The 55241-nt window shown below is 61.1% G+C and carries 61 protein-coding genes (1 of these 61 running past the window's edge); 44 read left to right on the plus strand and 17 right to left on the minus strand.

Annotation, left to right across the window (positions count from 1 at the left end; genetic code table 11):
• The first annotated feature begins 92 nt into the window (after positions 1–92).
• The 7 genes from AB5Y93_RS15905 to AB5Y93_RS15935 all read left to right on the plus strand — a co-directional run bounded on the left by AB5Y93_RS15905 (position 93) and on the right by AB5Y93_RS15935 (position 5830).
• Positions 93–332 (plus strand): hypothetical protein, encoded by a 240-nt coding sequence (locus AB5Y93_RS15905; protein WP_223950028.1) that lies wholly within the window; start codon positions 93–95, stop codon positions 330–332.
• Positions 329–586, plus strand: a complete 258-nt coding sequence (locus AB5Y93_RS15910; RefSeq protein ID WP_201997606.1) for a hypothetical protein — start codon at positions 329–331, stop codon at positions 584–586. Before AB5Y93_RS15905 ends, AB5Y93_RS15910 begins: the two co-directional genes overlap by 4 nt.
• On the plus strand, positions 583–2886 hold the full coding sequence (locus tag AB5Y93_RS15915; protein ID WP_368229802.1) for a replication endonuclease: 2304 nt from the start codon (positions 583–585) through the stop codon (positions 2884–2886). Before AB5Y93_RS15910 ends, AB5Y93_RS15915 begins: the two co-directional genes overlap by 4 nt.
• Positions 2879–3472, plus strand: a complete 594-nt coding sequence (locus AB5Y93_RS15920; RefSeq protein WP_368229803.1) for a hypothetical protein — start codon at positions 2879–2881, stop codon at positions 3470–3472. The genes AB5Y93_RS15915 and AB5Y93_RS15920 overlap by 8 nt, the downstream gene beginning before the upstream one ends.
• 251 nt (positions 3473–3723) lie before the next feature.
• Complete coding sequence (locus tag AB5Y93_RS15925; protein WP_368229804.1) at positions 3724–4731, plus strand: hypothetical protein; 1008 nt, start codon at positions 3724–3726, stop codon at positions 4729–4731.
• A gap of 73 nt (positions 4732–4804) precedes the next feature.
• Positions 4805–5161: a hypothetical protein gene (locus AB5Y93_RS15930; protein WP_368229805.1), complete on the plus strand. Its 357-nt coding sequence runs from the start codon at positions 4805–4807 to the stop codon at positions 5159–5161.
• Between the two features lie 78 nt (positions 5162–5239).
• Positions 5240–5830, plus strand: a complete 591-nt coding sequence (locus AB5Y93_RS15935; RefSeq protein WP_368229806.1) for a DUF6680 family protein — start codon at positions 5240–5242, stop codon at positions 5828–5830.
• 112 nt (positions 5831–5942) lie between these two features.
• Here AB5Y93_RS15935 and AB5Y93_RS15940 read toward each other — a convergent pair whose 3' ends face one another.
• From AB5Y93_RS15940 to AB5Y93_RS15950, 3 genes are read right to left on the minus strand one after another with little or no spacing between them, the layout of a single operon-like run.
• On the minus strand, positions 5943–6194 hold the full coding sequence (locus AB5Y93_RS15940) for an ogr/Delta-like zinc finger family protein (RefSeq protein ID WP_368229807.1): 252 nt from the start codon (positions 6192–6194) through the stop codon (positions 5943–5945).
• Between the two features lie 59 nt (positions 6195–6253).
• Entirely contained in the window at positions 6254–7270 is a 1017-nt protein-coding gene (locus AB5Y93_RS15945; protein ID WP_368229808.1) for a phage portal protein, read from the minus strand.
• The gene (locus tag AB5Y93_RS15950; protein ID WP_368229809.1) at positions 7267–9081 is read right to left on the minus strand and encodes a terminase family protein; all 1815 of its coding nucleotides are present in this window, start codon (positions 9079–9081) and stop codon (positions 7267–7269) included. The genes AB5Y93_RS15945 and AB5Y93_RS15950 overlap by 4 nt, the downstream gene beginning before the upstream one ends.
• Before the next feature lie 175 nt (positions 9082–9256).
• Here AB5Y93_RS15950 and AB5Y93_RS15955 point away from each other — a divergent pair, with 175 nt between their 5' ends.
• The 25 genes from AB5Y93_RS15955 to AB5Y93_RS16075 all read left to right on the plus strand — a co-directional run bounded on the left by AB5Y93_RS15955 (position 9257) and on the right by AB5Y93_RS16075 (position 28282).
• Positions 9257–10129: a GPO family capsid scaffolding protein gene (locus AB5Y93_RS15955; protein WP_368229810.1), complete on the plus strand. Its 873-nt coding sequence runs from the start codon at positions 9257–9259 to the stop codon at positions 10127–10129.
• 9 nt (positions 10130–10138) lie between these two features.
• Positions 10139–11188 (plus strand): phage major capsid protein, P2 family, encoded by a 1050-nt coding sequence (locus AB5Y93_RS15960; protein ID WP_253584950.1) that lies wholly within the window; start codon positions 10139–10141, stop codon positions 11186–11188.
• A gap of 3 nt (positions 11189–11191) precedes the next feature.
• The gene (locus AB5Y93_RS15965; RefSeq protein WP_368229811.1) at positions 11192–11920 is read left to right on the plus strand and encodes a terminase endonuclease subunit; all 729 of its coding nucleotides are present in this window, start codon (positions 11192–11194) and stop codon (positions 11918–11920) included.
• Between the two features lie 124 nt (positions 11921–12044).
• Entirely contained in the window at positions 12045–12506 is a 462-nt protein-coding gene (locus tag AB5Y93_RS15970) for a head completion/stabilization protein (RefSeq protein ID WP_368229812.1), read from the plus strand.
• Positions 12503–13027, plus strand: a complete 525-nt coding sequence (locus AB5Y93_RS15975; protein WP_368229813.1) for a phage tail protein — start codon at positions 12503–12505, stop codon at positions 13025–13027. Before AB5Y93_RS15970 ends, AB5Y93_RS15975 begins: the two co-directional genes overlap by 4 nt.
• Positions 13024–13710, plus strand: coding sequence for a phage virion morphogenesis protein (locus AB5Y93_RS15980; protein ID WP_041214427.1), 687 nt, complete (start codon positions 13024–13026; stop codon positions 13708–13710). Before AB5Y93_RS15975 ends, AB5Y93_RS15980 begins: the two co-directional genes overlap by 4 nt.
• A gap of 4 nt (positions 13711–13714) precedes the next feature.
• The gene (locus AB5Y93_RS15985; RefSeq protein WP_368229814.1) at positions 13715–14827 is read left to right on the plus strand and encodes a DUF2586 domain-containing protein; all 1113 of its coding nucleotides are present in this window, start codon (positions 13715–13717) and stop codon (positions 14825–14827) included.
• Positions 14828–14830: 3 nt separating this feature from the next.
• Complete coding sequence (locus AB5Y93_RS15990; RefSeq protein ID WP_041214425.1) at positions 14831–15286, plus strand: phage protein; 456 nt, start codon at positions 14831–14833, stop codon at positions 15284–15286.
• A 9-nt stretch (positions 15287–15295) separates the two neighbouring features.
• Positions 15296–15505 (plus strand): TraR/DksA family transcriptional regulator, encoded by a 210-nt coding sequence (locus AB5Y93_RS15995; RefSeq protein WP_368229815.1) that lies wholly within the window; start codon positions 15296–15298, stop codon positions 15503–15505.
• A gap of 23 nt (positions 15506–15528) precedes the next feature.
• Positions 15529–15855, plus strand: a complete 327-nt coding sequence (locus AB5Y93_RS16000; RefSeq protein WP_368229816.1) for a phage holin, lambda family — start codon at positions 15529–15531, stop codon at positions 15853–15855.
• The gene (locus tag AB5Y93_RS16005) at positions 15842–16303 is read left to right on the plus strand and encodes a glycoside hydrolase family 104 protein (RefSeq protein WP_368229817.1); all 462 of its coding nucleotides are present in this window, start codon (positions 15842–15844) and stop codon (positions 16301–16303) included. Before AB5Y93_RS16000 ends, AB5Y93_RS16005 begins: the two co-directional genes overlap by 14 nt.
• Positions 16300–16734, plus strand: coding sequence for a hypothetical protein (locus tag AB5Y93_RS16010; RefSeq protein ID WP_368229818.1), 435 nt, complete (start codon positions 16300–16302; stop codon positions 16732–16734). Before AB5Y93_RS16005 ends, AB5Y93_RS16010 begins: the two co-directional genes overlap by 4 nt.
• A complete protein-coding gene (locus tag AB5Y93_RS16015) occupies positions 16661–16861 on the plus strand; it encodes a hypothetical protein (protein WP_235621352.1) in 201 nt (66 codons plus the stop codon). The genes AB5Y93_RS16010 and AB5Y93_RS16015 overlap by 74 nt, the downstream gene beginning before the upstream one ends.
• Positions 16858–17121 carry a putative phage tail assembly chaperone gene (locus AB5Y93_RS16020; RefSeq protein ID WP_048207754.1) on the plus strand — a complete coding sequence of 88 codons (264 nt, stop codon included), beginning with the start codon at positions 16858–16860 and terminating at the stop codon, positions 17119–17121. Before AB5Y93_RS16015 ends, AB5Y93_RS16020 begins: the two co-directional genes overlap by 4 nt.
• 41 nt (positions 17122–17162) lie before the next feature.
• Positions 17163–17306 carry a hypothetical protein gene (locus tag AB5Y93_RS16025; protein ID WP_015985417.1) on the plus strand — a complete coding sequence of 48 codons (144 nt, stop codon included), beginning with the start codon at positions 17163–17165 and terminating at the stop codon, positions 17304–17306.
• 6 nt (positions 17307–17312) lie between these two features.
• Positions 17313–19232, plus strand: a complete 1920-nt coding sequence (locus tag AB5Y93_RS16030; RefSeq protein ID WP_368229819.1) for a phage tail tape measure protein — start codon at positions 17313–17315, stop codon at positions 19230–19232.
• A complete protein-coding gene (locus AB5Y93_RS16035; protein ID WP_368229820.1) occupies positions 19232–19555 on the plus strand; it encodes a DUF2590 family protein in 324 nt (107 codons plus the stop codon). The genes AB5Y93_RS16030 and AB5Y93_RS16035 overlap by 1 nt, the downstream gene beginning before the upstream one ends.
• On the plus strand, positions 19552–20739 hold the full coding sequence (locus AB5Y93_RS16040) for a baseplate J/gp47 family protein (protein ID WP_368229821.1): 1188 nt from the start codon (positions 19552–19554) through the stop codon (positions 20737–20739). Before AB5Y93_RS16035 ends, AB5Y93_RS16040 begins: the two co-directional genes overlap by 4 nt.
• Positions 20732–21334, plus strand: a complete 603-nt coding sequence (locus tag AB5Y93_RS16045; protein ID WP_368229822.1) for a phage tail protein — start codon at positions 20732–20734, stop codon at positions 21332–21334. Before AB5Y93_RS16040 ends, AB5Y93_RS16045 begins: the two co-directional genes overlap by 8 nt.
• Positions 21331–23367, plus strand: coding sequence for a phage tail protein (locus tag AB5Y93_RS16050; protein ID WP_368229823.1), 2037 nt, complete (start codon positions 21331–21333; stop codon positions 23365–23367). Before AB5Y93_RS16045 ends, AB5Y93_RS16050 begins: the two co-directional genes overlap by 4 nt.
• Positions 23367–23792 (plus strand): tail fiber assembly protein, encoded by a 426-nt coding sequence (locus AB5Y93_RS16055; protein ID WP_253584963.1) that lies wholly within the window; start codon positions 23367–23369, stop codon positions 23790–23792. Before AB5Y93_RS16050 ends, AB5Y93_RS16055 begins: the two co-directional genes overlap by 1 nt.
• The gene (locus tag AB5Y93_RS16060) at positions 23789–24670 is read left to right on the plus strand and encodes a hypothetical protein (RefSeq protein ID WP_368229824.1); all 882 of its coding nucleotides are present in this window, start codon (positions 23789–23791) and stop codon (positions 24668–24670) included. The genes AB5Y93_RS16055 and AB5Y93_RS16060 overlap by 4 nt, the downstream gene beginning before the upstream one ends.
• Positions 24667–25215: a hypothetical protein gene (locus AB5Y93_RS16065; RefSeq protein WP_368229825.1), complete on the plus strand. Its 549-nt coding sequence runs from the start codon at positions 24667–24669 to the stop codon at positions 25213–25215. Before AB5Y93_RS16060 ends, AB5Y93_RS16065 begins: the two co-directional genes overlap by 4 nt.
• Positions 25212–26825, plus strand: a complete 1614-nt coding sequence (locus AB5Y93_RS16070) for a hypothetical protein (protein WP_368229826.1) — start codon at positions 25212–25214, stop codon at positions 26823–26825. Before AB5Y93_RS16065 ends, AB5Y93_RS16070 begins: the two co-directional genes overlap by 4 nt.
• A 635-nt stretch (positions 26826–27460) precedes the next feature.
• A complete protein-coding gene (locus AB5Y93_RS16075; protein WP_201969130.1) occupies positions 27461–28282 on the plus strand; it encodes a hypothetical protein in 822 nt (273 codons plus the stop codon).
• A 96-nt stretch (positions 28283–28378) separates the two neighbouring features.
• Here AB5Y93_RS16075 and nadS read toward each other — a convergent pair whose 3' ends face one another.
• The 6 genes from nadS to thrS form a co-directional block, all read right to left on the minus strand.
• A complete protein-coding gene (gene nadS, locus AB5Y93_RS16080) occupies positions 28379–28663 on the minus strand; it encodes a NadS family protein (RefSeq protein ID WP_113995677.1) in 285 nt (94 codons plus the stop codon).
• 1 nt (position 28664) lies between these two features.
• A complete protein-coding gene (locus AB5Y93_RS16085) occupies positions 28665–28985 on the minus strand; it encodes a type II toxin-antitoxin system RelE/ParE family toxin (protein WP_201969418.1) in 321 nt (106 codons plus the stop codon).
• A gap of 263 nt (positions 28986–29248) precedes the next feature.
• Positions 29249–29605, minus strand: a complete 357-nt coding sequence (rplT, locus tag AB5Y93_RS16090; RefSeq protein ID WP_010674800.1) for a 50S ribosomal protein L20 — start codon at positions 29603–29605, stop codon at positions 29249–29251.
• 15 nt (positions 29606–29620) lie between these two features.
• Positions 29621–29818 (minus strand): 50S ribosomal protein L35, encoded by a 198-nt coding sequence (gene rpmI, locus AB5Y93_RS16095; protein ID WP_005300673.1) that lies wholly within the window; start codon positions 29816–29818, stop codon positions 29621–29623.
• 86 nt (positions 29819–29904) lie between these two features.
• Complete coding sequence (gene infC, locus AB5Y93_RS16100) at positions 29905–30435, minus strand: translation initiation factor IF-3 (RefSeq protein ID WP_185219337.1); 531 nt, start codon at positions 30433–30435, stop codon at positions 29905–29907.
• A 21-nt stretch (positions 30436–30456) separates the two neighbouring features.
• A complete protein-coding gene (gene thrS / locus AB5Y93_RS16105; protein ID WP_368229827.1) occupies positions 30457–32385 on the minus strand; it encodes a threonine--tRNA ligase in 1929 nt (642 codons plus the stop codon).
• A gap of 325 nt (positions 32386–32710) precedes the next feature.
• Between thrS and AB5Y93_RS16110 the strand changes: the two genes are divergently transcribed.
• Positions 32711–32923, plus strand: coding sequence for a hypothetical protein (locus AB5Y93_RS16110; RefSeq protein WP_010674802.1), 213 nt, complete (start codon positions 32711–32713; stop codon positions 32921–32923).
• A 3-nt stretch (positions 32924–32926) separates the two neighbouring features.
• Here the strand turns inward: AB5Y93_RS16110 and AB5Y93_RS16115 are convergent, their stop codons facing one another.
• The gene (locus AB5Y93_RS16115; RefSeq protein ID WP_319891859.1) at positions 32927–33517 is read right to left on the minus strand and encodes a tetratricopeptide repeat protein; all 591 of its coding nucleotides are present in this window, start codon (positions 33515–33517) and stop codon (positions 32927–32929) included.
• Positions 33518–33691: 174 nt separating this feature from the next.
• Between AB5Y93_RS16115 and AB5Y93_RS16120 the strand changes: the two genes are divergently transcribed.
• Positions 33692–34747 carry a PA0069 family radical SAM protein gene (locus AB5Y93_RS16120; protein ID WP_324040553.1) on the plus strand — a complete coding sequence of 352 codons (1056 nt, stop codon included), beginning with the start codon at positions 33692–33694 and terminating at the stop codon, positions 34745–34747.
• Between the two features lie 6 nt (positions 34748–34753).
• Here the strand turns inward: AB5Y93_RS16120 and AB5Y93_RS16125 are convergent, their stop codons facing one another.
• Together AB5Y93_RS16125 and gyrA are read right to left on the minus strand one after the other, a co-directional pair.
• On the minus strand, positions 34754–34927 hold the full coding sequence (locus AB5Y93_RS16125; RefSeq protein WP_164882853.1) for a hypothetical protein: 174 nt from the start codon (positions 34925–34927) through the stop codon (positions 34754–34756).
• A 304-nt stretch (positions 34928–35231) separates the two neighbouring features.
• Positions 35232–37979, minus strand: a complete 2748-nt coding sequence (gene gyrA / locus AB5Y93_RS16130) for a DNA topoisomerase (ATP-hydrolyzing) subunit A (protein ID WP_368229828.1) — start codon at positions 37977–37979, stop codon at positions 35232–35234.
• 199 nt (positions 37980–38178) lie between these two features.
• Between gyrA and ubiG the strand changes: the two genes are divergently transcribed.
• The 5 genes from ubiG (at position 38179) to yfaE (ending at position 44019) form a co-directional block, all read left to right on the plus strand.
• A complete protein-coding gene (gene ubiG / locus AB5Y93_RS16135) occupies positions 38179–38895 on the plus strand; it encodes a bifunctional 2-polyprenyl-6-hydroxyphenol methylase/3-demethylubiquinol 3-O-methyltransferase UbiG (RefSeq protein WP_010674813.1) in 717 nt (238 codons plus the stop codon).
• Positions 38895–39581: an HAD family hydrolase gene (locus AB5Y93_RS16140; RefSeq protein ID WP_029314563.1), complete on the plus strand. Its 687-nt coding sequence runs from the start codon at positions 38895–38897 to the stop codon at positions 39579–39581. The genes ubiG and AB5Y93_RS16140 overlap by 1 nt, the downstream gene beginning before the upstream one ends.
• 588 nt (positions 39582–40169) lie before the next feature.
• Positions 40170–42437 (plus strand): class 1a ribonucleoside-diphosphate reductase subunit alpha, encoded by a 2268-nt coding sequence (gene nrdA / locus AB5Y93_RS16145; RefSeq protein ID WP_323925718.1) that lies wholly within the window; start codon positions 40170–40172, stop codon positions 42435–42437.
• A gap of 79 nt (positions 42438–42516) precedes the next feature.
• Complete coding sequence (nrdB, locus tag AB5Y93_RS16150) at positions 42517–43650, plus strand: class Ia ribonucleoside-diphosphate reductase subunit beta (RefSeq protein ID WP_368229829.1); 1134 nt, start codon at positions 42517–42519, stop codon at positions 43648–43650.
• 69 nt (positions 43651–43719) lie between these two features.
• Positions 43720–44019 (plus strand): class I ribonucleotide reductase maintenance protein YfaE, encoded by a 300-nt coding sequence (gene yfaE / locus AB5Y93_RS16155; RefSeq protein ID WP_269472855.1) that lies wholly within the window; start codon positions 43720–43722, stop codon positions 44017–44019.
• A 133-nt stretch (positions 44020–44152) separates the two neighbouring features.
• Here the strand turns inward: yfaE and mltA are convergent, their stop codons facing one another.
• The gene (gene mltA / locus AB5Y93_RS16160) at positions 44153–45304 is read right to left on the minus strand and encodes a murein transglycosylase A (protein WP_029314565.1); all 1152 of its coding nucleotides are present in this window, start codon (positions 45302–45304) and stop codon (positions 44153–44155) included.
• 150 nt (positions 45305–45454) lie between these two features.
• Between mltA and AB5Y93_RS16165 the strand changes: the two genes are divergently transcribed.
• Entirely contained in the window at positions 45455–45706 is a 252-nt protein-coding gene (locus AB5Y93_RS16165) for a DUF1289 domain-containing protein (protein ID WP_039040754.1), read from the plus strand.
• Positions 45707–45788: 82 nt separating this feature from the next.
• Here the strand turns inward: AB5Y93_RS16165 and fruA are convergent, their stop codons facing one another.
• Genes fruA through fruB form a run of 3 tightly spaced genes read right to left on the minus strand, consistent with a single transcriptional unit; the run spans position 45789 to position 49599 of the window.
• Positions 45789–47513 (minus strand): PTS fructose transporter subunit IIBC, encoded by a 1725-nt coding sequence (fruA, locus tag AB5Y93_RS16170; protein ID WP_049636759.1) that lies wholly within the window; start codon positions 47511–47513, stop codon positions 45789–45791.
• The gene (gene pfkB, locus AB5Y93_RS16175) at positions 47510–48499 is read right to left on the minus strand and encodes a 1-phosphofructokinase (RefSeq protein WP_368229830.1); all 990 of its coding nucleotides are present in this window, start codon (positions 48497–48499) and stop codon (positions 47510–47512) included. The genes fruA and pfkB overlap by 4 nt, the downstream gene beginning before the upstream one ends.
• A complete protein-coding gene (fruB, locus tag AB5Y93_RS16180) occupies positions 48499–49599 on the minus strand; it encodes a fused PTS fructose transporter subunit IIA/HPr protein (RefSeq protein WP_010674822.1) in 1101 nt (366 codons plus the stop codon). Before fruB ends, pfkB begins: the two co-directional genes overlap by 1 nt.
• 307 nt (positions 49600–49906) lie before the next feature.
• Here fruB and cra point away from each other — a divergent pair, with 307 nt between their 5' ends.
• From cra to AB5Y93_RS16200, 4 genes are all read left to right on the plus strand, one after another.
• Entirely contained in the window at positions 49907–50893 is a 987-nt protein-coding gene (gene cra / locus AB5Y93_RS16185) for a catabolite repressor/activator (protein WP_010674823.1), read from the plus strand.
• 613 nt (positions 50894–51506) lie between these two features.
• On the plus strand, positions 51507–52700 hold the full coding sequence (locus tag AB5Y93_RS16190; RefSeq protein WP_368229831.1) for an aromatic amino acid transport family protein: 1194 nt from the start codon (positions 51507–51509) through the stop codon (positions 52698–52700).
• Between the two features lie 243 nt (positions 52701–52943).
• Complete coding sequence (locus AB5Y93_RS16195; RefSeq protein ID WP_041211580.1) at positions 52944–53348, plus strand: antitoxin Xre-like helix-turn-helix domain-containing protein; 405 nt, start codon at positions 52944–52946, stop codon at positions 53346–53348.
• Positions 53348–54037: an RES family NAD+ phosphorylase gene (locus AB5Y93_RS16200; RefSeq protein ID WP_368229832.1), complete on the plus strand. Its 690-nt coding sequence runs from the start codon at positions 53348–53350 to the stop codon at positions 54035–54037. Before AB5Y93_RS16195 ends, AB5Y93_RS16200 begins: the two co-directional genes overlap by 1 nt.
• Positions 54038–54123: 86 nt before the next feature.
• Here the strand turns inward: AB5Y93_RS16200 and AB5Y93_RS16205 are convergent, their stop codons facing one another.
• Positions 54124–55241: the 3' portion of a DEAD/DEAH box helicase gene (locus AB5Y93_RS16205; protein ID WP_368229833.1), read on the minus strand. Its footprint extends 283 nt past the window's final position; only the last 1118 of its 1401 coding nucleotides appear in the window; the start codon falls outside the window, past its right edge — the gene reads right to left on this strand; its stop codon occupies positions 54124–54126.

The following is a 55241-nucleotide window of genomic DNA, read 5'->3' on the forward strand; positions in this document are numbered from 1 at the left end:
AATACATCCAGCTCCAACTGGTCGCCACCTGCAATCCGGCCGCCCTGCTGGATGACGACAGCGGTGAGGACGATGACGAAGAGGGGCCAGCCATGGCCCCGACTCATGGCCCGCTGGTCACTCACTGGCTGGCAGCCCGCGCCGAGTTTATCGCCGCCGGTGGTGAAGCCCGGGGGGATAGAGACATCGCCCGGGAGCTGCTGGCACTCGGGGCCGTGCGATCCGTCTATTGGCTGGCGTTGGGTCAGGGTGAAACCGCCCTGGCCCGGGAGATTGGCGACTGGTGGCGCGAGTGCGCCCCGCTGCACGGACAAGGTGAGGTGATCCAGTGACCCATCACCTGCAACAGGAGCTGACCAGCCTGATGCACCGCTGGCAAGAGACCTATCGGGAAGACGCAGCGCGGCTGCGTCTATATCAACGGGAGCTGGCCAATGCGCGCAGGCTACCAGCCCGACCCCGGGCCAGTATCACGCTACTGCTGCGCCAGTGTGCGGCAGCCCGCCGCATGAAAGCCCATGCGCAGCAGCGCATCCAGGGCTGCCAATCCCGCATCAGCTTGTTATCTGGTACCGCCATCCAATGAGTCGAACAACCACCAGGCTGCCGCTGTCGAAAAGGACACTGCGGCAGCGCATCGATACCCTTTCCAATGCTCTACCCGGCGTCAATCTTGACGCCGCTTTCGTTGGCGTACCCGGCCAATCTGATCTGGCGTGGGCCGTGCAAGTTCTCGATGGCCTCTCCCCCCAGCTCAGCCTGACCCTGTTCAAGCAATACGTGCGACGCCGCAAAGATGGCAGCACCCGCCATGCCCGCAATGGCAACATCTGGCTTCGTGAGCGGACGAAGCTGGTGCGCGGCCTTATCCAGGCCCTGCCAGTGGACCCGCAGGCCTTGCGCGATGAAGAGAGCCGCAAGCGGGTGGCGCATCAGTTCGCCAACCAGACGGCCGCCATCTGGCACAACATCGAGCAGGGCATCAAAGCCGGCGATGAGCCGGATCTGCTGCTGACATGGGAAGCCATCCGCCAGCCTGCCGTCCAGTGGGGCTTTATAGGGGAGTTGCCCGAATTCAAAACCGAGGAGGTGCGTGATAACTGGATCCTGAGCGTGATGGTGCGCCTGCTCTCTGCCAAGTGGTGGGAAAAACGCATCAACCGCACCTGGGACAGACTACAGGAGCACATCAACATCGTGCTCGGCAAGGTGCGCAAGGGGGTATCGGCTTATGTGTCGAATGCCACCATGAAGGTGGTACGCGAGCGCAAGCGCGCCATGATGCGCTGGCTGGCCGAGTCGGAGGTGATGAACGAACAGCATGACCTGGTGATCTCGATGAAGGATTGCTGGGAGGCCAGCAACGCCAACCCGGTCAACCGCCGCAACGAGATGATGGTGCGGATGCGCGGCTTTGAGGATTACGCCGAAGAACAAGGGCATGTGGGGGTCTTCTTCACCTGGACTGCGCCGAGCCGCTTTCATGCCTGGACACAGAGACACGACGGCAAGACCGTAGAGAACAAACGCTATGAAGGGGCAACGCCGCGAGAAACCTGCGCTTATCTGGCCAAGCTATGGAGCCTGACTCGGGCCGCTCTCAAGCGAGCAGATACCCCCGTCTACGGCTTTCGGGTGTGCGAGCCACATCACGATGGCACCCCGCACTGGCACATGCTGCTCTTTATGCGCCCTGCCAACAAATGGCGAGTGATCAGCACCCTGCAACGCTATGCCCTCACCGATGATCATCAAGAGCTGGTGCGCGATATCCAGGGGCGCCCGCCCTTCACCGACATCACTCCCCGCTTTGACTGGAAAGAGATAGACCCGGCCAAGGGAGATGCCACCGGCTACATCGCCGCCTATATTGCCAAGAACATCGACGGTGAGCATGTGGATGGTGATCAGGAGTCTGACACCCCAGCTGATCAAGGCGCCAAGCATGCATGTGCCTGGGCCAGTTGGTGGGGGATCCGCACCTTTCAGCAGATCGGCGGAGCCCCTGTCGGTGTATGGCGAGAGCTGCGCCGCATCAGCAACGCCAAGAAGTATGGCGATCTGGTGGGGCCGCCCAAACCGGTGTTGCAAGACCCGCGCTTTGAGGCCGCCCGCTTTGCCGCGGATAACGGGATTTTCCGCTGCTATCTGCAGGCCATGGGTGGCGCCCTGGCGACCCGGGCCGAACACCCCATCAAGTTGGCCCACCTCATCGAGGAGCAGGCCAACGCTTACGGCGAAGACATCAAACGCTTGATGGGCCTGCACACCGCCCGCCTGGGTGTACGCACCCGTTTGACAGGGTGGGAAGTAGTGCCCGCCGGTACCTTCGAGGCCACCAAGGCCGCCGAGGGTTCGGCTTGGGGTATTGGGGTTAAGTCGGGCGACAGCCCGGCTCCTTGGAGCTCTGACAATAACTGTACGCGGCCGGATCCTGATGCCTTCGCAGACCAGATCATGAAGGAACAATGGGGGTTATCGCCCTTTTCCATCGACCGCTTGCGAGCTGGCGCCAACGTCACGGCAGACGGTTTCACCCTCTGGCTGGAGAACGGGCAGGTGCAGTCGAGTCGTTTGACCCCATCGGGCGATGACGATCCCCTTATCGAGCTGGAATGGCTGCGTGCCATGGTCGGGACACCAGAACCGGACGAACAGCCCGACACCATTTCCCCCGATGATGAACATTGGCCGACACTGGTGATGGATTGCTACGAGCTGTTCAACGCCTGCGGATTCGCGGCATGCCAGCAGTGGATCGCAGCGCTGCCCAATCCATATCGGTGTGAGCTCTGGCGCGTGCTGGATAAGTTGGACCGGGCCGAGCAACACGATGCGCCGAGCCCTCTGTTTGATGAACTGATGAGCGAGGTAGTGTGTGACTAACATCTTTGCCAGGTTGGAAGCCCTGCAGGGCGAACTGCCCGCCACACCCCATACCTACAGGCCGTTGACGGCGCCGCAGTTTGAGACATTGGAGAGCCAGATATACCGGATGGGGCCCCAGATTGACGGCACCCCGGCATGGTCGCCTGAGCAGATGCTTGAATGGCTGCAACAGCAACCGCCTCATATCAGAGGGGTGGCCATCGCCATGATGCGCCGAGTATACCGGCTGGAGCGGGTGGGGCTCCCTCTCCTACCTCAAGCCATTCTCGGCCGCCAGAAGGCTCCCAAGCTGATGGCTAAACGACTCGCATCCCAGCCAATGATCCCTATGCTTTCCGCCGATGGCCGCACCGTGGGCAAACACTACCTTGTGGAGGGCCTGGTACCTGTGCACATCGACCAGAGCGGCACTATCCGCTGCGCCAGTACAGGCCGCACTCTCTGGATAGCACCGGGTAGCCCGACTGATCGCGCCAACCCTGGGGCCGCCGAACGGCTCAACCCCAATTACAGACCAGCTGTGCACCAGGTAGTGGCGGGCCACTGTCAGATCTGGAAACCGCCGCCAAATCACTTGAAGTAAATACCGTTCAGAGCCAACTGATGTAGCAACCAGATATCCTCCTTTCCCTTCTCTTGTTTCGCCGCCTTGCTATTATCGCTAAATCAAGAAATAAAGCGAATGTGCCTAGACAATTGATAAGGTTAAGTAATACCATCACTTTAAATTACCTTATCCGTGACATTAATGGAATGATGCATTAAGAAATACTACATCAACAGTATTAATACTGTATTCAGTTTAATTGACACTCTATTAACCATGGCCTATATATGTACGAAAAATATAAAAAAGAAATTGAAGAAATAACAAATAATCATGATCAAAGCATATTTTTACTAACCGACCTAAATTATTTGATTGATAGTTTTAGCTCTATCAATCAAATTTACTTGTTTGGTTCTAGGCGATATCCTCACCAAAGTTTTAGATCAGACATCGATTTATTACTTATAACATCTGACTATATTAGACCGGCTGATCTACGAACTGCCATCGAGAGTGACCCAATATTAGATTTATTTACGGTGTCAGGTGGCATAGCAACGAGTTGTGCAAATGAAAGCTATATATCGTACAGCACACAGCAAGAATTAATAGAAAGGTTAGACGCGATTTTAATTTGGGATAACAAAACTGGATTTATTGAGCCAGCTGACATCAAACCTTTCTTTGTATTTAGGAAGGATGCTGAATTTAAAATGAGCTGCCTACCTTCATCTTTTTACAAAGCAAGCAGCTATGAAGACAAGCTAAAAGAAATAGAAATAATTGGACTGCCTACGCTACCAATAATTGGTGAAGATTTACGCACTGCGGCCCATTTTTTATTGACCGTAGCTGAACGCATGATTTTCGTGAAGAGTAAATTCTCTAGTTCTCGTGGGCAAGCTAAAGACTCATGGATAACTAACTTAAAAACAGAATATGACTTCCAAGATTTATTCGAAATTGTATGCAGGCCGTTTATCCCTAATATGGCGAGAGAAGAGGTTGCAATTATCTATGATGGCAGTAAAAAACTCTCTGACTTTAGTTTTTTTAACAGTCAGATAATTATTGAAATGAAGCATATTAGAACTACTAGTGAGGTTGCTAGTACTCTGAAGACACTTTCTGGATTGTCTGACTTTTATAAACAGAATGGCAACATCAAAGTTTTGATTTTCTTGATCTATATTAATGATGGCCTCAATATTGACATTGCCAGATGGGAACAGGATTATTCCTATAATGCACAAGCACCGTTAATAATAACTAAACTCATAAAAAACACATGATGAAGTGTTCAAACTGGACATCACTACATTCCGACACTTCAGTATAACTTAGCCTTAAAAAGAGAGTATCTGTATGGACTTACCGGAAAAAATAACACTCAAAGCGTATGTTTCCGTACTGCATGGAGCTGCCAAAGGCAATATTCCTAATCTCCACAAAATTACAGAAGACAAAAATCTCCGCCGTATAGTGAAAGAGCTTATCGATGCTGGTCTGCTTTCAGATGGCCGACAAGCAATAGGAACCATGTCTATTGTCAGTGAGATAGCACTTACCCCAGCGGGGGCCTCCGCACTTCTTGAATGGTCAGATTATCTTTCGCAACAAACTCTTTGGCATAAATTTGGTAAGGCAGCAATGCAGTTAGCTTGGGTACTTATCGGCGCCATAGCAGCCAGCATCCCCAAGCTTCTTGGGATTGAAAGCTAATAATACGATTATTTATTTTATTGGGGCGGACTAACCGCTCGCTTAGACTAAATACGATGAAAATAAAGGGATGTTTACATGCTCGAAAATATAGACATGGATTCCAAAGATGTGATCATGACAACTGCTGTGATCCTGGGACCAATTTTTGCCGTACAAGCTCAAAAAATAATAGAAGCACTTAAGGAAAAGAAAAACCGTAGGATGTCTCTTTTCCAAACTCTAATGTCGACCAGAGCAGAGCGTCTCAATCGAGATCATGTAAAGGCTCTAAACATGATTGATATTGAGTTTTATGGTCGAATGCTACCTTTTATTAGGACTCGCTATCAATCATCTCATGAACAGGCAGTAACGCACGCTTGGAAAATCTACAACAGTCATCTAAATCAAAAAGACGATTATGAGTCTATTGATCTTTGGGCAAAAAAATCAGATGAGCTGTTCACCAATTTACTATACGCAATCGCACAATGTCTTGACTATGACTACGACAAAGTCCAACTGCAAAGAGACTGTTATCGCCCAATCGCTCATGGAAACCTTGAAAATACACAACTGGCCATCCTTGATGGTCTCAATCAAGTGGTAAATAAAGGGCGTCCTTTGCCCATGTATGTTGTAAACCTTCCAACCACTGAGGAGCAGCAAACATCTGAGCACAAATAATCTAACGGAGATAGTATAAAAGTATACGTTCAAATCTTTCACGATGCTGGTTAGATCCCGACTAGATCAAATATATCGGTTCAGCAGGAATAGAATATAACAACTGGGGGCGCTATTGCGCCCCCAGTCCTTTCAGTACCATCTGCCGCCCCTCTGGCGTCAGCGAGCCCAACAGGCTCAGTACCAGCTGGTTGGTGGTCTTGGCCGAGGGGCTTAGGGTGTGGGCGAACGACAAGGTGGCCACCCAGCTGTGGCCACACTCGGCATCGGTGCACTGACAATAGAGATCGGAGACATCATCGCTCAGTCGGTTGGTCTTGGTAATGCGGCCCCGCTGGCCACACACTTTGCAATAAACCCGCATTACGCCCCCCTTTTCTATCCAAATCAACAGCCTATTTTGCCACAGCAAACACTGTTTGTTTATACAGTCGAACCTACATTCTCCCGAAAATCGACCCAGAGGGAGCGAGGGAGTCCCGCTGTGTTGATGACGTCCTGCACCAGCTCACACAGCGGCAGCACCTCGTTCCTGGCATAGGTGGCGTCGTACTTCTCTGGATCCCCGAGCCCGCCCCCGCCATTGGTCGGGATGATGCCGGCCAGCGCCGCCGGAAAGCGGTGCGCCGTCAGCACGTCCTGAGCGGTGATCCCCTTGATGGCCGCGAACTCGTCCTTGGTGGCGATGTCCCCCACCGGGATCAGCTTGATGCCGTCGGGCTTGCCATCTGGGATGTTGACGAACATGGATCGGAAATTCCCCACCCCCTTGCTGCTTGCGATCATCTCCTTCATCTCCTCTTCGGTGTCGTCATCCATGTTCGGGTCGGTGGCGTAGAAGATGAACCCCATGTGGGCACCATTGAGGAAGTATTTGCGCCGAAACAGGGTGGCGTCCTGGTTGAGCAGGGCCGATTGCAAGCCCCCCAGATAATCGGGCATGCCATAAACCTGCTGCTCGGGGTCGTACTGGGCCAGCCAGATGACATCCTCCGGTCGGTAAATCAGGTTCGGCTTGCCCTGCTGCAGGTAGACAAAGCAGCCATCCTCGCGCCGGCGCAGATAGACGCTGGAGAGCGGGTGCAGCCCCACCACCTGGCCAAAGCCGTTGCGAATTTTAAGCAGGCCCGCATCGCCGAACTGCAGGTAGTTGTGCACGAACGCCGTGATGGTGGCGCGCTGGTTGGTGAAGCGTCCCGCCACCATGTTGCGCCGCGCCATCAGGATGGCCCCATGGTGGGCGTTGGCCCGGGCTACCTTGGCCAGCCCCTTGCGCTCGATGGGGGGCTGGTAATACTCGCCATAGGGGTTGTAGAACACCCCAGTGTAATCGGTCATCCAGGCCGTGGGGTCGATGGCCTCCGGCATGCTGAAAGCCACGGCGCCGCGGTTGGGTGAGGCGACCGCCTGGGCCGGTTGTTGTTTCTGTCGCTTGGTCATGCTGCCTTTTTCTCCTGGCTGGTTGCCCAGGTGGATTTGCGTTTGCGGTGGGTATCGAGGGGCTCATTGGCCACTGCGTGGGCGACGGCAAAAAACACGTCTGCGTGTCCGGTCACGTTGTCCCGGGCGGCTCGGAACGTCATCTGACCGCCGCCGGTGGTGCTGCGCTTGATGGCGAGGAACGCCAGCGGAATGTCCCGATCCGAGCTGTCCCACTCGATGCGATTCGCCTCCACCACGTCGATCATCTTGAGCACCAGTCGCGATTTGCTCTCGATGCTGTAGTTGATGGGGTGGCACACCCCTTTGAACACCGGCTTCAAGAGGTCAAACACCCCGGCGCCGATGCCGGAGACGTCGACCCCGAGGTACGTGACCCGGAATTTCTTGGCGATGCGGGTGATCTCCTGGGCCTGGAACTGGAAGTTGAGCCCGCGCCAGTAGTGCTTTTCCAGCACCCGGAAGCGCTCGCCGGCGACGGTGGGCGGGGCGACCACCACCAGGGTGGCATTGTCGCGGGTACGGCTCGGGTCGTAGCCCATCCACACCTCACGTCGGCCGAACGGGTCAGGCCGCCCGGGCTTGTAGTCTTCCCACCGGCTGGGGTCTACCCCTGCCCGTTCCATGTCCTGGAACTTGAACACAGACAAGGCGTCGTCGATAAACCGGCACATGTAGAGGCGATCAAACACCTCCTCCGGGTACTCGTCTTTGAGCTCCTCGATGTCGATGAGGTTGCAACCGAGGCGAATGGCATCCTCAATGGTGATGACGTAACGCCATTGCCGATCGGGGCAGATACGGCCTCCGTCGCGCAGGTCATCTTCACCCGGGAAGTCGATCGCCACCCGGCTCGGGCGCTGACCCTTCCAACGATCCCCCGTCCAGAACCGGTACGCTTCGTGAACTTTGCTCGATGGCGTCGAAAAGTAGGTCTTGCGCCAGCGGGATTGCGTTGCCATGGCGCTGGCCACGTCAGACAGCCTCTCGAAGTTGGGGATCCAGAAATACTCGTCGATGTAGACGTTACCCGAGCGGGACTGGGCGCTGTTGGAGTTGGTGGAGCAGAAATGCAGCTCGGCCCCATTCGACAGGACGATGGGGTTGCCGGTCAGGGTGACACCGAGGAAGGTCTGGGCAATCTTGCAGATGTAGGAGCGGAACACCTCTGCCTGGGCGCGGGTGGCCGACAGGAATATCTGGTTGCCGCCGGTCAGTACCGCATCTTCCAGCGCCTCGCCAGCAAAGTAGTAGGTCATGCCGATCTGGCGTGACTTCAAGATGTTACGGGTGCGCGGCAGTGCCGGGTCGTTCTTGGCCTCCCGCACCCGCAACTGATAGCCAAACAGGGTGCCCAGCCACTCGGCAAAGTCATCGGCCGTCAGGTGGCCGATCTCGTTCTTGGCCTTCTTGCCGCCCTTGCGACTGCCGCCAGCCTGGCGGCTTTGCTCACGCTTGCCACGGCTGGGCCCGGGTTCATGCCCTTGCTCACGCTGGACCTTGAGGGCCTGCTCGCGCTCGGCCCACTTGAGCGCCTTCTCTTTGAGGCTGACATGGTGGCCGATGAGCCGGTCCAGCTCCTCCTGCTCGCCCGGGGTTTTCTTCTCCCGATGCAGTAACACCTGCACCCGGCGAGCGATGGCATCCTCGACCGCTTCCTCGGTCAGCAGGTCGCGCCAGCCGAGCTTTTCGGCCCAGTAGTAGATGATGCGACAGGAATTGAGCCCCAGTTCGTCCTTGATCTCCTGGGGTGTCCATCGTTTAAGGTAGAGTCCCTTCGCCGCATTGCGGATCTCTTCGGGGTACGCCACGGCGCCTCCATCCGGTGAATGATGGCGCCATCATAGCCAGCCCCCTCCCCCCACTTATCCCACTGATGTTCTGAGCAATTCGGATTTCCTGCTGGATCCGAATCCTGCCGAACACCATAGCGTGAAACCCCCTTGCCGACCCGATAGCCTGAGCCCGCATCACTTGGGAGCAGGCATGAACGAATCAACCTTGAGAACTGGCTGGGTCTGTATCGCCACCGAAGGCAAAGCGGTGGACGGGCGGGACATTACCCGCGACTGGCTCACCGACATGGCCGAGACCTACGACCCGACCTATTACACCGCCGTCATCTGGCCCGATCACGATCGCTGGTCCAGCTATGGCACCGTGCAGGCCCTCAAGACCGAAGAGGTGGATGGCAAGCTCAAGCTGTTCGCCATCCTCTGCCCGAATCGGGATCTCATCTACTGGAACCAGAGCGGCCAGTATCAGTTCTGCTCCATCGAGCCGTTCGAGAACTTCGCCGATCTGGGCCGCACCTACCTGCTGGGCCTCGGCGTCACCGACGAGCCGGCCAGCATCGGGACCACCCATCTCAAATTCAGCAACAGCAACAAGGGGCAGGCCGTTGGCACCAGCGAGCCGCTGGACCTCTCCATGTTCAAGCTGCCCAAGCACGAAAAAGCCGATGACCTGATCGCCAAGTTTTTCAGCTTTCTGGCCAGCCACGGCGAGCAAGCCCCCCAACCGACCTCCAGCCAACCCGAGGATGAGGAAATGACCAAAGAACAGTTCGATCAGATGCTGGGGGCCCTCAATGGCCTTGGCACCAAGATCGATGGATTCAGCGCCAAGCTGGAGACCAAGCCCACCCCCGAGCAACCCGCTCCGACGGCCACCGAACCCGACAAGGTGGAAGAGAAGCCCGGCATCACCACCGAGCAGTTCAGCAAGCTGGAACAGACCCTCGCCAGCCTGACCGACAAGTTCGGCGAGCTGAACGGCAAGATCGACCAGTTCTCTGTCGAGAAGCCGGGCCAGCGCCCGGGCGCCCTCGGCGGTGACGATACCCCTGCAGTCTATTAAGGAGCGACCGTGAGCCAGACTCTTACCGTCCAGGCCATGCAGCGCCTGGAGCAATACAGCAATGCCCTGGCCAAGGCCTACGGCATCCCCGTCAACGCCCTGGCCAAGCAGTTCAGCGTCACCGGCCCGGTGGAAACCGGCCTGCGCGCAGCCCTGCTCGCCTCCGTCGAATTCCTCGGCCTCATCACCTGCCTGGACGTGGACCAGATCAAGGGCCAAGTGGTGCAGGTTGGCATCGGCAAGCTGTTCACCGGCCGCAAGAAGAACGGCCGCTTCAACGGCAAGATCGGCGTCGATGGCAACACCTACGAGCTGACCGAGACTGATTCCTGCGCTTCGCTGGACTGGGCGACCCTGTGCGTCTGGGCCAACGCCGGTAGCGAGGGCGAGTTCCTGCGCCTGGTGGGCGATTTCATCAACAAGGCCTTTGCCCTGGACATGTTGCGGGTCGGCTGGAACGGCGTGGAAGCGGCCGCCGATACCGATCCCGTCGAACACCCGCTGGGGGAAGACGTCAACAAGGGCTGGCACCAGATCGCCCGCGAGTGGAACGACGGTAGCCAGATCATCAAGGCCGAGGCCGGCAAGAAGATCTACTTCGACCCGGACGGCAAGGGGGACTACAAGACCCTGGACGAGATGGCCTCGGACCTCATCAACACCACCATCGATCCCCTGTTCCGCCAGGACCCGCGTCTGGTGGTGCTGGTCGGTACCGACCTCATCGCTGCCGCCCAGGCCAAGCTCTACAGCGAGGCCACCAAGCCGAGCGAGCAGATCGCCGCCCAGAAGCTGGCCGAGTCCATCGCCGGGCGCCGCGCCTACATTCCGCCCTTCTTCCCGGGCAAGCGAATGGTGGTCACCACCCTGGACAACCTGCACATCTACACCCAGCGCGGCACCCGCAAGCGCAAGGCGGACGATAACCAGGACAAGAAGTGCTTCGATAACCAGTACTGGCGCATGGAAGGCTATGCCCTCGGCGAGCACCTGGCCTATGGCGGCTTTGAAGAGGCCGACATCGAGATCGGCGCCGCACCGGCGGCTCCCGAGGCCTAAGCCATGAGCTCACCCGGTCAACGTCACAAGCAGCGCGTGCACGCCGTGCAGGGGGCCCAGCAGGCCGCCAGCTCAGGCGTGGCCACCGGCGCGGTGGCTGACAGCCTGCACCTGCAGCTGATTGCCCTGGAGCAGGACATGGTCCGGCTGCGCAAGCTGGCCCGCATCGGGGATCGGGTGAACATGAAACGCGATGAGTTGATGCCCAAGTACCGCCCCTATGTGGAGCGCTATCTGGCCGCCGTCGCTGAGTCCGGCCAGCCCTATCAGAACGAGCTGTTCCAGCGCCTCATCATCTGGGCCTTTGATGTCGGCGACTTCGACGCCGGCATCGCTTGGGCGGATCTCGCCATTGCCCAGGGCCAACGCACCCCGGCCAACATCAAGCGCGACTGGGCCCACTTCGTGGCCGACACCGTGCTGGAGTGGGCCGAGAAGCAGGCGGCCGAGGGGCATGCCGTCGAGCCCTGGTTCTCCCGGGTGTTCGACAAGGTGCGCAATGACTGGCGCCTCAACGAACGGCTGACCGCCAAGTGGTTCAAGGCGGCGGGTTGCCTGCTGCTGCGCGACCACGACGGCCAGCCCCGCCCAAGCGCCTTGGGGGACAGCGCCACCCTGGAGCAGGCCGATCACTGGCTGGCCCAGGCCGACAAGCTGCACAGCAAGGTGGGCGTCGGCACCTTGCGCCAAAAGATTGCCATGCGCCTGCGGGCGCTGAACCCGGAGCATTGACACCGGAACAAACCGACTCTCCGCGCCGTCGCACCCCGGCGCGAATGCCATGGACCGCCTCTGGCGAACCCAGCGGCAATTGCGTGGCTACAGGGGTGCACCCATTCAACCAGCGAGGCAAGCCATGTTTGCAGGCAAGGACATCGACTACAGCACCGCCACTATCCGCAATGACGGGTTCTGGCCGGATGTGGCCGTCGCCGACTTCGAGCGCCGCCGCGCCCTGCCTGCCGATCTGAACCAGCAAACCACCGGCGCCGCCTTGCTGGCTGCCGTCTCTGAAATCAACCTGCAGCTAGTCAGCCACCAGGCCGCGCTGCAGGCCAAGGGTTATGCCAGCGCAGCCGTCGTCCCGGGGCCCAGCTTGGAAGGTGGCACCAATGCCCTGACCGAACAGTACCTGGCCGCCGTCTTCGCCCGGGCCAAGGCGGCCTTGCTGCCGGAGTTCGCCAGCGTCACCGAACGGGCCACCGCCAACAACCAGGTGGAGCGCTCCCCGGACCAGCGCGCCCAGTTACTGGCCGAAAGCCAGCAACTGGTGCGCAGCATCAAGGGCAAGCACCGGGCGGGGGTATCGCTGATATGAGCGCCGCCATACACGAGCAGCAGGCCCAGGGCTACTTCCTGCAGGCGCTCCACGCCGAGTTGTTGCGGGTATTGCCAGCCAAGTGCCACAAGCGCCTGGATAGCTGGATGGAGAACGGCACCATCAAGCTCGAACCCAGGAACATGGGGCCCACCGGGGTGGACGTGGCCTGGCTCACCTATCAGGCGGTGTTCACCATCGAGCAACTGCCGTTTCGCGAGCTCGACCCGGCCATTCTGCTGGCGGCCGTCGCCGCCTGGGTGCAGGAGCACGACGAGGTGCGCGGGCAGCTCGGCCTGCCCGATCCCGAATACGCCGTCACTCCGAACGACGAGCAGACCGCCGATCTCGAGATCCAGCTCCCCTTCGCCGAGCCGCTGCGCCTTATCGAGCACCCGCAAGGGCCCATCAACTGGCTCGGCAAGCACTGGAACGTGGCCCCCTATGACATCTGGGTGGCCGAACAGATTGACCTGAACGTGGGTGATACCGGTGCTCACCCGGTGGGTGGCCTCTCATGATCACCATCACCCTGGACACCCGTCGCGGCAAAGACCAGCTCAACCTGCTGGCCCTGCCGCCCAAGCAGCGCAAGCGCCTGGTATGGCGCGCCGCCAACGAGATGAAGAAGCTGGCCGCCCGTCACGTACGCCAGCAGCAAGACCCCAACGGCAATGCCTGGGCCCCTCGCAAGCGGGGCAAACGCAAGATGTTGCGCGGCCTGCCCAAGTTGCTGGTGATCCACGAACCGCGCCAGGACGTGGCCGAGGTTGGGTTCAAGAAAGGCACCATGAGCGCCCACGCCGGGGTCATCGCTAACACCCATCAGAAGGGGCACACCTACAAGGTGACGGCCGCCAGCCGGCGACGCATCGCCCCCAGTGAAGGCGGCAAGCAGAAGCAGGCCACCAAGGCCCAGGCCCGCAAGCTACGGGAGCTCGGGTTCAAGCGCCCCGGTCAGCGCAAGCGCTCATACCGCTCGGCATCGCTGGGCTGGATCACCGGCCACCTCAACTACGCCCAGGCGGGGTTGCTCATCAAGAAGCTCAAGGACGAACCGGCGGCCGAGAGCTGGGAAATCCATCTGCCGGCGCGCCCGTTCCTGGGCGCCAATGCCCGGCAGCGGCAACAGGCCTTCGCCCGCGCCCTGCAGAGCATCGATTACGGCTGGGACGTCAACAAGCAAGACATGAAGGGGAAATAACGGCATGTGGCCTTATGTACAGATCAACAACTTGAACCAGATGCAGGGGCCCGTGACGGAAGTCGAGCGCCACCTGCTGTTCATCGGCAGCGCCGCCAGCAACACCGGCAAGCTGCTCTCCCTCAACGCCCAATCCGACTTCGATCAGTTGCTCGGGGCTGCGGACAGCGAACTCAAAGCCAACCTGCTGGCCGCCCGCAATAACGCCGGCCAGAACTGGTCGGCGGCGGCCTATGTGCTGCCCACCGACAAGTCCTGGCTGGACGCGACCCGCGACGCCCAGCAGACCCAGTCGTTTGAGGGGGTCGTGGTGCTGGGGCAAGAGTGGGACCAGGCGGCCATCAACGCCGCCCACGCCCTCAACCAGGAACTCATCGCCAAATGGGGGCGCTGGCAGTTCATGCTGCTGGCCGTGCCGGCCATCGCCGACGAACAGGACTGGTCCACCTACGAGGGTGAACTGGCCACCCTGCAGGATGGCATCGCGGCGAGTTCGGTTTCCCTGGTACCGCAGCTTTGGCCGACCCTGGCGGGCGCCTACGCGGGCCGCCTGTGCAACCGGGCGGTGAGCATCGCCGACAGCCCCTGCCGGGTGAAGACCGGCGCCCTGGTGGGTCTTGGCAACAAGCCGGTGGACAAGGACGGGATCCCGCTGCCGTTGGCCACCCTGCAGACCCTGGAGCAGAACCGTTACTCGGTGCCGATGTGGTACCCGGACTATGACGGGATCTACTGGGCCGATGGCCGCACTCTGGACGCCGAGGGCGGCGACTACCAGGTGATCGAGAACCTGCGGGTTGCCTACAAGGTGGCACGCCGGATGCGCCTGCGCGCCATCGCCCGCATCGGGGATCGTTCGTTCAACTCCACCCCGGGCAGCACAGCCGCCGCCATCACCTACTTCGGCAAAGATCTGCGGGAGATGGCCAAGGCCACCACCATCAACGGCCAACCGTTCCCGGGTGACATCGCCTCCCCCCAGGATGGTGACATCCGCATTCAGTGGGTCGCCAAGAACCTGGTCTCGGTGTTTGTGGTGGTGCGCACCGTGGACTGCCCCAAGGGGATCACCGTCAACATCATGCTCGATTTGAGCCTCAACAATGGGGAGGGCTAACCCATGACCCGTCGAATTTCTGGTGCCAGCTTTGACACCACCCTCCTGGGGGCCATGGTCCACGTCGAAAAGGCCAGCCTCTCCATCACCGACAACAGCGCCGTGGCGCAAACCAGGGGGATCCCGGATGGCTTCGTCGATGGCGATGTCGCCGCCGAGCTGGAGTTCGAGCTCGACACCAAGAATTTCTCGCAGTTGGCCGATGCCGCCAAGCGGGCGGGAAGCTGGCGCGGAATGGAGCCAGACGATGTGTTGTTCTACGCCGACACCGGCACCGAGACCATGAAGGTGGAGGCCTTCGGCGTGAAGCTGCTGGTCTCCGACCTGCTCGACATCGATCCCAAGGGGGGCAGCAAGAGCGTGCACAAGGTGAAAGGCTTTGTGACCTCCCCCGACTTCGTTCACCTCAACGGCGTGCCTTACCTCTCCAAGGAAGACACCCGCCACCTGCTGGGTTAAGGGGGACGCATGGACGACATCGACCGCGCCACCCGCCACGCCGCCCGCATGCTGGCGGTCCAACTGGCCAACCAGGTGGGCAAGGGGCACTACCAGGGGGAGAGCTTGTACCAGTGCGAAGAGTGCGACGACGACATCCCCGAAGGGCGACGCCGCCACGTACCCGGGGTGCGCCTGTGCGTCCCCTGCCAGACCCGCCTTGAACGGTTGGCCCGCTAATCAGAGCAACGGACATGAACCACATGCCTCATAAAGACCCGACCCTCGCCACCGCCCTGCTGGCCTGGCTGATGGACAACTGGCCTGCCGTCTATGGGGCCCTGCTGGCGCTGGCCATCGCCTTCCTGCGCATCACCTACGCCGGCGGACGAGGTCGCCGCCGGCTGATCGAATCCCTGCTGTGCGGCCTCATCACCCTGGCGGCCGCCACCGGGACACACCTGCTCGGGATCCCCCAGGAGGCCACCCCCTTCCTGGGCGGCGTGGTGGGGCTGCTCGGGATCGACATCATCCGCGACAGGGCGGCCCTGATATTTCGCAAGAAGGAGGACAACAATGCCGCGCAGTGACTGCCATCCCCAGATGGCCGCCTTTCTCGACCTGATCGCCTATGCCGAGGGCACCAAGGGGCTGGGGGACGATGGTTACAACAAGCTGGTCAACCCGGCCGGGTTCTTCCAGGACTACCGCGAACACCCCGATGTGTTGGTGCGGGTTAACCCGACCCTGCACAGCACCGCCGCCGGGCGCTATCAGTTCCTGTCCCGCCACTGGCGCCACTACCAGGCGGCGCTCGGCCTGCCGGACTTTGGCCCCGTCTCCCAGGACACCTGGGCCATCCAGCTTATCCGTGAGCGCAAGGCACTGGATGACGTGATCAAGGGTCGCATTCAACCGGCGATCAGCAAGTGCGCCAACATCTGGGCCAGCCTACCCGGCGCCGGCTACGGCCAGCGCGAGCACAAGCTGGCGGATCTGCTGGCCAAGTTCACCGAGTTTGGCGGGGTGCTGGCATGAGCACGTTCATCCGGTTGTTACCGGCCCTGATCGGGTTGGTGATCGGCAGCGTGCTGTTTGCCCAGGGGGAACGGCTCACCCAACGCACCCGGGAGCTCGCCACCGCCAACGAGACCATTGCCACCCTGCGAGAGGACAACGAGCAGATGGACAGTGTGCTCAAGACGCTGCGGCAAGAAGACAGCGCACTGCGCCAACTGCTCGCCCACCAGAACGCGGCCTTGGCCGAGCTCGACAATCAGAACAGGAAGACCGCCGATGACCTGCAACAAGCCCTGGCCACGCCGCCGGCGGGCCGCCCGGATTGCGCTCGCGAGCCTTTGCCTGCTGGCGCTCTGCGCCTGCTCCAGCCAGCCGTTGAGCGTGGTGCAAACCCGGGTGGTAAAGCGGCTGCCGCCGCCGGGGCTGGTACCCCACTGCCCGGAGCCTGATTTCACGGGGAGCACCTACGGCGATGCCGTGCGGTTTATCCCCACCCTGCAGACGGCGCTGCGCCGCTGCCAAACCCAGATCACCACCCTGAACAACTGGATTACCCAAGAGGAAAACACCCCATGAGCACACCGATCATCACCCTCGACGTCGCCGGCAAAGAGCTGAAGTTCGCCCCCACCATGGTGGCCTACAACGGCTTCATCAACGACATGATGCCGAGCGACAAGGTGGCGCCGGCCCACAACTACCTCAAGAAGATCGTCTGCCAGGAGAGCAAGGCCGCGCTGGACGAGCTGCTCAAGCGCCCGGGCGCCGCCCTGCAGTTGGCGGGAGCCATTAACGAGCAGTTCGCCCCCACCCTGGAGATCACCGTAAAAAACTGACCGCGCGCGCCGAGGCCATCGAGCGCAACCAACTGGAGCAGGTGCTGGCGCTGCGGCGCTACTACCTGCCCCACGAAGAGGACGACCTCGACAGCCTGGCTCGCGCCATCTGGTTAGACAAACAACACCGAGAGTCCAACGCCGCCGCCGTGGCCGAGGGCATTGCCAAAGCACTGAACGGGTAACGACTGATGGCCTGGATGGAAAAATTGATAATGCAGGTGGCCCTGGTTGACCAGATCACCAAGCCCCTTGCTGGCATCAATGCCCAGATGGACAAGGTCAGCAAGGCGGGCCGCCAGGGCTGGAGCAACATGGCCATGGGGGCCACCACCCTGGCCGCCGGCGGGCTGGCGGTGCAGGCGGCCCTCGGGCCCGCCATCGAGATGGACAGGGCACTCTCTGAGGTGGCCTCCCTCGATGTGCAAAAAGACGTGCTCGGTGCGCTCGGCCGCGAAGCCCTCAAGCTGTCCGTGCAGTATGGCAACTCGGCCACCGAGATTGTCCGCTCCTCCTACGACATCCAGTCCGCCATCGCCGGGCTGGAGGGCAACGAGTTGCCCGCCTTCACCCGCGCCTCGACCGTCCTTGCAAAGGCCACCAAGGCCGACACCTCCACCATCACCAACTACATGGGCACCATGTACGGTATCTTCGAGCAGCAGGCCAAGCAGATGGGCAAGGCTAACTGGGTGGAGGATGTAGCCGGCAAGACGGCGCTCGCGGTGCAACTGTTCAAGACTACCGGCCAGGGCATGGCCGATGCCTTTGGGGCCATCGGTGCCAACGCCACGGCGGCCGGGGTGTCGATGGATGAGCAGTTCGCCGTGCTGGGTCAACTGCAGGCCACCATGGGCGGCGGCGAAGCCGGGACCAAGTTCAAGGCGTTCCTGGCCGGGGTGGGCAGTGCCCAGAAGGCGCTCGGCATGAAGTTCACCGACGCGGCGGGCAACATGCTGCCGGTGCTCACCATCCTCGACAAACTCAAGGCCCGCTATGGCGAGACCCTGAGCGTGGCCGAGGGGGACGAGCTCAAAAAGGCGTTTGGCTCGGATGAGGCGGTGGCCATGGTCAAACTTCTGATGACCAACACCAAGGCCCTTTCCACCAACATCAATGCCCTGGCCAACACCCACGGCATGGGCAAGGCCGAGCAGATGGCCGCCTCTATGACCGACCAGTGGGAACGGGTGACGCAAGGATGGTTCGCCATCCGGGCCGCGGCCTTTGGGGTGGTGCTACCGGCCATCAACAAGGTGGTGGGGGTCTTTGCCGATGGTGCCGACACCGTGCTGCGCTGGACCCACCTCTTCCCGAACCTAACCCGGGTGGTGAGCTATGCCCTGCTCGCCATCGTGGGCCTTAGCATGGTGACCGGTGCCTGGCTGCTGCTCGCCGGGCTGGCGAAGATGACCACTCTCGGGCTCGGCATCGCCTGGTCGCTTCTGATCGCCCCGCTCAACCTGCTCAAGGCCGGGCTGGTTGCCTTTCGCGCCATTCTACTGGCCGTCAACATCGCCATGTATGCCAACCCCATTGGCCTGATCATTGCCGGGATAGTGCTGCTGATCGGCGCTGTCGCAGCGGTCATCTACTACTGGGATGACCTCAAGAAGACCCTGGCGGATTGGGGCGTGTTCGACGCCATCCAGAGCATGATCGACGGGGCCGTCGCCGGCTGGGCCAGTTTCATGCAACTGCTCGGCAACCTAAGCCCCTTCCAGTTGCTGGGGCGGACGGTGGACTGGCTGATCGAGAAACTCAACCTGATCCCGGGGGTCAATATCGAACTCGGCGGCATGCCGGACCTGCAGATGCCCGCGCTCACCCCGCTGACCCTCCCGGTCATGCCGGGGACGGTCAGCGCCCCCATGGCGGCAGAGCAGCAACAGTCCTCGATCACCGCTCCCCTCGCCCGCTACCGCCAGCCGGAGCAGAGCAAGGTGCCCACGGGCGGACTGGGCCAGCAGTTGATCCAGGCCAATGCGGCCGCGAGCGCTGCCAACCAGAAGCCCGCCAAGTCCTTGCACATCGGCGAGGTGCACATCACCAACCAGAATCCCATGACCCCGGAACAACTGGCCGAAAACGCCTGGCTGGAGACCAAGTGATGAGCGAACCCAAATACATCGACATCCTGGTGGTGAACGGCGCTTGGCAGCTCGATACCGGCGGCCAGCCCCGCACCACCCAGGACCGACACAGCATTGGACAGGACATCAAGCACCGCATCATGGAATCCGGGCTCGCCCGCAAGCTCATCGGCGAGCGCAGCCCGACCCTGCGCAGCGACGTGATGACCGAGATTGAACTGCTGGTTGAAGACGACGAGCGGCTGGTGCCCGGTACCATCTTCATCAGCGAAGAGGCCCCCGACCGGGTGCTGGTTACCGCCCGCACCTATGAATTCGGCGAACTGGAGGTAACCCTGTGAACCTGCGCCCGACCGTGGATTTTATGGCCCTGCTGGCCGAGGCCGATGTGCCAACCACCGAGGCGGCCATAGAGGCCGAGCTCAAGAAGGAGGTGGTGGCCGCTGGTTCCCTCATCACCAACGACTCGGATGTGAGCCCGTTCTGGCGGCTGGTGCGCGGCGTGGTCATCACCCCGGCCCTCTGGCTTATCCGCACCCTGCTGGCGGGCCATGTGCTGCCCAACACCTTCGCGGCCACCGCCACCGATGCCTATCTCGACCTCAAGGCCTGGGATGTGGATCTCACCCGCAAGGCGGCCCAGAAGACCCGAGGCCTGGTCAACTTCGTGAAAGCCAACCCGAGCGACGCCGTCACTATCCCGGCCGACATCTGGGTCACCACCGAGCGCATCAACGGCACCATCTATCGCCTGCGCCCCCTGCAGGCGGTGGTAAGCCCGGCCGGGGAAGCGATGGCCCGGGTGGTGTGCGAGGCCGAGCTCGCAGGCGCAGCCTGGAACCTGGCCCCGGGGTATTACAACCTGTTGAGCGAACCGGTGACCGGCATCCTCTCGGCCCGTAACGATGACAAGGAGTGGATCACCACCCAGGGCAGCGACGTCGAGAGCAACGATGCGCTCGGCCTGCGCATCCAGAACCAGTTCTCGGTGGTGGGGCGCTACCATATCGACGCGATTTACCGCTCCATGCTAGCGAGCGTCGCGGGGATCCGCGCCGATCACATCTTCTTCGAGCACGACGCCCCGCGGGGGCCCGGCACCGCCAACGCTTACATCCTGCTGGAGGTGGGGGCCACCCCGGCCAGCCTCATCAATCAGCTCAACGACTACGTGGGCCGCCAGGGCAATCATGGCCATGGGGATGATCTGTTCGTGATGAGCATCCCTGAAACCCAGCACAGCCTCACCCTGGCGCTCTGGCCCCAGGCCAACCTCAGCGACGAGCAAAAGGCCGCGCTCAAAGCCGGCGCCGAGAACCTGGTCAGGGCGGCGTTTCGCCAGTCGGCAGACTTCCCCGCCGTCACCCGCACCTGGCCGCGCTCGCGCTTCTCGCTCTCCCAACTTGGCCGTGAGCTGCACAGCCAGTTCCCGCAGCTCCAGAGCCTGCGCTTTGGCGAGAGTGACATCGTCGCAGGGCTGGCCATCCCACGATTGAAAACGCTGACGGTGACCCTGCATGACTGACCCGACCCCCCTTGAGCATGAGCGGCAGGCGCCAGTGCTACCCGATGCCAGCGCCCCCTGGTGGGAAGACGGCTACACCATCAGCCCGGCCCATGCCGAGCCGGGGTTCCTGGCCAAGGGCATCAACGCCTTCTGGCAACGGCTCAAGGGCTGGTTGCTGCTGCCGCTGGCCCAGCAAGACCCGCTGACCTGCTCGGAGTCCTTGTTGGCCCTGCTCGCCTGGGAGCGGGACATCACCCGTTTCAATGGCGAACCGATTGAGCTCTTTCGCAAACGGGTCAGGTTCGCCTTTGTGAACGCCCGGGACGCCGGCGAGGTCGCCGGCTTTAAGCGCATCTTCGAGCGCCTTGGCATCGGCTGGTGCGACATCCACGAACGCCAGGCCGGCACGCCTTGGGACGTCATCACCATCGAGGTGACCGACGGCGCCATCGCCAGCAATCAGCAGTTGATGGAAACCCTCATCCAACACTACGGCCGCACCTGCCGCCGCTACCGCTTCCAGGTGGTTTACCCGGTCACCGCCACCCTGCGCCCCGGTCGCATCGACATGAACCAGCAGGTGTTCGGCGCATCACTCAAGAGGACCCCATGAGCCAGATCATTACCAACGCTTTCGCCAGCTACCTGCAGGCAAGCCTCGCCAACCAGACGCCGGTGGTGCTCGATGAGTTCGTGCTGGCCAACATCCCGGGCCTGGACCCGAACAAACCGATAAGCCCGGATCTTGGCTTGCCACCGGCGGGCCAGATCGTGCACCGCCACGCGGTGGACCAGCGCGGGCGCATCAACAACGACGCGGTGGCCTACACCATCGTGATGGACACCACGGTCGGCGATTTCAGCTTCAATGCCCTGTACCTCATCAACAAGGCCAGTGGCATGGTGGGGATGATTGTGCACAAGGGGCTGGAGACCAAGCTCAAGACCAATGAGGCCACCGGCCAGACCGGCAACAGCCTGGTCAAATCCATGCTGATGGAGTACGACCGGGCAAGCGAGGCCACCGCCACCCACGTGGATGCCAGCACCTGGCAGATTGACTATGCCGCCCGGCTGCGCGGGATGGATGACGATCTGCGCCTGCAGGCCCTGCAGTTATTCGGGCCGGCTACCTTCTATGGCGACGGCTTCAAGCTGGTAAACGAGGCTGGTGTCTACAAGGTGCAGCCCGGGGTGGCCTATGTGGGCGGCCTGCGCGCCCAGCTCGACGAGGTCAGGAAAATCACCCCCGGCGCCAAGCCGGTGGGGCTCTGGCTCGACATCTACCGGGCGGGCTCCCTGCTCAATGCCTGGGTGAATCACTTCACCCTCACCCTGAGCGTGCCGGCCCTTACCGACTATGTGGACGGCAACGGCAATCAGCACCATGTGACCAAGGTCGCCATCATCAACAGCGATGGCAGCGTCACCGACCTGCGCCGCAAGCGCATCATCGAACTCTCCGGGGATGTGACTGGCAAGGGGATCCTGGAGGATGCCCAGGGCGTCAACATCGTGGTGGAGGTCAAGGACAACAGCCACGGCCATCTGATGGAGAACGTGTCCGGGTTAACGCAAGCGCTCGCCAGCAAGCTCGATGTCAGCGGCTACAAAGCCCGCCGCGACATGTTGAGCAACAACGGGACCGCCTTTGGCGTGACTTACAACAAGGACATGAACACCTGCACTGCCGGGGAGTTCGGGTTATACGAGAAAGTCCGCAGTCAGAACGCCCCCCCGACATCAGGCAACTATTTCTACTGCGAGACCAAGCGCATCTATGCGGCCGAGCCCCTGATCCAGATTGCCTGGCCATACGACGGGGATGGGGTGCTGGCAATGCGCAACTACAGCGCCAATACCTTTACCTGGAGCCCGTGGCGCGAGGTCTTCGACACAGGCCACAAGCCGACCATCCAGGAAGTCGACGGCCTGCAGCAAGCACTGGGCGGCCTCTCATCCACGTCCCACTCGCACCCGGGATCCTGGCTCAACCCCATCAACCTGGGGACCGAAGACCTCGACACCCTGAAAGATCCCAAAGTGTATGCCCAGCATGCCAACGCCAACACATCGGCTGCACGCCACTACCCGGAGAACAGCGCGGGGGCGCTCATCGTCAGCGCTGGCGCAGGACCCCAGCAGACCTACCTAGTCTACAACTCAAGCCGGGTCTGGCGCCGGGCGCAATACAGCACGGGCGCCTGGACACCCTGGACCCGGGATTACAACACCGGCAACAAGCCCACGTTGGCCGAGCTCGGCGCGGCGGCAGCGAGCCACGCGCACCCCTGGTCACAACTGACCGGGATCCCGGCCTATGCATCGCGCTGGCCCAGTTGGGGGGAAGTCACCGACAAACCCGCCACCATGACGCCGTCCGCCCACACCCACACCGCAGCACAGGGTAACGCCGATGTGGTGGCCGGGGGCGTCGGACAAATCGGGACCTATGGCTTTTTCTTCACCAAGGCCTCCGGTACCTATGCCCCTGGCCGTACTCTGCCAGGCAGCAGCTTGCGCTGGTCTTCGACTGACATGCACGAATCAGACACCGGCGGCGGGAGTCCTGCTGGGACGTGGAAACTGATGGGCTATTACGCAAACAACGCTTGGACCAAATCACTTTGGATAAGGATTGCCTGATGGAGATCATTACCGCCAAAAACGTCATCGCCTACATCGGCCAACCGGACGCCCTGGACATGGAGGTGGCCTTTGCTCACCTGCCCGGGCAGTTCGTCACCTTTACCGCCCGCAAGGACGACTCGGCCGAGCACGGGCGCGAGCTCTATGTGCGCGCCATGTTTGGCGAGTTCGGCGAGATCCGCACACTGGCACAGCCCGAGGACCTGCCGAGCGAAGCCGAGCAGCAGAGCAAACTGGATACCCTGCTTGCCGAGGCCGCCCTGCACATCGCGCCCCTGCAGGACGCCAAAGAGTTGAAGCTGGCAACCCCGCAAGAGCTGGCCAAGCTGGAAGCCCTGCAACGCTATCGCATCGTCCTGATGCGCCTGCCGCAAAGCGAAGGTTGGCCAAGCTCGGTCACCTGGCCGGAGATGCCCCAATGAGTTGGACCCAGGGGGCGCTACGCTGGCCCGCGAGCACTGACGCCCTGCACACCCGCGCCCGGGAGGTGCTGGGGCAGCTCCCTGCGAGCCAGGCAAGAGCCATTGGCCGCCTGCAGGGACTGGCCGCGCGGACCCAGTATCGGCGCCACCCGCTTAGCGAGGCGGCCGAGAGTTTGGCCGATCTTCGAGCCGAGCTCGACTGGTTGCTGGTGAATGGCCACTGCCTTACCGTCACCCCCTATCAGCACGGGGTGGGCCAACAACAGGGCAACCAGCACCATCTGTCCGCCCCCAGCGCGGTGGCGGCCCTGGCCACCAAGCTGCAGGATGGAGCCGACCCACGCCTGCCCACCGGGCAGCAGCATGCCCTCGCCTGGCTGGTGACCGGCAACAGCGCCGAGGACCTGGTCCGGCAGTTGGTGCCCCTCTGCGCCCTGCTGCCGCTGCCGGAGTGGTGCGCCACCCTGCGCCGCCTCACGGCCAGCAACGACCCCATGCGCCAGCCCACCGCTGCCAGGGTGCCGCGCTGGCGCGCCGGTGAGCCCCTCTGTTGGGCCCCCCTGCGCCCTGCCCGCTTGGCACTTGGCACTGAGCTAGCACAACTGGAAAGCCTCGCCCGGGATAGCCAGAGCCCCATCGACAAGCTGCAGGTGCTCGCCGAGCGCCGAACCGCCCGCCTCGATGCGCTGGCCACCACCCTGGCCGAACTGGGCAAGCTCGCCGGCTCGCTCTGGCATTGGCAAGGCCAGGGAGATACGGCAAGCCTCGCCACCCAACTCGGGCAGAGCACGCCCCCCGACCACAGCATGAGCATGACAGTCGGTGCTCTGCTGCTTTCCCCCTCCCCGCTCACCTTCTGGCAGGAGTTGACCCCATGAGCCAAGCCATGCTGACCCTGGATGGCGAACCCATCAACATGAAGTCGATGCGCGTCTCCGCATCGATGCAGTTTCAGGACAAAGACCAGAGCGGCCAGACCAGCTCAACCAGCAGCGCCGAGCAGGGCGCCAAGGGCAAGGAGCTCGACGTCTCCGGCCTCATTCCGTTCAAGGAGGAGCGCATGCTGAGCCGGCTGTTTGAGCTGGCCGATGCCAAAGGTAGCGGCGGCAAGCGCCACATCTACCGGGTCGGGTCGCTGTTGGCCAAGTCGGTGAAGGTTCGCCAGGCGAGGTTCGCCGGACGTATCACCGCAAGCGAACAAGAGGGACTGCTGGCCTGGCAGGTGCAGTTCACCTTGAAGGAGTTCAACTCGGTGCCGGAGAAGCGCGAGCAACGCCTGCCCAAGCAAGCCCCGACCGTGGGCCAGGGCACTGCCAACACCAGCGCCGCCAAGCCCGGCGGCAAAGAAGCGAGGGATGAAGCACAGGACCTCAGCAGCTTCGAGCGCTACGTGCTCCAACCGATGGATGACATGCTGGCATGAAACTGACCACCTCACTGACCTTCGCCGGCCAGCCGGTGCACCTCATCGACCATGACCTGGTGCTGGATCTCAACGCCGGCGGCCGCGCCGCCCTTACCATCGAAGGCACCGCCCGCAAGGGGCAGACCTTCACCCTGGACACCGGCTATAACGGCGACCTGCGCCGCTGGTTCACGGGCTACGTGTACGACGTGCACCCCGCCGCCAATGGTGCCAGCAAGCTGCTGTGCCGGGAGCTCGCCGGTGCCCTGGGATCCCGCCTCCCCGTCAGCCAGCAGCATGCCACCCTGCGCGGCCTGCTGGCCTGGCTGACCGACCGCTGCGGGCTCACCTTCCTGCTACCCCAGGGGGCGGACTACACCGACCGACCGATCCCGAACTTCACCAGCGCCGGCACCGGCTATCAGTTGCTCGATAACGCCGGGCGCGCCTTCCAGGTGCCGGACTTTGTCTGGTACCAGCAACCGGATGGCGCCATATACGTGGGGAGCCACGCCCATAGCCGCTGGCACGACAAGGTGGTGACGCTCGATCCCGCCTGGTCAGGGAGACAGGCGGGCGACACCCTTACCCTGTCGCCGGTGCCGGCCATCCGGCCCGGGGCCATCATCAACGGCAAGCGGGTGATGCGGGTACGTCTCAAGGGCGATGAGATGACCCTGACCACGGCGACACCCGGCAAACCGGTGAAGTCGCCGGAGCGGCGCAAGATGGAGGGGGAATTCCCTGAGTTGGCGGACAAGATGCACCTGCCCAAGTTCGGGCGGGTCGAGGCGGTGAGCGATCAGGCCACTGCCGGCCAGCTCAATGATCCCTTTCGCCCTCGCTATGCGGTGGATGTGCAACTGCTAGGTGAGGATGGCCAGCCGGACAAGGCCGCCCCGCTGTATCGGGCTGTGCCGCTGCCGGTGCTGTTCGGCGGGCAGGAGCAGGGTCTGCTGCAGTTCCCCATTGAGGGGACCCTGGTTGAGCTGGGGTTTGCCTTCGGCCGGGCCGACCGGCCCTTTATCCGCACCGTGCTCGGCAGCGGCTGGGCTTTGCCCGATATCGCCCCGGGCGAGCAACTGCAGCAGCAACGGGCCGAGGTGTTCAGCCGCACCGATACCGTGGGGAACCTCTACCGCCACACCGACCGCCGCCTGCACGACCAGGCCCTGCATATGCACCACCAAAGCGATGACTACCTGGGGGACCATGGCCAGCATCGGCTGCAGGTGGCGCAGCACAGCGTCGAGGAGGTGGGCGGGTTCAAGCTCATCGAGGCGCTGGGGGCCATCGAGCTGCTCGCCGGGGACGATCTCACCTTGGGGAGCCTCGGCAATATGAGCCAGACCACGGCCGGGGATCTGGTCGAGGTGGTGGGACAACTGCGCCGGGCGGTCGCCGGCGAACTGCAGCACCTGGAAGCGCCCCGCTCCTGGGTGGGGACAGATAGCGTGAACATCTTCCGGCTGCTGCTGCAGCTGATGAACGTGGTGGAGCAACTGGCCGCCGCCACGGCTGGCCATACCCACGGCAGCGGACCCGCACCAGGGAACAGTGCAGCCATGACGGAACATGGCCAACAAGCCAAGCAACTGGCCAGCTCCCTCACCCCCATCATCGAGTAACTCGCCAAGCGAAGAAGGCCCCACAATGTGGGGCCTTCTTCTTGTCTGCCTGACAGCGCCTGAGCATGGCCAGGGAAGGGCGCCGCATGAAGAGGCGCCATCGGGCAGCGCTGCATCATACGTGAAGCCTGCGCACACTCACAGCCTCCTGTTGCCCCACGGAAACGCCCACGGCGGCGTCTGCGCCACGGAATCCGCGCTCATCCGCTCCCGCCTGCGGGGTTCATCAAGAAAAATTTTTGCAAAAGTGGATTACCGCAAAACCATAGGCCCAGACCGCGCCCCATCAAGGATCCGCAGGGCGTTGAGGATCTGCAAAGAAGGATCTTTTTTGCGGGGTTTTACAGTTTGGTGGGACTCTGGATAGCTGCGCTGGAAATGTAACTCATTGAATATATTGGGGATGGCGTACTTTACGCGAACAGAAGAATCATCAGTAAGGTTCTATGCCACTACCATGAAAACAAAAAACATTTTATTTTTCAATTTGATAGAAGGTGATAGACATCACCTGATAACTGAACTCTTGAAGTCCAGTCTAGTCACATTCCAACTACTGACTCACATTTGCATTCATCAAAGTATCGGTACAATAGCAGACATGTTTGAAGCTCTAATGTCTTACGTAGGGATATATGAAGAAGAAAAAAGAAATCAACTGGGAATTTTGGCGTTGGTTAAGACAACACCTAAAACAAGCACGAAATTCTCCTCAGCCAGAGGAGCCCAAAACCAAAATTGCCACATTCCTGACCTCGGTATTTGCAGCGATTCCAATCATAACCGCTGGTATCTACTTATCTGGGATTGCGTATCATTTTGGCGAATCTCTTTTCGATGGGTTAAATATTTTTGAGTTTCCGTGGCCTGCGGACCTGACCCTCGCCTGGGGATATATTCAATGGTTAGACGCCAGTAAGACCTATCTCAAGCCAGTGTTCTGGGGGATTGGTACCATTATACTCGTAATAGTAGTTCTATTTTTCTGCGTCGGAATACGGCTCAGATGGGCTTGGTATTGTCATCGCCTTTTTTCTATGCGTCTTCCAAAGGTAAAGAAATTTCTACGTAGAAGAGCAAAAGTGCCAACCCCTAGGCTCTTTATCTTCTTCATTTGGCTGAAAATTATCTATGATCGATTTGCTATTTTGATCATACCAGCGCTGCTTGTTCTCTTACCTGCATTTTATAGCTTCAATGAAGGAATCAACTCTGCCCAAGCAAGGGCAAATAGGTTGGAAAACGGTCATTTGACTACCGAGGATGCCAAGGCATTATCACCTCTTCTTAGCGGAAAACCTCACATCCGTTTGATATGTAATAGTGTTCATTGCGCCTATAGGCTAAAAGGCGGAAAAGTACAGCTCATACGCCACGATCAGGTCGAACAGGTGACCTGGATGGTCCCCAAAGACACTTCAGATAACTCATCGAAAGAAAGCAGCACAGAGAAATAACACAGCTCAAAAGTGATAATTCTTTATGTCCTTCAACTGCTGACCAAAAAAAGGCCCCAAAATATGGGGCCTTCTACTAGCTGTTTGGTACCTAGGTCAGTGAGCCGCCAACTCACGAAAAAGGTCTGGCTTATCCTGGATAAGCCCCAACACTTTGGCAGCCAATCCCGTTGGATTGCGGCGCCGGGTTTCCCAGCTTTTGACCGTATCCACACTCGTTCCCAGTGCTTGGGCAAACTCCTGTTGCGATACCTTGAGGGCCAGGCGAATGGCCTTGACGTCAGCGACCTCGTATTTGGTCCGTGCAGCAGGCTCTACGCGACCCTGCTTGATCTCGACAGCCTCTTCCAGGGAAGCCTTCAGTTCGTCAAACATATTCATATCAAACCTCCCCTTTCAGTAACGTGGTCAATTTCTTCAGCTCTGCCTTTTCTGCAGCAGTGAGGCTCTCTTTCTCACTCTTTGCATACGCCAGTACCAGGTAAATCGTCTCTACAGTTGCCAAGAAGTAGATCACCCTGGCACTGCCACTTTTCCCTTGCTGGCCTGTTGCCATTCGAACTTTTCGCAAGCCACCAGTACCTTGGATCAAGTCGCCTTTCTCTGGCTGGGCAATCAGCTCGACTTGCAGTGCTCTTAGCTCATCGTCTGTCGCTAAGGCTTTTATCTGTCTGGTGAAGATAGACGTCTCAATAAATTCAATCGCGTGACTCACGCATCACTCACTCTGAGCATTCATCATGGTGTACATAGTACACACGACGAGTCAGCAAGGCAACATGGCCACTCTGGCTGTGCCACCCCCTTGCAGCCAATACGCCCACCAGGCTCTCAGCCTACGATGGCATCGAGCAAAATGAATGGGGCAATATGTGGACATTAAAAACAAAAAAGCCATATAAAACAGCTAATTACAGATACAAAAAAGGAGGCCTGAGCCTCCTTTATTTTTATAACAGAGCTGGATTAGACCAGAGCTGCTTTAGCTTTTTCAACCAGGGCGGTGAAAGCCAGCTTGTCGTGCACGGCGATATCGGACAGGATCTTGCGATCGATCTCGATGGAAGCCTTCTTCAGACCGTCGATCAGACGGCTGTAGGACAGGCCGTTCTGACGGGCTGCAGCGTTGATACGCGCAATCCACAGTTGACGGAACTGACGCTTCTTCTGGCGACGGTCACGGTAGGCATACTGACCAGCTTTGGTTACCGCTTGTACCGCTACGCGGTAGACACGGGAACGGGCGCCGTAGTAACCCTTGGCGGCTTTCATTACTTTCTTGTGACGAGCGCGAGCGGTCACACCACGTTTAACTCTTGGCATTTTTCACATCCCCCCTTATGCGTACGGCAGACAAGCGACAACACGTTTGTGGTCGGCAGCGGAAACAAAGAACTTCGGTCCCAGCTGACGCTTACGCTTGCTGCTCTTCTTGGTCAGGATGTGACGCAGGTGGTTGTGCTTGCACTTGAAGCGACCTGAGCCAGTCTTCTTGAAGCGCTTTGCCGCGCCCCGGTTGGTTTTCATCTTCGGCATTTCATACTCCGCATTGTGAGTGACAACAAAATCGCAAGGCGAACCGACTCATGGGGCCAGCCCCATGAGTCAATTTCTTGTGGGCCTTAAGATTTCTTCTTGGGTGCGAGGACCATCACAGCTTGACGGCCTTCGACTTTCGGGAACGATTCGACTACGGCCAGCTCTTCCAGATCGTTCTTGACGCGCTCGAGAACCTTGATACCAAGATCCTGGTGGGCCATTTCACGACCACGGAAGCGCAGGGTGACCTTTGCCTTGTCCCCGTCTTCCAGAAAGCGAACCAGGTTGCGTAGTTTTACCTGATAGTCGCCTTCGTCTGTGCCAGGACGGAATTTGATTTCCTTGACCTGGACGACTTTCTGCTTTTTCTTCTGTTCTTTGGTGGTCTTGCTCTTTTCGTAGAGGAATTTGCCGTAATCCATGATCCGGCAAACGGGCGGCTCAGCGTTCGGACTGATCTCGACCAGATCCACTCCGGCCTCAAGGGCCAAGTTCAGGGCATCCTGGATGGAGGTGATGCCAATGGCTTCACCATCCAGACCAGTCAGACGAACTTCTTTCAGACGGATCTCTTCATTGATCCGGTGAGCGCGGGCTTGCGGTTGCTTGCCCAGTTTTTTTCCGCCTTTTATAGCTTATTCCTCCACTTTCTTTTGTCCGCGGGTCTGAACTTCCTGGGTCAACAGAGCAATCAGCTCTTCAACAGGATAAGAGCCCAGGTCAGCCCCTTTACGAGTACGCACTGCAATCTTGCCGGCTTCTACTTCTTTGTCGCCGCAGACCAGCATGAAGGGTACTCGCTTCAAAGTATGCTCGCGGATTTTAAAGCCAATCTTCTCATTTCTCAAGTCCGCTTTTGCGCGAAGGCCCGCATCATTCAATGCCTTGGCAACTTTCACAGCATAATCGGCCTGGTTATCCGTGATATTCATGACCACGGCCTGGGTCGGCGCCAGCCAGGTCGGGAACAGACCGGCGTACTCTTCCGTCAGGATCCCGATGAAGCGCTCCAGCGAACCCAGAATGGCGCGGTGGATCATCACGGGGATGTGGCGCTCGTTGTCTTCGCCCACATAGGTGGCGCCAAGACGGCCCGGCAGGGCAAAGTCGAGCTGCACGGTACCACACTGCCAGGCACGATCAAGGCAATCGTGCAGGGTGAACTCGATCTTGGGACCGTAGAAAGCCCCCTCGCCCGGTTGCAGGTCGTACTTCAGGCCGTTGAGTTCCAGCGCCTCGGCCAGCGCGGCCTCGGCACGATCCCAGGCTTCATCAGAGCCGATACGCTGCTCCGGACGGGTCGAGAGCTTCACCACGATGTTTTCGAAACCGAAGGTACCGTAGACGTCATAGACCATGCGGATGCACGCAGACACCTCTTCCATGATCTGCTCTTCGGTACAGAAGATGTGGGCGTCATCCTGGGTGAAACCCCGTACCCGCATCAGGCCATGCAGGGAGCCTGACGGCTCGTTGCGGTGGCAGGAGCCGAACTCGGCCATGCGCAGCGGCAGATCGCGGTAGGATTTCAGACCCTGGTTGAAAATCTGCACGTGACCCGGGCAGTTCATCGGCTTGATCGCGTACTCGCGGTTTTCGGACTGGGTGGTGAACATGGCCTGGGCGTATTTCTCCCAGTGACCTGAACGCTCCCACAGCACGCGATCCATCATGAAGGGGCCTTTCACCTCCTGATAGTCGTACTCTTTGAGCTTGCCGCGGATGAAGGTTTCCAGCTCGCGGAAAATGGTCCAGCCATCGTTGTGCCAGAACACCATGCCCGGCGCTTCTTCCTGCATGTGGTACAGGTCGAGCTGCTTGCCGATCTTGCGGTGGTCGCGCTTGGCGGCCTCTTCCAGACGCTGCAAATAGGCCTTGAGCTGCTTCTTGTCGGCCCAAGCGGTGCCGTAGATGCGCTGCAGCATCTTGTTGTTGGAGTCGCCGCGCCAGTAGGCGCCGGACATCTTCTGCAACTTGAAATGCTGGCAATGACGCATGTTGGGCACGTGCGGGCCGCGACACATGTCGATGTACTCTTCGTGATGATACAGACCGGGCTGGTCATCACGGGCAATGTTCTGATCCAAGATCTCGACCTTATAGGTCTCGCCACGGGCTTCGAACACGTCGCGCGCTTCCTGCCAGGAGACCTTCTTCTTGATGACGTCGTAATCCTTAGCGGCCAGCGCCAGCATGCGCTCTTCCAGTGCAGCCAGATCTTCGTCGGTCAGGGTGCGGTCGAGATCGATGTCGTAGTAGAAACCGTTGTCGATGACGGGACCGATGGCCATCTTGGTCTGGGGCCAGAGTTGCTTGATGGCATGACCCAGCAGGTGAGCACAGGAGTGGCGCAGAATGTCCAGACCTTCTTCGTCTTTGGCGGTGATGATGGCCAGGGAGGCATCGGCTTCGATCAGCTCGCAGGCATCCACCAGTTCACCGTTTACCCGACCGGCAATGCACGCCTTGGCGAGACCGGGACCGATGTCCGCGGCCACATCCATGACGGAAACGGCGTGGGCAAATTGACGTTGGCTGCCGTCAGGCAGAGTAATGATTGGCATTAGGTGTTTCCTTATACAGTGGTGACCCCTACCAAAGGCCACATGCAGGTTGGAGAAACCCTTTCATGTCCAGCTGTTCACTCCCGAGTTTCACCGTTCACAATACGGTTGGTACACGGCAGTGGCACACCATATGGCGTGTGCAAGGCCATCCATTGAGAGGTACAGCGGGGGATTGTATCAGACGCGACAACCCAGACAAGCTGTCTTGGCGATTTTGCATACCGTCTAAGCGCGGGTGTCAACCAGTCCTACTTGCGAGGGCGCCCTTCTGCTGCCATACCCTGTACCAGATTGAGGCGTCAGCCAAAGCAAGGAGAGCATGATGTACACCTACGACATTTCATTTCCGGAGCATGCAGAAAAGCTGGTTCATCCGGATCACCTTCTCACGACTCACTGTCCCGTCCATATTGGTGAGCTGGTGATCCTGGGCGATGGCAGCAAGCGGGAGGTATGCAGCATCGTCCACAGTGCCGAGCGCAGTACCCTCTATGTCACGGACGTGACGCCCGGCAAAGTCACCGCCAGCCGTTGATCCCTAACCGGCGTTCAGAAAAGAGTGGCCATTGAAATCGAAGGCGCTGCGTCCCTCCTCGGCCAGCGCCATCTCCTGCAATACCTGGAGTGCCATCTTGTTGCCCTTTTGCGAGGCCTGATAGAGCCACTGCTTCGCCTCGGCCAGTTCAACCCGCCCGTTGACCCCCATCAGGTGCAGGATGCCCACCTTCAGCATGGCGGGCACATCACCGTTCCTGGCTGCCAGCTCCATCCAGCGAAACGCCTCGTGCAGATCCCGCTTCACCCCGGCCCCGCGCAGATAGACCTCTCCCAGCCGATACTGGCCGAAAGCGTCCCCCGCCTGCGCAGCCTGACGATAGAGTCGGATGGCGCGATCCATATCCTGCTCGCTCCCCTGCCCCACTTCATGGCTCCAACCCATCAGCGCCTGTGCCCGTGGCTGGCCCTGCTCCGCCAGGGGCGACCAGATCCGGGTCGCCTCATCAAAGTGCCCTGTCCGCCAGGCGCGGTTGGCCGCCGCCAGCTCCTGCTCGGTGGAGAGCGGGATCAGACGCCAGATGACCAGCGCAATGAGGGCGATGAAGAGCCAGCGGGCGATAGTAGGTTGCATGACATTTTCCGTGATCTGGTTCGCATTTCGTCTATGTAAACGAAATGTAGCAACAGATCAAGCAGGAGATCACCCGGGTTCACCCTCTTTCATGGGGTCGCTCTTTGCGAACTTGCAGTTTGACGGGCGACACAGCAAAATAACTGTATATATAAACAGTGAATTGGTGATGTGATGGCAGGACGAGGCGCGAACCACAATGTCGAGCACCGCTTCAGCGGCCCGCAAATCGAAACTGTTGACGACGGCTGGAGTCAGAGCGACTGGGACGCGGCATTTGCCGCCAGCGCTCCCCGCACCAAGGTGACGGAGATCAGCGCCCGCAGCATCATCAGCTACAACGATTCGCCGGATCTTCCCTTCGGTCGCTCCATCAATCCCTATCAGGGGTGCGAGCATGGCTGCATCTACTGCTATGCCAGACCCAGCCACGCCTACCTTGAGCTCTCCCCCGGGCTGGATTTCGAGAGCAAGCTGTTTGCCAAAATCAATGCTGCCGAGCTGCTGCGACGGGAGTTTGCCAAACCAGCCTATCAGCCACAAACCATCGTGCTGGGGGCCAATACCGATCCCTATCAACCCATCGAGCACCACTATCGCCTGACTCGTGAACTCCTGACGGTGATGCTGGCTCATCGCCATCCGGTAGGGCTCATCACCAAGAGCGCCATGATCCTGCGCGACCTCGATCTGCTGACCGAGCTGGCCCGGGAAGGGTTATGCCAGGTGATGGTGTCGGTCACCACCCTCAATGAGACGCTGAGGCGACAGCTGGAGCCCAGGGCCAGCACGGGGGTTGGGCGGATCAAGGTGATCGAACGACTGGCCAAGGCCGGTGTGCCGGTCGGCGTGCTCGCCGCCCCCATGATCCCCAGGCTCAACGAGCCGGAACTGGAACAGATCATCAAGGCCGCCGTCGACGCCGGGGCGGGCTGTGCGGATTACATCTTGCTGCGATTGCCCCACGAGCTCACCACCCTCTTTTGCGACTGGCTCGATACGCACTATCCCGGCCAGAAAGAGGCGATCCTCAACCAGCTGCGGGCAAGCCGGGGTGGCGCACTCAACAGCGCCACCTTTGGCAGCCGCATGCGAGGTGAAGGGCAGTTTGCCGACCTGCTCGCCCAGCGCTTTCGCCTGATCAGCAGGCGGCTGCAACTGGGCAAGCGCCATATAGCACTCAATACAGCCGCCTTCATCCGCCCGGGCGAGCAGTTGCGTCTGTTCTGAGCGCCGTCAGCCCCGTGGTCTCGGCGGGCAGCTCCCCGCTGGGTGGCGCTGTGCAATCAGCTCCGCAGGCAGGCGGGATGGCTCGTGCGCCACCTCCTCCTCATCCACCCTAAGGCGCACCTTCTCCTGCCCTCCCCACATCCGGCTCCACCAGATCTCCCACATTACCCAGCTCGTCATAACAGTGCTCCTGGCAAGCGATGCCTGCCTCTGTGGTGGCCTCATTCAACGCAGGCAGCATGGCTGGCCGTCATGACAGGGCCATGACAGTCGAGTGAAGGAATCGTGTTGATGCGATGGGACCAACCCTGCATATCAGGAAGATGATGCCGTGGCAGGCAGGGCTGCATGCACGGCAGACGGAGCCTGGCAGCAGAAAAGAGGGCGCCAGGGCAAGCACAGGGACGGGGAGAGCCTGCGGTGAGGCGGACAAAAAAAGAGCGACCATCAAGGTCGCTCTTTTGCACCGGACAAAGGGGGACGATTACTCGTCGCCCGCCTCCCCGGTATCGACGGCGCCAGCGTCCGCTGCGGTGTCGGTGCCTTCAGACACCTCCCCTTCAACAGCCAGGGCCTCGGTTTCCTCTTCGTCGCTCTCGGCAACGCGCTGCAGGCCGACCACGGTCTCGTCTTCACCGGTACGGATCAGACGCACACCGCCGGTGTTGCGGCCGATGACGCTCACCTCGGACACCCGGGTACGAACCAGGGTACCGCCGTTGGTGATCAGCATGATCTGGTCGGTATCTTCGACCTGGATCGCATCGATCACCTTGCCGTTGCGCTCATCCACCTTGATGGAGATGACGCCCTGGGTACCACGGCTCTTGGTCGGGTACTCGTCCAGCGCGGTGCGCTTGCCGTAACCGTTCTCGGTGGCGGTGAGGATGGCACCATCACCACGGGGCACGATGAGGGAGACCACCTTGTCACCGGCGCCGAGCTTGATGCCACGCACGCCAGCAGCGGTACGACCCATGGGACGTACGCCCTTGAAGGTGCCCTTGCTTTCGGTGCCTTCGCCGTTGTCACTGCCGTCATCGTCGTTGCCGGCGTCGTCATCGGTGTCGGCCTCGTCAGTGGCATCGGCATCGGCGCGACCGCTGCCTTCCGCGAAGCGAACCACCTTGCCCGCATCGGAGAAGAGCATGATCTCGTTGCTGCCATCGGTGATGTCTACCCCGATCAGCTCATCACCCTCTTTGAGGTTGATGGCACGGATACCGGAGGAGAGCGGACGGCTGAAGTCGGACAGGCTGGTCTTCTTCACGGTGCCGTTGGCGGTGGCGAAGAAGACATACTTGTCGGCGTCATATTCTTTCACCGGCAGGATGGCGGTGATGCGCTCACCCTCATCCAGCGGCAGCAGGTTGATGATCGGACGACCGCGGGCGCCACGGGACGCTTCCGGCAGCTGATACACCTTGAGCCAGTAGACCTTGCCACGGGTGGAGAAGCACAGAATGGTGTCGTGGGTGTTGGCCACCAGCAGACGCTCCACAAAGTCCTCTTCCTTGATCCGGGTGGCCGACTTGCCACGACCACCGCGGCGTTGGGCCTCGTAGTCGGAGAGCGGCTGATACTTCACATAGCCCTGGTGAGACAAGGTAACAACCACGTCTTCCGGGGTGATCAGATCTTCGATGTTGATCTCGGCACTGGACATGCTGATCTCGGTGCGACGCTCGTCGCCGTACTGCTCGCGCACGGCAAGCAGCTCGTCACGGATCACTTCCATCAGGCGTTCCGGGCTTGCCAGGATGTGCAGCAGCTCGGCGATGAGATCCAGCAGAGATTGGTACTCTTCCAGGATCTTCTCGTGCTCGAGGCCGGTCAGCTTGTGCAGACGCAGGTCAAGGATGGCCTGGGCCTGGATCTCGGTCAGGAAGTACTGCCCTTCACGGATGCCGAACTCCGGCTCCAGCCACTCGGGGCGAGCCGCGTCGTCGCCCGCTTTTTCCAGCATGGCGGCCACGTTGCCGAGCTCCCAGCCCTTGGCTACCAGGGCGGCTTTCGCATCCGCCGGGGTCGCACTGTGGCGAATGAGCTCGATGATGGGGTCGATGTTGGCCAATGCCACCGCCAACCCTTCCAGGATGTGCGCCCGATCCCGCGCCTTGCGCAGCTCGAACACGGTCCGGCGGGTCACCACTTCACGGCGGTGCAGCAGGAACGCATCCAGGATCTCTTTGAGGTTCATCACCTTGGGCTGGTTGTTGTCCAGCGCCACCATGTTGATGCCGAACGTGGTCTGCATCTGGGTGTGCTTGTAGAGATTGTTCAGCACAATCTCGCCGGACTCGCCGCGCTTGATCTCGATGACGATGCGCATACCGTCCTTGTCGGACTCATCGCGCAGGGCGCTGATGCCCTCGATTTTCTTCTCTTTGACCAGCTCGGCGATCTTCTCGATCAGGCGAGCCTTGTTCACCTGATAGGGGATCTCGTGGACGATGATGGTCTCGCGACTGGTCTTCTCGTCCACCTCCACTTCAGCCTTGGCCCGCACATAGACGGAGCCGCGACCGGTACGGTACGCCTGCACGATGCCGGAACGACCGTTGATGATGCCGCCGGTGGGGAAATCCGGGCCGGTGACATGGGTCATCAGCTCGTCAATGGTGAGGTCGCCGTTTTCGATCAGCGCCAGGCAACCGTTGACAATCTCGGTGAGGTTGTGAGGCGGGATGTTGGTCGCCATGCCCACCGCGATACCGGAGGAGCCGTTGACCAGCAAGGTGGGGACCTTGGTGGGCATGACAGCCGGGATCATCTCGGTGCCGTCGTAGTTCGGCACCCAGTCCACGGTCTCTTTGTCCAGATCGGCCAGCAGCTCGTGGGAGATGCGCGCCATCCGCACTTCGGTGTAACGCATGGCCGCGGCGTTGTCGCCGTCCACCGAACCGAAGTTGCCCTGACCGTCGACCAGCATGTAGCGCATGGAGAAATCCTGCGCCATCCGGACGATGGTGTCATACACGGCGATGTCGCCGTGCGGGTGATATTTACCGATTACGTCACCGACCACACGGGCCGATTTCTTGTAGGGCTTGTTCCAGTCGTTCCCCAGCTCGTTCATTGCATACAGAACGCGGCGGTGAACCGGTTTCAAGCCATCACGCACATCCGGCAGAGCTCGTCCTACGATCACGCTCATGGCGTAATCCAGATAGGAACTCTTGAGCTCTTCTTCGATGTTGACCGGCGTGATCTCTCTGGCCAGATCGCTCATAGAAAGCCTTAATCCCTAATTAGTTGTTCTTTGGCTTAAACAGCGCGACATGGTAACACACTGAGCCAAATACATTAAGCCACAAATCCGATGAGCACATCGGGCTGGTGCGACGAGGTCGGTCCGTTATAATGCGCGCCAGGACAATAGATTGCGCGCGCCCAGCCCGCTGCGCGCCTTGCCACAGGATCATCAAAACATGAATAGTGATGCCAATGTCGATCTGACAGAAATCGCCAAATTTGAAGCCATCGCCTCCCGCTGGTGGGACATGGAGGGCGAATTCAAGCCGCTGCATCAAATCAACCCGGTGCGCCTTGACTGGATCACCGACAAGAGCGGCGGCCTGTTTGGCAAGCGCGTGCTCGACATCGGCTGCGGTGGCGGCATCCTCTCCGAGAGCATGGCCCGCCGAGGGGCCCGGGTCACCGGCATCGACATGGGCAAGGAGCCCCTCGGCGTCGCCCGCCTCCACGCGCTGGAACAAGGTGTGGAGCTCGAGTACCGCCAGATCACCGCCGAAGCCCACGCCGATGAAGTGCCGGGCCAGTATGACGTAGTCACCTGCATGGAGATGCTGGAGCACGTGCCGGACCCGGCCTCGGTGCTGCGCGCCATCGCCACCCTGGTACGGCCGGGGGGCAAGGTGTTCGTCTCCACCATCAACCGCAACCCGAAAGCCTATCTGATGATGATCCTCGGGGCCGAGTACCTGATGAAGATGGTCCCCAAGGGCACTCACGATCACAAGAAGTTCATCACCCCCGCCGAACTGTGTCGCATGGGGGAAGCGGCGGGCCTCCTAGTGCGGGACATGAGCGGCGTTCACTACGCCCCGCTCTCCAACAGCTTCAAGCTCGGCAAGAATGTCGACGTCAACTACATGGTGGCGTTCGAGCGCCCGGAGCAAGGCTGATGAGCACACCTCACCCGATGCCCCTTGGCTGCGTGCTGTTTGATCTGGACGGCACCCTGCTCGACACCGCGCCAGACCTTGGCGCCGCCGTCAATCACGTGCTGATAAGCGAAGGCTTTGCCCCGCTCTCTGACGACATCATCCGTCAGACCACCTCCCACGGGGCCCTCGGGCTGCTCAGGGCAGGTCTTGGGGACGAGCTGCTGGAGGAGCTGGGGGCCACCCGCCTTCGCACCGCCCTGCTCGACTACTACGCCGCCAACCTCTGCGTCGGCACCCGCCCCTATGAGGGGATGGTGGATCTCATCGAGTGGCTCGACGAGAAAAAGCTGCCCTGGGGCATTGTCACCAACAAGCCGGGTTTTCTCACCGAACCGCTCCTGGCAGCCCTGCCTGAACTCGCCAGTTGCGGCGTGACCGTGAGCGCCGACACCCTGCCGGTACGCAAGCCCGACCCCGCCCCCATGTTCTTTGCCTGCGAGCGCCTCGGCATCGCGGCGAGCCAGTGTCTCTATGTGGGGGATCACGTGCGCGACATCGAGGCTGGCCGCAATGCCGGCATGCGTACCGCGGTGGCTGGCTGGGGTTATCTCAATGATGACGAGGATCCGGCCCTCTGGGGCGCCGATCTTCACTTTGATACCGTGCAGGCCCTGCACCACTGGCTGCGTTACGAGCTGAGCTGACACGTTCATTGCCCATGACCGACAAAGCATCCGGATAGAGGTGGATCTGCGGGACAACTTTGATGATGTCCCGATGGCAGTGCGGGCATCGGCCCCGACGCGCAGCTCCCCCCGCAGCACACCAGAGGGATCCCGGACGATCCCTCTTTTTACGGGCTTGGCAACCCCCCGAACGGCGCAACAGGACACCTTTTGACCCTGACTGCACAAGGGATGAGCAGGCCGGATTTGCTAGTAAAAACACCCTGCTTTCGCAAGCAAAAAAAGTTATTTTAATTTTCCATCTTCGATCGCCGGACTTGCATTTGACGGATCGGACGGATGAAAACCCGTTCGCTGTGAGCGTCCACTAACTCCCGTCCCGACACCCACAATTTATCCACAGCTAATGCGTTATCCACAGATTGCATTACCGCATCGACCTCACTATCTTGTAGTTCGCATTAAAAATAACACTACATCTTGTGATTCATCGCACAATCCCTGCCCAGTTTCCCTCGACAGACGGAGCCGGGTTGCGCCATTGTGCGATGGCTTTTCGGGAATCAACCGATACCGGCAGGTATCAATGAAAGGGGTCATCAGCCAATGAACTTGTTTGTGACGAAGCGTAACGGACACAAAGAACCCATCGATCTGGATAAAATTCACCGTGTGCTCGACTGGGCTGCCGAGAAACTCGACAACGTGTCGGTCTCCCAGGTGGAGCTCAAGTCCCACATCCAGTTCTATGACGGTATCCGTACCGCCGACATCCACGAGACCATCATCAAGGCTGCTGCTGACCTCATCTCCGAGCAAAGCCCGGACTACCAGTACATGGCTGCCCGTCTGGCCATCTTCCACCTGCGCAAGAAGGCCTACGGCCAGTTCGAGCCGCCCCACCTGTATCAGCACGTCGCCAGACTGGTGGACATGGGCAAGTACGACAAGCACCTGCTGGAAGACTACACCCAGGCGGAATTTGAGGAGCTGAACGGCTACCTCGATCACTGGCGCGACATGGACTTCTCCTACGCGGCGGTCAAGCAGCTCGAAGGCAAGTACCTGGTACAGAACCGCGTCACCGGCGAGATCTACGAGAGCCCGCAGTTCCTCTACATCCTGGTAGCAGCCTGCCTCTTCTCCAAGTATCCGAAAGATACCCGTCTGGACTACATCAAGCGCTTCTATGATGCGGTCTCGACCTTCAAGATCTCCCTGCCGACCCCGATCATGAGCGGCGTGCGCACCCCGACCCGCCAGTTCAGCTCCTGCGTGCTGATCGAGTGTGACGACAGCCTGGATTCCATCAATGCCACCGCCAGCGCCATCGTGCGCTACGTGTCCCAGCGCGCCGGCATCGGCATCAACGCCGGCCGCATCCGTGGTCTGGGCAGCCCCATCCGTGGCGGCGAAGCCTTCCACACCGGCTGCATCCCCTTCTACAAATACTTCCAGACGGCGGTGAAGTGCTGCTCCCAGGGCGGCGTGCGCGGCGGTGCGGCCACCCTGTTCTACCCGCTGTGGCACACCGAGGTGGAGAGCCTGCTGGTACTGAAAAACAACCGCGGCGTGGAAGAGAACCGGGTCCGTCACATGGACTACGGCGTGCAGATCAACAAGCTGATGTACCAGCGCCTCATCAAGGGCGGCGACATCACCCTGTTCTCCCCGTCCGATGCACCCGGCCTCTATGACGCCTTCTTCGCGGACCAGGACAAGTTCGAAGCGCTCTACGTCAAGTACGAGCAGGATCCGGCCATTCGCAAGAAGACCCTCAAGGCGGTGGATCTCTTCTCCCTGATGATGCAGGAGCGCGCCGGCACCGGCCGCATCTACATCCAGAACGTGGATCACTGCAACACCCACAGCCCGTTCGATCCGAGCGTGGCGCCGGTACGCCAGTCCAACCTCTGCCTCGAGATTGCGCTGCCCACCAAGCCGCTCAACAACGTGGATGACGAGGACGGCGAGATTGCCCTGTGCACCCTCTCCGCCTTCAACCTGGGCGCCATCGAGAAGCTGGAAGATCTGGAAGAGATGGCCGAACTGGCCGTGCGCGCTCTGGACGCCCTGCTCGACTATCAGGACTACCCGCTTAAGGCCGCGATGAAGGGCAGCATGAACCGCCGTACCCTGGGGATCGGCGTCATCAACTACGCCTACTACCTGGCGAAGAACGGTGCCCGCTACTCCGATGGTTCCGGTCTGGCCCTGACCCACCGCACCTTCGAGGCGATCCAGTACTACCTGCTGAAGGCCTCCGTGCAACTGGCCCGCGAGTTCGGCCCCTGCCCGGCCTTCAACGAGACCACCTATGCCCAGGGTATCCTGCCCATCGATACCTATAAAAAGGATCTGGACACCCTGTGCAATGAACCCCTGCACCTGGACTGGGAAACCTTGCGCGAAGAGATCAAGACCGTGGGTCTGCGCAACTCCACCCTGACCGCCCTGATGCCGAGCGAGACCTCCAGCCAGATCTCCAACGCCACCAACGGCATCGAGCCGCCCCGCGGCCTGGTGTCGGTGAAAGCCTCCAAGGACGGCATCCTCAAGCAGGTGGTGCCGGAGTACCACCGCCTGAAGGATCAGTACGAACTGCTGTGGAAACAGCCGAGCGTCGACGGTTACCTGCAGCTGGTCGGCATCATGCAGAAGTTCGTGGATCAGGCGATCTCCGCCAACACCAACTACGACCCTGCCCGCTTCGAAGGCAACAAGGTGCCGATGAAGCAGTTGCTCAAAGACTTGCTGACCGCCTACAAATACGGTCTCAAGACCCTCTACTATCACAACACCCGTGATGGTGCCGACGACACCCAGACCGATCTGCAAGATGACGGCTGCGCTGGCGGGGCTTGCAAGATCTAACCGCGAAACGCACTGATAAACCGGGCGGGAGCATCAAGCTCCCGCCCTCCTGTTTTCCCTATTTCACGGCATTCTAACCATGGCTTACTCTACTTTTTGCCAGACCCAAAACGATCAGCTCAAGGAGCCGATGTTCTTCGGCCAGTCGGTCAACGTGGCCCGTTATGACCAGCAAAAGCACGACATCTTCGAGCGGCTGATCGAGAAGCAGCTCTCCTTCTTCTGGCGCCCGGAAGAGGTGGACGTCTCCCACGACCGCATCGACTTCCAGGCTCTGCCGCCCCACGAGCAGCACATCTTCATCTCCAACCTGAAGTACCAGACCCTGCTGGATTCCATTCAGGGCCGCAGCCCCAACGTGGCCCTGCTGCCCCTGGTCTCCATTCCGGAGCTGGAGACCTGGATCGAGACCTGGGCCTTCTCCGAGACCATCCACTCTCGCTCCTACACCCATATCATCCGCAACATCGTCAACAACCCGGGCCAGGTGTTCGACGACATCGTGACCAACGAGCAGATCTTGAAGCGCGCCGGCTCCATCAGCCACTTCTATGACGATCTCATCGAGGCCACCTCCGTCTATCACCTGCACGGTGAGGGGACCCACCGGATCGGGGATCGCGACGTCACCATCAGCCTGCGGGAGCTCAAGAAGAAGCTCTACCTGTGCCTGATGAGCGTCAACGCCCTCGAAGCAATCCGCTTCTACGTGAGCTTCGCCTGCTCCTTCGCCTTCGCCGAGCGCGAGCTGATGGAAGGCAACGCCAAGATCATCAAGATGATCGCCCGTGACGAAGCGCTGCACCTGACCGGCACCCAGCACATGCTGAACCTGATGCGCAGCGGCAACGACGACCCCGACATGGCGGAGATCGCCGTCGAGTGCGAGCAGGCCTGCTTCGAGCTGTTCAAGGAAGCGGCCCTGCAGGAGAAGGAGTGGGCCGAGTACCTGTTCCAGGACGGCTCCATGATCGGCCTGAACAAGGACATCCTCTGCCAGTACGTGGAATACATCACCAACCTGCGCATGGCGGCCGTCGGCCTGCAACCGGCCTTTGCCGGCACCAAGCAGAACCCCATCCCCTGGATCAACACCTGGCTCTCCTCCGACAACGTGCAGGTGGCGCCCCAGGAAGTGGAAGTAAGCTCCTATCTGGTGGGTCAGATAGACAGTGAAGTGCACGCCGACGATCTGGGTGACTTCGAGCTGTGATGCAAGGCGACCTCTGCTGGCAGACCATGATGCGAGAGAGCGACGTCCGTGAGTGACGCCACAGCCACCCTGAACGCGCCCCTGCATACCGCCACCACGGCGCCTGAGGGGCAAGCCCCCCAGGTACAGACCCTGGACGGTGTGCTGCACCCCCATCCCGGCGAAAGCGTGCTGGAGACCCTGGAGCGCCACGGCCATCACGTGGAGTTCCAGTGCCGCAGCGGCTATTGCGGCGCCTGCCGCACCCCGCTGCTGGCGGGCAAGGTGCACTACGCCGCCGTCCCGCTCGCCTTTGTCTCCCAGGGGGAGTGCCTCCCCTGCTGCTGCCAGCCGGTGGGCGCCATCAAGCTCGATATCCGAAAGGGCTGACGGCCCTTGTCGCCAGATCTGCCCCGCAAACAAAAAGCCGCCGGATTGCTCCGGCGGCTTTTTTCATGGGAATGTCCCGTCTCTTGAGGGAAATGAGGGGCCATGGCCCCTCTTACATTACAACCCGGGGGCGTTACAACCAGGGGGCGGCGGTCGGCCCGTGGTGCAGACCCAGCTTCCAGACCCGGCCAAAGTGCTTGTAGTGACCGGCCGCGACACCGGCCTTCTCACCCATACCGTGGTAGAGATCGAGGTGCCCCTTCTTCACCGCGCCCCCCACATCCAGCGCAATCAACAGCCGCAGCTGATGCTTGCCGGTCCAGTTGCCCTCTTTGTCCAGCAGCGGTACTTCCGCGAGGATAGGGGTGCCCATCGGCAGCAGGGTCTTGTCGGCGGCCACCGCCGCCATGGGCAACAGCGGAATGCCGGCGGCCCCCACCACGTCGTTGGTGGGACGGCGCTCGAAGAAGACATAGGAGGGGTTCTGCTCCACCAGCTCCTTCACGCTCTCTTCCGGCTGACGATTGGCCCACTCCTTGATGGCCTTCATGGACATCTGCTCCTTGGGCACTTCGCCACGGTCGATGAGCACCCGGCCAATGCTGACATAGCCGTGGCCGTTCTTGCCGCTGTAACCGAGGTACTGCAAACGGTCGTCATCGCCGTAGTGAACGAAGCCGGAACCCTGCACGTCCATCAGGAAGTTGTCGATGAGGGACTTGCTGTAGCCCAGCTCCAGCCCCCGGTTGGCCAGCGCCCCCCGGTGGATCTCGGCCCGGCTCGGGCAGCGACCGCCACAGTTGGGCATGGCATAGATGGGATACTTGTACTGGGCATCCGGGCGATGGCGCACCTCCAGCACCGGCGAGTAGTAGCCGGTGAAGAGCACGTTGCCCATGCGGTCGGCACCGCCAAGCTGGGCCAGGCTGATGCCGTACTGGGTGATATGGGCGGGATTGCCCCCATTGGCGACCCAGCGTGAGAGCTGACGGTAGAGCTCCCCATAGCGGCTCGCCATACGGCCGGAGCGTTCCATCACCATCCGGCTCTGGGGACCGAACTTGCTGTAATCGGCGCGGGCGCGGCTGTTGACCCGCTCCACCCGCACCAGATCCCCCGGCAGGGCACCATCCAGATACTGCTTGCCCAGATTCACAGGGATCTCGCAGTTCAGAAAACATCCGGATTCCGCCTTCTTCTGGGGCACCTTGACCGGTTCAGGGTTGCCCGCACAACCGGCCAGCCCCACCACGGCGGCGGCCAACCAGTACGCATGTCTATTCATATGTCCTCATATAACACCGAGTGTCTTGCACGGCGGGGAAGATGCCAAAATTGCCCGGGGAAAGCAAACGCCTTCACGCCCCTGACGACGGATTTCTCCTGCCGTGATCTTCTGGGTTATAACAAGGTGACAAGGTGTGAGAGGTCATGGATGGAACAGCTCGAAATCTTCCCGCTCCAGAGCCCCTGTGTCGGGGTCTGCGAACTGAACAACAAGGGGTATTGCAAGGGATGCCTGCGAAGCCGCGAGGAGCGTTTCAACTGGCTTGCCATGACCCCTGCCCAGCAGCAGGAGGTGATGCGCCTGTGCCGCAGCCGCAAGGCCAGGGTCGAGGCCGCTCGCCGCAAGGCGCAGGCCGCAGAGGCGGCCGATCCGCCGCCCCCGCCGGGCTGGGATTTTTAAATCCCACGTTGCCCCTCCCCCCAACAAGAAAGGCGGCCCCAGGGCCGCCTTGTCATGAAGGGTGTGTCACGCCGTGACGCTCTCAGGCGGTCGCCAGCTTGGCCTGCTCCTCGCCACGCTTGAGCATGGCGTAGGCCACCCCGGTCACCAGAGAACCGGCGGCGATCGCCAGGATGTACATCATCACATGGCTGATGGCGTTCGGGATGAAGAGCACGAACAGACCACCGTGGGGTGCCACCAGCTCGCAGCCGAACAGCATGGAGAGCGCACCGGTCAGGGCGCCGCCCGCCATGCAGGCCGGGATGACGCGCATGGGGTCCTTGGCGGCAAACGGGATGGCCCCCTCGGAGATGAAGCACAGACCCAGCACGAAGGAGGCCTTGCCCGCTTCCTGCTCCGCCTTGATGAACTTTCTGCTGGCCAGGAAGGTCGCGATCCCCATCCCCAGTGCAGGCACCATGCCGGCGGCCATGACCGCTGCCATGGGGGCATAGGTCTTGGAGGCGAGCAGGCCGACACCGAAGGCATAGGCCGCCTTGTTGACCGGGCCACCCATGTCGAAGCACATCATGGCGCCGATGATGACACCCAGCAGCACGGCGTTGGCAGAGCCCATGTTGTTGAGGAACTCGGTCATGGCGTTCATGATGCCCGCCACCGGGCCACCCACCACGTAGATCATCACCAGACCGGTGAACAGGCTGGCAAAGAGCGGAATGATGAGGATGGGCTTGAGGGCTTCCAGGGTGACCGGCAGGCGCACCTTGTCACTCAGGAACTTGGCGCTGTAACCGGCGAGGAAGCCGCCGACGATGCCGCCAAGGAAACCGGCGCCGAGCGAGCTTGCCAGCATACCGGCGATCATGCCAGGCGCCAGACCCGGACGGTCGGCGATGGAGTAGGCGATGTAGCCTGCCAGCACCGGGATCATCAGGGCGAAGGCGGAGCCGCCACCGATCTTCATCAGGGCCGCGGCCAGCGTCCCCTCTTCCTTGAACGCTTCAATGCCGAAGATGAAGGAGAGCGCGATGATAAGGCCCCCCGCCACCACCATGGGCAGCATGAAGGAGACACCGGTCAGCAGGTGCTTGTAGGGGCCCGCCTTTTCCTCTTTCTTGACCGCAGCCGCGCCGCTGTGGCGATAGACCTTCGCCTCGGTCCAGGCCTTGTCGAGCTCGGCCCGGGTTTTCTTCAGGGCAGCCCCCGTGCTGGTGCGATAGACCGGCTTGCCATCAAAGCGCGCCATGTCCACCTCAATGTCAGTGGCGAGGAACACCAGATCGGCGGCGGCAATCTCGTCCGCCGTCAAGGCATTCTGGGCACCGACCGAGCCCTGGGTTTCGACGCGGATCTGGTGACCCAGCTGCTTGGCCATGGTCTCCAGGGCCTCGGCCGACATGAAGGTGTGGGCCACCCCGGTCGGACAGGCCGTCACCGCCACGATGCGCTTGGCACCGCTGGTCGGTTTGGCAACGGCAGGTGCCGCCTCATGGCGATAGACGCTGGCACCGCTTCGCGCGGCTTCCAGCAGGGCAGCGGGATCCTGGAGCGCCAGATCCATGTCGCCCCGATAGAGCGACTTGCCGTCATAGGCGGCCAGATCCACCGGTGCGCTGGCAACGACCAGCACCAGGTCGGCGGCGGCAATCTGCTCTTTCGAGGGAACCTGACGGGGCTGCACGCTGGACTCGACGTCGAGGGTGAGCTCCCAGCCAGCCAGTTTGGCCTGCTGTTCTATCCGTTTTGCAGCGAGAAAGCTGGTGGCAATGCCCGCCGGGCAAGCCGTAACCAGAATTGCTTTCATTGGGCATCTCCTGAGTTAGCCATCAAATGGGGTTGGGGTTGAGTCGGTGCCAGATCATCCAGACGCTGTACGCGCACCTGCTCGAGTAACGGTTTGAGCACATTGATATCGTTGAAGCCGACCGCGACCTGGCTCACCGCCAGTGCCGAGACGGCGGTGGCCAGACGCAGGGTCTGCTCCGGCGTCCAGTCCAGGCTCATGCCATGGACCAGGCCCGCCACCAGGGAGTCGCCGGCACCCACGGTGCTGACCACCTCCATGCGCGGCGGAATCGCCTGCCAGGTGGCATCCGGTGCAAACCAGATGAGGCCGTCCGCACCATTGGAGATCACCACGTTGGGGATCCCGCTTGCCTGCAGCGCGCGGGCGCACTCGGCCTGCTCGCTCAGGGTCTTCACGGGGCGACCGGCCCACTGGCTCAGCTCTTCCAGGTTGGGTTTGACCAGGGTCGGCGCCGCCTTGATCCCTTCGCTCAACGCCGCACCGCTGCAATCGAAGATCACCTGCTTGCCCTTGGCCTTGAGCAGGCGGATCAGATGGCCGCAGTAATCGGGGGCCACCCCTTTGGGCAGGCTGCCCGCCAGAACGAACCAGTCGGTGTGGGGAGCCAGTCGCTCCAGCGCTGCTTCCAGGGCGCTGACATCGCCTTCCTGCACGGCGAGTCCCGGCAGATTGAGATCGGTCACACGGCCGGATTGTTCGGAGATCTTGACGTTGATCCGGGTGTCGCCCGCCACGCGCACGAAGTGATCGGCAAGGGCACGCTCCTCGAACAGGGAGGCGAAGCTCTGCTGGTTGCCCTCACCGAGCCAGCCGGTCAGGCCTACGTCACGGCCGAGATCTTTCAAGACCATGGCGACGTTGATCCCCTTGCCCGCGGCGCGCAAGTTGGCCTCGCTCACCAGATTGACCTCGCCAGGGTGCATGGCCTCCAGACGGGTGGTGAGATCGAGCGCGGGATTGAGGGTGATGGTGACGATGTCCATCAGTGCGCCCCCTCGCCAAGACCCGCGGCAATGGCTTCGCCAATGCCCTTGAGGGCTGCTTCGGCATCCGCTCCTTCGGCGCGAAATGCCAGACGATGACCGCATTTGACCCCAAGCCCGATCACCTTCATCAGGCTCTTGGCAGAGACGGCTTCACCGCTGCCATCGAGGTTGGCGACGCGGATGTCGGATTCATACTCCTTGGCCACCTTGACCAGCATGGCGCCCGGACGGGCGTGCAGACCGTGGGGGTTGATGATGGTGAAGGTCTCGGACAGCCCGCTCGCCGGACCCGCCTGCAACATGGCAAGACCGTCGCTGCCAGAAAGGGTGGCCAGCTGGCCGGCTGCGGCCAGCTTGGCCAGATTCTCGAGTTGCGGCAGATGGCCGCTATCTGCGGCACACAGCAGCAGCAGGGCGCTGACTGGCAATTCACCGACGTTCAGCGGGGTGCTCGGGGTGGCCAGCACCCAACCGGTCTGGGCCGCTTGCGCACGGGCCAGCCAGATGCCCTCCCCCAGGTGAACAGGCTGACTGGCCAGGAGGGCGCTCACCATGGCGGCGTCTCCCCAGCCTGCGGATTTGGCGCGGGCCGCAGCCCCCAGCAGCAACTGGTCCTGGTCGTCGGCCGGGAAGTCCGCCAGGGTCAGGTATTGCACCTCTTTGGCGGCAGTCGCGCCAGTCAGGATATTGATGATGGTCTCTTCGTCGGTCGCCCCCTTGAGCTGGGCTGCGGCCTGCTCGTCACCCAGCACGTGGGTGAGCTGGCGCAAGATCCCCAGGTGCTCGTCGGACTTGGCGGCGATGCCGATGGCGACGTAGGCAATCTGCCCCTCGTCCCACTCGATGCCGTGGGGGAACTGGGCCACCATGACACCGGTGCTCTTCACCAGATGACGGGTGTCCGTGGTGCCGTGGGGAATGGCGATACCGCTGCCAAGATAGGTGGCGTGCTGCGCTTCCCGCGCCAGCATGCCGTCCACGTAACCTGCTTCAACCAGACCGGCGTCGGTCAGTTTGCTTGCCAGCAGGGCGATGGCGTCCGCCTTGGTCGTCACCGATTGTCCCAGCAGGATTTGCTGTCGCGCCAACTTCAACATAGAGATTCTCCATCAGGTCCGGCTTCACCTCGCGGCGTACCGGCTCAACTCAACTCGATTTTTGGGTAACTTGCCTGCTGACAATAGACGGTGATCTCTCGCTTTGGTGAGCCGGAACCCATTTCCAAGTGCAGATAATCATCCGTTACTGACAAGCTGAATCGTTTCACTTACACTCAGACTGAATCGTTTCAGCGCATTGTTCAAGATCCCGCAGAAAGTACGTTTCAATGATATGATCCCGCGCACACTTTTCGGCGCCCCAACCAGGAACCGGCGCGGGCCTTGCAACTCAAACAGAGCCAACATGATGAAACTGGATGAAATCGCCGCGCTGGCCGGTGTCTCTCGCACCACCGCCAGCTATGTGATCAATGGCAAGGCCGATCAATACCGCATCAGCCAGGCCACCCGCGACAAGGTGATGGCCGTGGTCCATGCCCACAACTATCAGCCGGACAGCCGCGCCGCTTCCCTGCGCGGCGGCCAGACCCGCACCCTCGGCTTCATCCTGCCCGACCTCGAAAACGCCAGTTACGCCAAGCTCGCCAAGCGCCTGGAGCAAGGGGCCCGCACCCAGGGATATCAGTTGCTCATCGTCTGCTCGGAGGACGATCCGGACACCGAAAAGGAGCTGGCCCGGATGCTGGTGAGCCGCCATGTGGACGCGCTGCTGGTGGCAAGCTGCCTCCCCCCGGCGGATCCCTTCTACCTGGAGCAGCAGTCCCGGGGCGTGCAGATCCTAGCCATCGACCGTGCCATGGCCACCGAGCACTTCGTCACCGTCGCGAGTGAAAACCAGAAGGCGAGCCTGGACCTCACCGCCTCCCTGCTCACCCCGGCCATCGGTCATATAGCCTTGATCACTGCGCTACCGGAACTGACGATCAGTCAGGAGCGAAAAGCGGGCTTCGAACAGGCCATTGCCAGTCACAGTGCGACCCGCCACCTGTGTGAAGGGGCCCACTTCTCGCGCACCGAAGGGTATCGCCTGATCAAGACGCTCCATCAGCAGCTCGGCCAACTGCCCGAGGCGCTGATCACCACCTCCTACATCCTGATGGAGGGGGTGCTCGACTACCTGCTGGAGCAGGAGGCCGACATGAGCCAGCTCGCCATGGCTACCTTCGGGGATGACCGCCTGCTCGATTTCCTCCCCTTTGGCATCAACTCCCTGCCCCAGCAGCACGACGCCCTGGCAAGCCAGGCCCTGACGCTGGCCCTCAAGGCGGTCAATGGCGACTACCAGAGCGGCCTGCACTATGTGAGCCGTACCCTCAAACGCCGCCGCTGACCCGGCAACGACGCACCACCCCGGGGGCGGCCCGCAGTGCCAGCCCCTGAGCCTCCTCCCCCACACCTGCTTGTGTTCTCCCCTGTTGTCTCAGCTTTTGCACTTCGCCTTCTGGCTTTGAGGTGATCTGCCGGGCGGCAACCCCGCGCCAGGGCACGTTTATCGGCGCCTCGGCTCGCTATAAGTGAAAATGATGGCTTTTGGGAGTATGACCCGATGTTTGCTTATATCGGGCCAGTCGCACCACCAGGGCCCCGTGTTACCCTCTGCAAGCCCTGTTGCCGCCAACGCGGGCGCTCTCGATGTCGACCCGCAACGCAGCCTGACGGGCAGCCTCCCCCTGAGGGGCGCGTTTTTTCGGCGCATGGCGCAATGTGTCACTTTTTATTGCCACCCTTCGGCTTGCTACAGCACAAAATCCGCTTTTAAGGGGTTGTTTCCGCCATTTCAATCCGCTAACTTGGCAACCAATTTTTACAACTGACAGGTTTCAGGTACAGATGTATCCACACCGATATTGCTAGCCTCCGGCTTTTCCCCGGAGGCGTCTCCCGACACAGCCAACTGGCTCTCTCTTGTTTGCAACAGCGCCCCTCACTTTCGGATGGATGACATGAATACCAAGACCCTGGGTTGTACCCTGTTGATTGCCGGCACCACCATAGGCGCCGGCATGCTGGCCCTGCCGCTGGCCTCCTCGTCCCTGGGCGGCCCCGCCACCCTGATGCTGATGATCGGCCTCTGGGCCCTGATGGCCTTCACCGCCATGCTGCAGGTAGAAGCCAGCCTCAGCACCGGCAAGTGGTACCTGCACCAGCTGGCGGATCACCTGCTCGGCCCCTGGGGCAAGGGCATCGCCTCCTTCTGCATCCTGATGCTGTTCTACGCCCTGGCCTCCGCCTACATCAGCGGCGGCAGCAGCCTGCTGGCCCAGGCACTGGCCGATGCCGGCCTGCCCCTCGGCCAGGAGCAGGCGGCCTGGGTCTTTACCCTGCTGTTTGGCGGCATGGTGTGCGTCGGCACCAGGCAGGTGGATTACCTCAACCGCCTGATGTTCACCGTGAAGCTGGTGATCATGGTGGCGGTGCTGGCGCTGCTGCTGCCCCGCGCCCAGGGGCAGCACCTGCTCTCCATGCCCCTCGGGGAAGGCTTGCTGCTGGCGGGCCTGCCGGTCATCTTCACCTCCTTCGGCTTCCACGGCTCCATCCCGAGTGTCATGCTCTACCTCGGGGACAACCCCAGGCAGTTGCGCCGGGTCTTCGTGTGGGGCTCCGCCTTGCCGCTCGTGATCTACGTACTGTGGCAGGTCGCCATACTGGGGCTGCTGGGCCAGCAATCCCTGATCCAGACCGGCGGCGCCCTGGATAGCCTGCTGGCCAACGTCGGCGGCCTGGTGAGCTGGCCCGCCTTCAACCAGGCGATGCATCTGTTTGCGGATCTCGCGCTCGCTACCTCCTTCCTCGGGGTGACCCTGGGACTGTTCGACTTCATGGCCAAGGTGACCCGTCGCAAGGACAACTGGCAGGGCCGCACCCAGACCGGCCTCATCACCTTCGTGCCGCCCCTGCTGTTCGCCCTCTACTTCCCGCAAGGCTTCATCATGGCGCTGGGTTACGCCGCCATTGCGCTGGCGGTGCTGGCGGTGCTGCTGCCGGTGGCCCTGGTGTGGCAGAGCCGCAAGCAGGCCGAGGCGCACCACTACCGCGTCCCGGGCGGCGTACTGGCCCTGGGTCTGGCCGGTGCCATGGGGGTACTGATCGTCGGAGTGCAGGTCAGCGTCAGCATGGGGCTGCTGCCCGCCCTCTGATTTCCCCGGCCCGACAAGCAGAAACGCCGCAAAGAGACACGCCCCGCCAACCCAGTTGGCGGGGCGTTTCATTGGCACGGGCTCACTTGGCCGACCCACACCACTCAGCGCGAAATCCATCCAATAATGAACATTTGAATGCAACCATGTATAGATATGTACATGACTGCGCCCCTGCCCTACACTGCTTAGCAGACAACTCATGATCCCGTGCCCGTCTGGCACGCCAACCCGGGAGGCAACATGGTCGCCACCGCATCTCTTCCCCGACAACAGCCCGCCGTCGATCCCAGCAAGGCCCTGCCCGTGGTGTTTCGCATCCTGGACAAATGGCAGTGCAGCACGGATGAACAGCTCAGGCTGCTTGGCATTACCTCCCGCTCCACCCTGAACAAGTACAAGGAGGCCAGCGGCGGCATTCGGCTGAGCGCCGATCTACAGGAGCGGATGAGCTATCTACTCAACATCCACAAGAGCCTGCGGCTGCTGTTCAGCCTGGATGAGAGCATCTATGGCTGGGTGCGCAAACCCAACAGCCACCCCTTCTTCGCCGGGCGCAGCGCCATGGAGGTCATGCAGGGTGGGCGGGTGGCCGATCTCTACGAAGTGGCCACCCGGCTGCACGCCTGGCGCGGGGAGATGGCCTGATGTCCTCCCCGCCCTTGCGCACCTTCCACAATGCCTGCGCCTATCGCATCATTCCGAGCCGCTTTCCCCCCATCTGCCTCTATGAAGACGTCGCTACCGCCGACGAGCTTGAGGCGGTCTGGGCCGTCGAGGCGCTGACCAACGACAGGCTGAGGGAAGAGGCGGGCGAGCTGATGCGGGTGCCCAGGGAAGACTGGCTGGTGGGGCTGCCCGGCGGCAGCTATGTGATGGCCGCCTTCACCCACCTCAATCCCGAGGGTGCCCGTTTCACCACGGGGGACTTTGGCGGCTACTATTGTGCCCCCTCCCTCGACACCGGCATCAAGGAGACGGTCTACCACAGGGAGCGGATCTTCGGGTACACCCGGGAGCTGGCCCAGAAGGTGCAGATGCGGGTGATCCAGGCGCAGTTCAGCGCCAGCCTCATCGACATCACGGGCCCGGCGTTTCTGCCAGGCCCCCTCTATCACGCCACCGAATACGGCCCCGCCCAGGCCTTCGCCCGGGAGCAGAAGGTCGCCGGGGCGGACGGCATCCACTACCGCTCGGTGCGCCACCCCGGTCACGACTGTCACGTGCTCTATCGCCCCCGCCTAGTCAGCCGGGTGGACCACGCCCGTCATCTGGAGTACCACTGGAGCGGCGAGGCCATCACTCATGTGCTGGAGATCCGCCTCTACGGTGAATAGCGTCTACCAGGACAAAAAAAGCCCCGCCAGATTGGCGGGGCTTTTTGTATCAACCGAACAGTGGGGGAGCCTGGCTCCCTGGCCGCTTACTGGTTGTGGCTGGCGCGACGGGGACGACGGGCCTGGGCCGGTTTGGCGGCGCCGCCTTCCGGACGCTGACCGCCCTGGGGCTTGGGCTTGCCACCGTTGCCGGAGCGATTACCACCGCCATTGCCACCGTTGGCAGAACGACCGGCACCCTGACGCTGGCCCTGACCTTGCGGACGCGGCGCACGGCGCTGCTCGCTCGGATCGCGCGGCTCTTTGCGAAGCGGCGCGCCGATGCCACGGGCGATGTTGTCGAGGGTCTCGCGGGAGGCTTCAAAACCGGCCACCTGCTCGCACGGAATGTTCTGCTTGGTCAGCCGCTCGATGGCCTTGATGAGCTTGCCTTCATCGGCCGCGACCAGGGAGATGGCGTGACCGGCGGCGCCGGCACGACCGGTACGGCCGATACGGTGCACGTAATCTTCCGCCACGTTCGGCAGCTCGAAGTTGACCACCTGTGGCAGTTTGTCGATGTCCAGACCACGGGCGGCGATGTCGGTCGCCACCAGCACCTTGACGCTGCCATCCTTGAAACCGGCCAGGGCACGGGTACGGGCACCCTGGCTCTTGTTGCCGTGGATGGCGGCGGCGCTGACGCCGTTCTTGTCGAGGGTCTCGGCAACGCGGTTGGCCATGTGCTTGGTACGGGTGAACACCAACACCTGCTGCCAGTTGTTGCTGGTGACCAGGTGGCTCAGCAGGGCAATTTTGTTGGCCTTGTCACAGGGGTGTACCAGCTGCTCGATACGCTCGGCGGTGCTGTTGCGCGGGGCGACTTCGATCACCGCCGGGTTGTCCAGCAGGCCGGTGGCCAGCTCACGAATTTCGTCGGCGAAGGTGGCGGAGAACAGCAGGTTCTGGCGCTTCTTCGGCAGCAAGGCCAGGATGCGGCGGATGTCGCGGATAAAGCCCATGTCGAGCATGCGATCCGCCTCGTCCAGCACCAGGATTTCCACTTCGTCGAACTTGACGGCGTTCTGGTTGTAGAGATCCATCAGGCGGCCCGGGCAGGCCACCAGCACGTCCAGACCACGGCGGGTGGCCATCATCTGCGGGTTGATGCTCACGCCGCCAAATACCACGTGGCTGCGGATCGGCAGGTGTTTGCCGTAGTTGC

It is taken from the genome of Aeromonas sp. R10-1 (genome assembly GCF_040908465.1).
GTDB classification, from domain to species: domain Bacteria; phylum Pseudomonadota; class Gammaproteobacteria; order Enterobacterales; family Aeromonadaceae; genus Aeromonas; species Aeromonas caviae.

Bases quoted from the DNA above. Each gene is read 5' to 3' on its own strand.
- AB5Y93_RS15905 (WP_223950028.1), top strand. From the start codon at position 93: ATGGCCCCGACTCATGGCCCGCTGGTCACTCACTGGCTGGCAGCCCGC.
- AB5Y93_RS15915 (WP_368229802.1), top strand. From the start codon at position 583: ATGAGTCGAACAACCACCAGGCTGCCGCTGTCGAAAAGGACACTGCGG.
- AB5Y93_RS15925 (WP_368229804.1), top strand. From the start codon at position 3,724: ATGTACGAAAAATATAAAAAAGAAATTGAAGAAATAACAAATAATCAT.
- AB5Y93_RS15930 (WP_368229805.1), top strand. From the start codon at position 4,805: ATGGACTTACCGGAAAAAATAACACTCAAAGCGTATGTTTCCGTACTG.
- AB5Y93_RS15935 (WP_368229806.1), top strand. From the start codon at position 5,240: ATGCTCGAAAATATAGACATGGATTCCAAAGATGTGATCATGACAACT.
- AB5Y93_RS15940 (WP_368229807.1), bottom strand. From the start codon at position 6,194: ATGCGGGTTTATTGCAAAGTGTGTGGCCAGCGGGGCCGCATTACCAAG.
- AB5Y93_RS15945 (WP_368229808.1), bottom strand. From the start codon at position 7,270: ATGACCAAGCGACAGAAACAACAACCGGCCCAGGCGGTCGCCTCACCC.
- AB5Y93_RS15955 (WP_368229810.1), top strand. From the start codon at position 9,257: ATGAACGAATCAACCTTGAGAACTGGCTGGGTCTGTATCGCCACCGAA.
- AB5Y93_RS15965 (WP_368229811.1), top strand. From the start codon at position 11,192: ATGAGCTCACCCGGTCAACGTCACAAGCAGCGCGTGCACGCCGTGCAG.
- AB5Y93_RS15970 (WP_368229812.1), top strand. From the start codon at position 12,045: ATGTTTGCAGGCAAGGACATCGACTACAGCACCGCCACTATCCGCAAT.
- AB5Y93_RS15975 (WP_368229813.1), top strand. From the start codon at position 12,503: ATGAGCGCCGCCATACACGAGCAGCAGGCCCAGGGCTACTTCCTGCAG.
- AB5Y93_RS15980 (WP_041214427.1), top strand. From the start codon at position 13,024: ATGATCACCATCACCCTGGACACCCGTCGCGGCAAAGACCAGCTCAAC.
- AB5Y93_RS15985 (WP_368229814.1), top strand. From the start codon at position 13,715: ATGTGGCCTTATGTACAGATCAACAACTTGAACCAGATGCAGGGGCCC.
- AB5Y93_RS15990 (WP_041214425.1), top strand. From the start codon at position 14,831: ATGACCCGTCGAATTTCTGGTGCCAGCTTTGACACCACCCTCCTGGGG.
- AB5Y93_RS15995 (WP_368229815.1), top strand. From the start codon at position 15,296: ATGGACGACATCGACCGCGCCACCCGCCACGCCGCCCGCATGCTGGCG.
- AB5Y93_RS16000 (WP_368229816.1), top strand. From the start codon at position 15,529: ATGCCTCATAAAGACCCGACCCTCGCCACCGCCCTGCTGGCCTGGCTG.
- AB5Y93_RS16005 (WP_368229817.1), top strand. From the start codon at position 15,842: ATGCCGCGCAGTGACTGCCATCCCCAGATGGCCGCCTTTCTCGACCTG.
- AB5Y93_RS16010 (WP_368229818.1), top strand. From the start codon at position 16,300: ATGAGCACGTTCATCCGGTTGTTACCGGCCCTGATCGGGTTGGTGATC.
- AB5Y93_RS16020 (WP_048207754.1), top strand. From the start codon at position 16,858: ATGAGCACACCGATCATCACCCTCGACGTCGCCGGCAAAGAGCTGAAG.
- AB5Y93_RS16030 (WP_368229819.1), top strand. From the start codon at position 17,313: ATGGCCTGGATGGAAAAATTGATAATGCAGGTGGCCCTGGTTGACCAG.
- AB5Y93_RS16035 (WP_368229820.1), top strand. From the start codon at position 19,232: ATGAGCGAACCCAAATACATCGACATCCTGGTGGTGAACGGCGCTTGG.
- AB5Y93_RS16045 (WP_368229822.1), top strand. From the start codon at position 20,732: ATGACTGACCCGACCCCCCTTGAGCATGAGCGGCAGGCGCCAGTGCTA.
- AB5Y93_RS16050 (WP_368229823.1), top strand. From the start codon at position 21,331: ATGAGCCAGATCATTACCAACGCTTTCGCCAGCTACCTGCAGGCAAGC.
- AB5Y93_RS16055 (WP_253584963.1), top strand. From the start codon at position 23,367: ATGGAGATCATTACCGCCAAAAACGTCATCGCCTACATCGGCCAACCG.
- AB5Y93_RS16060 (WP_368229824.1), top strand. From the start codon at position 23,789: ATGAGTTGGACCCAGGGGGCGCTACGCTGGCCCGCGAGCACTGACGCC.
- AB5Y93_RS16065 (WP_368229825.1), top strand. From the start codon at position 24,667: ATGAGCCAAGCCATGCTGACCCTGGATGGCGAACCCATCAACATGAAG.
- AB5Y93_RS16070 (WP_368229826.1), top strand. From the start codon at position 25,212: ATGAAACTGACCACCTCACTGACCTTCGCCGGCCAGCCGGTGCACCTC.
- AB5Y93_RS16075 (WP_201969130.1), top strand. From the start codon at position 27,461: ATGAAGAAGAAAAAAGAAATCAACTGGGAATTTTGGCGTTGGTTAAGA.
- nadS (WP_113995677.1), bottom strand. From the start codon at position 28,663: ATGAATATGTTTGACGAACTGAAGGCTTCCCTGGAAGAGGCTGTCGAG.
- rplT (WP_010674800.1), bottom strand. From the start codon at position 29,605: ATGCCAAGAGTTAAACGTGGTGTGACCGCTCGCGCTCGTCACAAGAAA.
- rpmI (WP_005300673.1), bottom strand. From the start codon at position 29,818: ATGCCGAAGATGAAAACCAACCGGGGCGCGGCAAAGCGCTTCAAGAAG.
- thrS (WP_368229827.1), bottom strand. From the start codon at position 32,385: ATGCCAATCATTACTCTGCCTGACGGCAGCCAACGTCAATTTGCCCAC.
- AB5Y93_RS16110 (WP_010674802.1), top strand. From the start codon at position 32,711: ATGTACACCTACGACATTTCATTTCCGGAGCATGCAGAAAAGCTGGTT.
- AB5Y93_RS16115 (WP_319891859.1), bottom strand. From the start codon at position 33,517: ATGCAACCTACTATCGCCCGCTGGCTCTTCATCGCCCTCATTGCGCTG.
- AB5Y93_RS16120 (WP_324040553.1), top strand. From the start codon at position 33,692: ATGGCAGGACGAGGCGCGAACCACAATGTCGAGCACCGCTTCAGCGGC.
- AB5Y93_RS16125 (WP_164882853.1), bottom strand. From the start codon at position 34,927: ATGACGAGCTGGGTAATGTGGGAGATCTGGTGGAGCCGGATGTGGGGA.
- gyrA (WP_368229828.1), bottom strand. From the start codon at position 37,979: ATGAGCGATCTGGCCAGAGAGATCACGCCGGTCAACATCGAAGAAGAG.
- ubiG (WP_010674813.1), top strand. From the start codon at position 38,179: ATGAATAGTGATGCCAATGTCGATCTGACAGAAATCGCCAAATTTGAA.
- AB5Y93_RS16140 (WP_029314563.1), top strand. From the start codon at position 38,895: ATGAGCACACCTCACCCGATGCCCCTTGGCTGCGTGCTGTTTGATCTG.
- nrdA (WP_323925718.1), top strand. From the start codon at position 40,170: ATGAACTTGTTTGTGACGAAGCGTAACGGACACAAAGAACCCATCGAT.
- nrdB (WP_368229829.1), top strand. From the start codon at position 42,517: ATGGCTTACTCTACTTTTTGCCAGACCCAAAACGATCAGCTCAAGGAG.
- mltA (WP_029314565.1), bottom strand. From the start codon at position 45,304: ATGAATAGACATGCGTACTGGTTGGCCGCCGCCGTGGTGGGGCTGGCC.
- AB5Y93_RS16165 (WP_039040754.1), top strand. From the start codon at position 45,455: ATGGAACAGCTCGAAATCTTCCCGCTCCAGAGCCCCTGTGTCGGGGTC.
- fruA (WP_049636759.1), bottom strand. From the start codon at position 47,513: ATGAAAGCAATTCTGGTTACGGCTTGCCCGGCGGGCATTGCCACCAGC.
- pfkB (WP_368229830.1), bottom strand. From the start codon at position 48,499: ATGGACATCGTCACCATCACCCTCAATCCCGCGCTCGATCTCACCACC.
- fruB (WP_010674822.1), bottom strand. From the start codon at position 49,599: ATGTTGAAGTTGGCGCGACAGCAAATCCTGCTGGGACAATCGGTGACG.
- cra (WP_010674823.1), top strand. From the start codon at position 49,907: ATGATGAAACTGGATGAAATCGCCGCGCTGGCCGGTGTCTCTCGCACC.
- AB5Y93_RS16190 (WP_368229831.1), top strand. From the start codon at position 51,507: ATGAATACCAAGACCCTGGGTTGTACCCTGTTGATTGCCGGCACCACC.
- AB5Y93_RS16195 (WP_041211580.1), top strand. From the start codon at position 52,944: ATGGTCGCCACCGCATCTCTTCCCCGACAACAGCCCGCCGTCGATCCC.
- AB5Y93_RS16200 (WP_368229832.1), top strand. From the start codon at position 53,348: ATGTCCTCCCCGCCCTTGCGCACCTTCCACAATGCCTGCGCCTATCGC.